This window comes from Enterobacter sp. DTU_2021_1002640_1_SI_PRY_ASU_LCPMC_013, assembly GCF_032389435.1.
Taxonomy (GTDB): domain Bacteria; phylum Pseudomonadota; class Gammaproteobacteria; order Enterobacterales; family Enterobacteriaceae; genus Enterobacter; species Enterobacter hormaechei_C.
Map to the genome: position 1 here is coordinate 3,795,309 of NZ_CP135594.1, position 55,813 is coordinate 3,851,121.

Consider the following 55,813-nt stretch of genomic DNA (forward strand, 5'->3'; position numbering starts at 1 on the left):
CAGCAGCCGGATGCGGTATCGACCCGCACGACGCTGGTGAGGCTGTGCAGGAGCTGCGCGCAGTCGTGCTGATGCCACGGCTCGCTGTCGCCATGAGCATAATCATGCGAAAACGGCACAAGCGGGCGATGGGTAAAGGAGAAGGTGGTGGTTGTCGTCATCAGGATTGTAGGCCCGGTCAGCGAAGCGCCACCGGGCATCCACAGGCACGATACTAAATGTGCAGTTCCTGAAGTTTTTCTTTTGGCAGGGCCAGCTCGTCATTGCTGTTTACACGAACATCACGTTCGATGATATGACGGGCAATCTCCTGAGCTTCTTCCAGAGAGTGCATCTGGTAAGTGCCGCACTGGTAAACGTTCAGCTCAGGGATCTGGTTCTGCTCTTTCACCTTCAGCACGTCTTCCATCGCCGCTTTCCACGCATCCGCGACGCGTTTCTCATCAGGCTGACCAATCAGGCTCATGTAGAAACCGGTGCGGCAGCCCATCGGAGAGATATCGATGATCTCCACGCCGTTGCCGTTCAGGTGGTCGCGCATGAATCCGGCGAACAGGTGTTCCAGCGTGTGAATGCCTTTCTCTGGCATCACTTCTTTATTGGGCACGCAGAAGCGCAGGTCGAAAACGGTGATCGTGTCGCCGTGCGGCGTGTTCATGGTCTTCGCCACGCGGACTGCTGGTGCTTCCATACGGGTATGGTCGACAGTAAAGCTATCTAATAACGGCATACGTCACCTCCGATAGTGATTTTTTTAAAATAAACTGAACTCTTCTACAGAATGCGCGTCTGAGTATATGAAAGACGCGCATTTGTTATCATCATCCCTGAATTCAGAGATGTATATTTTGGCCACAGCGATGTGGCCTTTTTCTTTTGGTTCAGACCTGCTTCGCCAGAAACGCCTCAAACGACTCCGTATCTGCCGCTTCGACCTCTTTCTGACGCACAACGGACGCATCACGCTCTGTCACAAAATCCGCTTCGCTCAGGATCTCTAACGGCTCCTGCATCAGCATCTCACGGTACTCCGCTGAGAGTGAACGCCCTGTGCCACCAATTCCCTGCTCAATCATAGAACGCAGAATACGTGCTGAGAATGTCAGTTCCGGGTTATCAAAGCTTTCAACCAGTTCGTCGCAGACTTTCTGGTAAGCTTCGCCGCCGTACACGCTGTCCAGCGTCTGGGCTACGCGCTTCAGGTCATGGAACAGATCCTTCCCTACCTTAGACAGTGGGAACTGAGCCGTTTCACAGCCAATACCTAACGTCAGACCCGGCTTGCGCCCTTCCAGAATCACGCGATTCCAGTTGGCACGGGTACACAGCAGTTCGTCGGAACTCATTTCCGGCGCATCCGCCAGTACGCACCAGACCATAAACAGGTCAAGGAAGCGAACCTGCTGTTCGTCAACGCCAATCGGTGAGAACGGGTTGATATCCAGCGAGCGCACTTCAATGTATTCAATCCCGCCGCGCTGAAGCGCATCTGACGGGGTTTCACCGCTGCGCGTTACGCGCTTCGGACGAATAGGCGCATACAGCTCGTTTTCAATCTGCAATACGTTGGTGTTAATTTGCAGGCGCTTACCGTCTTTTTCGAGGCCGATTTTTTCGTACTCTTCCGACGGGGTTTTTATCGCCCGCTTCAAGCCTGCCACATATTCGTGCAGATCGTTAAACGTAATTCCGAGATTGCTTTGCGATTTATTGGTATAGCCAAGGTCGCTCAGGCGCAGGGAGGTCGCATACGGCAGGTAATACATGCCACATTCGGTCTTCTCGAACGGCAGCGTGGTCGGTTTCCCTTGCAGGAACGAAGAACAGACGGCCGGTGACGCGCCGAACAGATACGGAATAACCCAGCCAAAACGGTAGTAGTTGCGGATCAGGCGGAAATAGCCCGCGGAGATCGCTTCTTTATCCGTTTCACCGCACTTCGCCTGCCAGAACGCCATCGGCAGAGAGAAATTGTAGTGCACGCCAGAGATCGTCTGCATCAGTGCGCCGTAGCGATTTTTCAGTCCTTCGCGATACAGCGTTTTCAGCCGACCAATATTCGAGGTGCCGTACTGCGCCAGCTCGATATCCTGCCCCTGCTCGATATAGCACGGCATGCTGAGCGGCCACATACGCTCGTCGCCGAGGTTGCGGGCGGTGAAGCGATGCACGTCGCGCATGATCGTCAGCATATGATCAATATCACCGTCTACTGGCGTGATGAACTCCAGCAGCGCTTCGGCGAAATCGGTTGTGATCCATTTATGTGTCAGCGCCGAGCCTAACGCCTTCGGGTGTCCCGTAGTCGCTAAGCTACCATCCGCATTTACGCGCAGCGTTTCGCGCTCAAGCCCACGCTGAATACCCTTCAGTGCCTGAGGGTGATTTTCCAGCCAGGCCAGCGCCTGTGATACGTCCGGGATCAATTTGACCTCCCGCCTGTCAAAAAATTGTCACTCAGCATAATTGTAATGGTTGACGATTGAAGGTCGCGAATTCATTCCACCAATTAGTGCCACCACGTCATACCCTGTAGTGTTACCCATGCCAGTAAAACATAGCGTAACGCCTTGCCAAGGCACAAAAAAAAGAGCACCGGTCCCCAGGAAATGCGCATCCATCCCGCCAGCAGACACAGTAAATCGCCTATTACAGGCATCCAGCTTAATAACAGCGTGGCAGCGCCATAGCGTTTTAGCCAGCCCACTGCCTTTTCCTGCCAGCGAGATTTTTCGCGTAGCGGAAAGAAACGTCCAAGAATAACGTTAGTCAGCCCTCCAAGGCTATTACCCATTGTTGCTATTAAGACCAGCAACCAGGGCTGACTTACGCCGGACAACAGCATCGCCACCAGCACCACTTCCGAATTCCCCGGTAAGAGGGTGGAGCTTAAAAAACTGCTGGCGAATAATGAAGCGAGTGACAGCGCGTCACTCACAGTAAGCGAACGTCCACCGCCGCCATTCCGGCATCACGCGCGGCCTGAATGCCAAAATCAGCATCTTCAAACACCACGCATTTTGCAGGTGGAACACCCATTAATTCTGCACAGAGCAGGAAGGTATCCGGTGCGGGTTTGTGATGTTTAACATGATCGGCAGCAACGACGGCAGAAAAATAGTGGCGCAGGCCAAGGTGGTTGAGCAGCGCTTCAGCAATCGCGCTCTCGCTGCCCGTACCGACAGACATAGGACGACGCCCGTGCCACTCCTTGACGACGTCAATGAGTGGTAAAGGCTGCACGGTGTCTAACAGTATGGCTTTTACCGCGTCGGTTTTTTCACGCGCGAGCTGATGCGGGTCGAGATCGGCCTGATTCAGCTCAATCACGGCCTGTGCGATACGCCAGGTGGGCGATCCGTTGAGGGCAATCATCGCCTGTAAATCAAAACGCATACCGTAACGGCCCAGGACTTCGGTCCAGGCCTGACGATGCGTGGGTTCGGTATCCAGGAGGGTGCCGTCCATGTCGAAGATCAAACCGTCATACTGTGCGTACATCGTGCTCTCGCTAAACGATTAACAAAGCATTACTTTATCGTAAAAGGGGATTTTTGTCGCTGACAGAGAGAGTGATTGCTGACGAAACGTCGAAGGAATAAACAAAGGGGGAGAATATGGTGCATCCGGGAGGATTCGAACCTCCGACCGCTCGGTTCGTAGCCGAGTACTCTATCCAGCTGAGCTACGGATGCATCGGGATTTACTGCTGTACTTCTCGATACTCATATCACTTCAAAAGCAATATGAATTAAAAAATGGTGCATCCGGGAGGATTCGAACCTCCGACCGCTCGGTTCGTAGCCGAGTACTCTATCCAGCTGAGCTACGGATGCATCGGGATTTACTGCTGTACTTCTCGATACTCATATCACTTCAAAAGCAATATGAAGTAAAAAATGGTGCATCCGGGAGGATTCGAACCTCCGACCGCTCGGTTCGTAGCCGAGTACTCTATCCAGCTGAGCTACGGATGCATCGGGATTTACTACTGTACTGCTCGATATTCATATCACTTCGAAAGCAATATGAAGTAATAGATGGTGCATCCGGGAGGATTCGAACCTCCGACCGCTCGGTTCGTAGCCGAGTACTCTATCCAGCTGAGCTACGGATGCAAAATGGCGGTGAGGCGGGGATTCGAACCCCGGATGCAGCTTTTGACCGCATACTCCCTTAGCAGGGGAGCGCCTTCAGCCTCTCGGCCACCTCACCACACAACGCCTCTTTCGAGTGCTTCGAGCAACTCGTTAAGAGCTTCTCGTCGCTGCGTGGCGCATATATTACTTTCTGGGACTTATAAGTCAAACAATTTTCCACATGCTTTTTTCGTTTGCACAATTCGCACCCAATTCGCATGTAAAAGCCGCAAAGAGAGTGTTTTATAAGCGGATTTTGCAGGCATCTTCACAGAATTGTGTTGAGAGAAGCGCGTCTTTTGGATGAGATAAGATTATGAGAGTGGTCAAAAACGAAGCGTTTGAAATAGAACGGTAACTTTATGCAGGAAAAATAGCAGGAGGGTTGCGTCCCGCCCGACAGCGAGACGCGACAATATCAGTAACTGGACTGCTGGGATTTTTCAGCCTGGATACGCTGGTAGATCTCTTCACGGTGGACAGATACTTCTTTAGGAGCGTTAACACCAATACGTACCTGGTTACCCTTTACCCCTAAAACTGTCACGGTGACCTCATCCCCAATCATGAGGGTCTCACCAACTCGACGAGTCAGAATCAGCATTCTTTGCTCCTTGAAAGATTAAAAGAGTCGGGTCTCTTGTATCCCGGCATTATCCATCATATAACGCCAAAAAGTAAGCGATGACAAACACGTAAAGTGTAAGCAGTCACGGCATCACATTCTGTTAAACGTAAGTTTAGCCGATATACACAAACTCAACCTGACTTTATCGTTATCGATAGCGCAGTGAGCAAGACGCCATAACGTTACCGCTATGGCGTCTGCTTGTGCTTTGTAGTTATTACAGTTTCGCGCTTACCCAGCTTTCAACGCTGGCTAATGCTGCGGGAAGTGCCGCCGCATCCGTACCACCGGCTTGCGCCATGTCCGGACGACCGCCACCTTTGCCACCCACCTGCTGGGCGACCATGCCAATCAGTTCCCCTGCTTTAACACGATCCGTCACATCCTTAGAGACGCCCGCAATCAGAGAAACCTTACCCTCTGCGACCGTTGCCAGCACGATAACCGTCGAACCAAGCTGGTTCTTCAGATCGTCGACCATGGTACGCAGCATCTTAGGCTCAACGCCCGCCAGATCGCTGACCAGCAGTTTGACGCCCTTAATGTCTACCGCTTTGCTGGAGAGGTTTGCGCTCTCCTGCGCCGCAGCCTGTTCTTTCAGCTGCTGAAGTTCTTTTTCCAGCTGACGGGTACGATCCAGCGCGACACGCACTTTTTCGCCCAGGTTCTGACTATCGCCTTTCAGCAGCTGCGCGATCTCGTGCAGCTGGTCGCTCTGCGCATGCAGGCTGGCAATCGCGCCTTCCCCGGTCACCGCCTCAATACGACGCACGCCTGCCGCCGTCCCCGACTCGGAAACGATGCGGAACAAGCCGATGTCACCGGTGCGGGATGCGTGAGTACCGCCACACAGTTCGGTAGAGAAGTCGCCCATGCTCAGCACGCGAACGCGGTCGTCATATTTCTCGCCAAACAGCGCCATCGCACCTTTCTTCTTCGCTGCCTCGAGATCCATGATGTGGGTTTCGATTGGCAGGTTACGGCGGATCTGGGCATTCACCAGGTCTTCCACCGCACGAATTTCAGACGGCTTCATCGCTTCAAAATGCGAGAAGTCGAAACGCAGCACTTTGTCATTAACCAGAGAACCTTTCTGTGCAACGTGCGTACCCAGCACTTCGCGCAGGGCTGCGTGCATCAGGTGGGTTGCCGAGTGGTTCAGACGAATGCGCGCGCGGCGAGCTTCGTCAACGTTGGCCTGAACGCCCTCGCCCACTTTCAGAGAGCCGGAAACCAGTTTGCCCTGGTGACCAATTGCCTGACCGTATTTCTGGGTATCGCTTACGCTGAAGCTGAAGCCATTGCCTTTCAGTTCGCCTTTATCGCCAACCTGGCCGCCCGATTCCGCATAGAACGGCGTTTTATCCAGGATAACAACCGCTTCCTGGCCCGCGCTAATGCTGTCTACGGCTTTACCGTCAACAAACAGCGCGGTCACGTTGCTGGTCAGGGCCAGCTCTTCGTAGCCTTTAAATTCAGACGCGCTATCAACGCGGATCATCGCGTTGTAGTCCGCGCCAAAACCGCTGGATTCACGCGCACGACGACGCTGCTCTTCCATTGCGGCTTCAAAGCCTGCTTCGTCAACTTTGATGTTGCGCTCGCGGCAAACGTCAGCCGTCAGGTCAACCGGGAAGCCGTAGGTGTCGTACAGGCGGAAAGCGGTTTCGCCATCCAGCGTGTCGCCCTTGAGTTTCGCCAGCTCGTCGTCCAGCAGCGCCAGACCGCGTTCCAGCGTACGGGCAAACTGCTCTTCTTCGGTTTTCAGAACCTGTTCAACCTGCGCCTGCTGGCGTTTCAGCTCATCGCCGGCAGAGCCCATTACGCCAATCAGTGGCCCAACGAGTTTATAGAAGAAGGTGTCCTTCGCGCCCAGCATGTTGCCATGGCGGATCGCACGACGAATGATACGACGCAGCACATAGCCACGGTTTTCATTCGACGGGGTAACGCCGTCAGCAATCAGGAACGCACAGGAACGAATATGGTCTGCGATAACGCGCAGTGATTTGTTGCTCAGATCGGTTGCGCCCGTTACCTCAGCAACGGCTTTGATCAGGGTGCTGAACAGGTCAATCTCATAGTTGGAGTTAACGTGTTGCAGAACGGCCGCGATACGCTCAAGGCCCATACCGGTATCTACGGACGGTTTTGGCAGCGGCTCCATGGTGCCGTCGGCCTGACGGTTGAACTGCATGAAGACGATGTTCCAGATCTCAATGTAGCGATCGCCATCTTCTTCCGCGCTTCCCGGAGGGCCACCCCAGATGTGGTCGCCATGATCGTAGAAGATCTCGGTGCACGGACCGCAAGGGCCGGTGTCGCCCATCTGCCAGAAGTTATCAGACGCGTAAGGCGCGCCTTTGTTGTCACCGATACGGATGATACGTTCGCGCGGGATACCCACTTCTTTTTCCCAGATGTCGAACGCTTCGTCATCGGTCTCATACACGGTCACCCACAGACGCTCTTTCGGCAGATTGAACCAGTTTTCACCGGTCAGCAGTTCCCACGCGTATTGAATGGCGTCGTGTTTGAAATAGTCGCCGAAGCTGAAGTTACCCAGCATTTCGAAGAAGGTGTGGTGGCGCGCGGTGTAACCGACGTTTTCCAGATCGTTGTGTTTACCGCCCGCACGCACGCAACGCTGTGAGGTTGTGGCGCGGGAATAATTACGCTTGTCGAGACCAAGGAACACATCCTTGAACTGGTTCATCCCGGCGTTGGTAAACAGCAGAGTCGGGTCATTGTTCGGTACCAGGGAGCTGCTGGCAACAACCTGGTGTCCCTTACTATGGAAAAAATCGAGAAACGCCTGACGGATCTCAGCGGTGCTCTTGCTCATAATTATCCTGAAATCAAGCTAACGAAATGTCGCAGCAGATCTGTATCTGTAAACAGTTGGACGGACCAGCTACTGGAAAAAGTGGGAATAAGATAAGTTTTCTTTAGTGGGAAGTAAAATCCCGCATGCGTTCAATCGGTAAAATTACGCCAGATATCCTGAATATCTTCCATCAGGAAGCCGCGGTAGAGCAAAAAGCGCTGGATTTTAACTTTTTCTGAAAATTCACGCGGCAGCGGCTCACCGTACTTTCGTACCGCCTGCTCACGCGCCAGTTCGCACCAGTCAATTTCACTTTCGCGCATGGCTTTTTCAATCGATTCACGGGCTACCCCTTTCTGGTTCAGCTCCTGGCGGATACGCGCTGGCCCATAGCCTTTACGACCACGGCTGGCAAGAAAGCGAGCGGCAAAACGGCCGTCATCCAGATAGTGATGCTCGTAGCACCAGGCAACCACGCGGTCATAATCTTCCGCGGTGGCATCAATGTCTTCCGGACCGTTTTTGCTCATGACGGGCGCTGACAGTTTCCGCCGCAGCTCCTGTTCGCTATGGTCACGCACGGCAAGAATACGCACGGCCCGATCCAGCAAGCGTGAGTAGGCTGGTCGGCGTGATGTCGGTTCACTCATAAAAAACCTGTCGATTCAGAAATGCAAAAAGGGCCGCATCAGCAGCCCTTCATTTTTATCCGAGAGGATTAAAAGTCTTCGTTGGTTTCTTCAGCATCCGCGCCGTCGACCACGAAATCAGGTTTAGAGTCCTGGTTGTTCAGCAGGAGTTCACGCACCTTCTTCTCAATCTCTTTCGCCGCCGCCGGGTTCTCTTTCAGCCAGGAGATAGCATTCGCTTTACCCTGACCAATCTTGTCACCGTTGTAGCTGTACCATGCGCCCGCTTTTTCAATCAGCTTCTCTTTCACGCCCAGGTCAACCAGCTCGCCGAGGAAGTTGATACCTTCGCCGTAGAGGATCTGGAACTCAGCCTGTTTGAACGGTGCTGCGATTTTGTTCTTCACAACCTTCACGCGGGTTTCGCTACCGACTACGTTATCCCCCTCTTTCACCGCACCGATACGGCGGATATCCAGACGGACAGAAGCGTAGAATTTCAGAGCGTTACCGCCGGTGGTGGTTTCCGGGTTACCGAACATTACACCAATTTTCATACGGATCTGGTTGATGAAGATCAGCAGCGTATTGGACTGCTTGAGGTTACCCGCCAGCTTACGCATCGCCTGGCTCATCATACGTGCCGCGAGGCCCATGTGAGAGTCACCGATTTCACCTTCAATTTCCGCTTTTGGCGTCAGCGCCGCAACGGAGTCGACGATGATCACGTCAACCGCGCCTGAGCGCGCCAGCGCGTCACAAATTTCCAGTGCCTGCTCGCCGGTGTCCGGCTGGGAGCACAGCAGGTTGTCGATATCAACGCCCAGTTTACGGGCATAGACCGGGTCCAGCGCGTGCTCGGCATCGATAAACGCACAGGTTTTACCTTCGCGCTGTGCCGCCGCAACAACCTGCAACGTCAGGGTAGTTTTACCCGAGGATTCCGGACCGTAGATTTCTACGATACGGCCCATCGGCAAACCGCCAGCGCCCAGTGCGATATCAAGAGAAAGCGAACCAGTGGAGATAGTTTCCACATCCATGGAACGGTCTTCACCCAGGCGCATGATGGAGCCTTTACCGAATTGCTTTTCGATCTGGCCCAGTGCTGCCGCCAACGCTTTCTGTTTGTTTTCGTCGATAGCCATTATTACTCCTGTCATGCCGGGAGAAGCAACTGCGCTTCACCATGGACTTCTGTTCTGTTGAGGCAATTATACTGTATAGTCATACAGTATCAAGTATTTTGTAGAAATTGTTGCCAGAGCGTTTTTAACGCGTATTCCGTTGCCTGACGACGCACGCTTTCGCGGTCGCCGCTGAAGCATTCCCGGCGGGTGATCCCTTCACCTTTTGAGGTGGCAAAGCCAAACCAGACGGTGCCGACAGGCTTCACGTCGCTGCCGCCGTCCGGCCCCGCGATACCGCTGATGGAGATAGCGTAATCTGCGCGCGCCTCTTTCAGCGCGCCAATCGCCATCTCGATCACCACCGGCTCGCTGACCGCGCCATGCTGCTCAAGCGTGGCTTCACGCACGCCAATCATCTGCGCTTTAGCCTCGTTACTGTAGGTCACAAAGCCGCGTTCAAACCAGGCGGAACTGCCAGCAATATCGGTAATTGCTTTCGCCACCCAGCCGCCGGTGCAGGATTCTGCGGTCGTGAGAGTCGCGCCGCGCTGTTTCAGCGCCAGCCCCACCACTTCGCTTAGCTGCATCAATTCATGGTCAGTCATTCTCGCTCCAGGCCTTAGAAAAACATGCAGCACAAGATAGCACTTTCTCATCAAATATGGGGATGCGCGTCGGGTTTTACGAGGGGGCTTCAGAAAAAAGCCGATGCGGGCGCACCGGCCAGAGAGACGCTTATTTCATGCTGTTAGCGAGGGTGTCCACATTGTGGCGAAACGCCTTGACGTAGGTCTCCGCCACGCCGCCCTTCGCGGACAGCGCTTCCGGGTAAAGTTCACCACCCGGCTGGGCGCCCGTGGCGGTCGCAATCTGCTTCACCAGGCGAGGGTCAAGCTGGTTTTCCATAAACCAGGTTTTCACGCCGTCAGCTTTAATCTGATTGATGATCTCCGCTACCTGCGCCGCGCTGGCTTCACTCTCAGACGACAGCCCCTGCGGCGCCATAAACGTCACGCCGTAGGCGCGGCTGAAATAGCCGAAGGCGTCGTGGCTGGTCAGCACTTTGCGCTTCGCCTGTGGGATGTCGCTGAAACGCTTTTTAGCCCAACCGTCCAGCTGAGAGAGCTGCGCAATATAGGGTTTACCGGTAGCTTCAAGCGCCGCCGTATCTTCAGGATCGGCCTTCACCAGCCCTGAGAGAATATTTTGCGCATACAGCGCGCCGTTCGCCGCGCTGTTCCACGCGTGCGGATCGGTCACGGTTTTACCGTCCTCTTCCAGCGTGAGCGTTTTCACGCCGTCCGAAGCAACCACCAGTTGGCCTTTGAATCCGGAGGCTTTCACCAGACGGTCGAGCCAACCCTCCAGCCCCAGCCCATTGACCACCACCACGTCAGCTTTACTCAGCGCCGCGCTGTCTTTGGGCGAGGGTTCGAAAGTATGGGGATCACCGTCCGGCCCCACCAGCGTCGTCACCTTTACACGATCGCCGCCAACCTGCTGCGTGATGTCTCCCAGGATGGAAAAGCTGGTCACCACATTAAGCGTTTTCGCCATTACGCCGTGCGTCATCATGCCGAGCGCGAGCGCCACGGCTAACCCTGTACGTTTCATCGTTTCCCCTTGCGTTAAAAAAGCGCCCGCAGGCTATCCGCCAGCCTGCTGCGCGTGCCAAATAAAACTGAAATAAAGAACAATGCGCTGGCAGTCAGCACAATGGAGGGCCCGGCGGGCAGACTCACTGCCCAGGAAAGGCTTAAGCCCAGCCACGCGCAAAAAATACCGCTGATACCCGCCATCAAAAGTAACCCTGGCAATGTGCGCACCCAGCAGCGTGCCGCCACGGCGGGTAACATCATCAGCCCGACGGCCATCAGCGTGCCGAGCACCTGAAAACCGGCTACCAGGTTGAGCACCAGCAGCGCCAGAAACAGACCGTGTAACATCCCGGGCAGCCAGCGCGCGTTCACCTGCAACCACGCGGTATCAAACGCTTCGCTGACCAGCCCCCGATAAAAAATCGCCAGCGTGAGGAGCGTGAACATGCAAACGCCCGTCACGAACAGGGCTGACGCGCTATCCACGGCGAGAATGGAGCCAAACAGAAGATGAAGCAGATCGACATTTGAACCGCGCAGCGACACCAGCGTGACGCCCAGCGCCAGCGAGCCCAGGTAAAACCCCGCGAAGCTGGCATCCTCTTTAAGCGGCGTGCGGCGGCTGACCAGCCCGGCCACCAGCGCAACGGCGATCCCGGCAATAAACCCGCCGACAGTCATTGCCAGCAGCGACATCCCGCTGAGCAGATAGCCCACCGCGACACCCGGCAAAATGGCGTGAGAAAGGGCGTCCCCCATCAGGCTCATCCGACGCAGCTGAAGAAATACGCCCAGCGCAGTGGTGCTGACGGAGAGCGCCAGGCAAACCACCAGCGCGCGCCGCATAAAGCCGTACTCAATAAACGGCTGGAAGAAGAGATGCCAGATCATGCCACCCTCACCCGCTCGGTTTTCCAGTGCGGCGTATCAGCATCCAGCCGCAGCGTTTGTGGGAAGTGGCGCGAGACGCGTTCGCTGTCGTGCAGTACCGCCAGCAGGGTCTGCCCCTGCATATACATCTCCAGCATCAGATCCATCAGCACGTTGCAGGTCGCTTCATCGACGCCGGTGAAAGGCTCATCCAGCATCACCAGCGGCGCCTGCTGCACCAAAACGCGGGCAAACAGCATGCGCTGAAACTGGCCGCCGGAAAGTTCATCTATGGTAGAGAACGCCATGGACTCCAGCCCCACGCGCTCCAGCGCGCCAGCAATGCGCATGCGGGTATCCCGACGAAAACCGGCAAACAGTGAGATTGCTGGCCAGCAGCCCATACTCACCACGTCCTGCACGGTCAGAGGAAATTGCGCCTCCAGCGCGTGACGCTGCGCCAGCCAGCCCACCACCGGACGTCTCCCCTGCCAGCGAAACGTACCGCTGACGGGCGGAATAAAGCCGGCGAGCGTTTTCAGCAGCGTGGATTTGCCGCAGCCGTTGGCCCCGACGATAGCGGTCATGCTCCCGCGTTCAATCACGCCGGACAGCGCGCGCGTAACGGGCTGGCGATCGTAACCCGCCACCAGGTCGTTCATCACGATCATGGCAACGCCACCGCCCAGCGCACGGCCAGGCCGAGAAACAGAATGAGCACCAGCGCCAGCAGCAGCCGAACCGGGGATGAGAGAGAAAACAGGGACATGGAAATCTCAATTCAAAAATAATGTTATAACATAACAATAATGAAAGTCGATTAAGATGTAAACGGTGGGAGTGAAATGGGAGTGTGGCGAAATGTTTCTGCGGGAAGAAGGGTGCGCGCGGGTGCCCTCACCCCAGCCCTCTCCCACAGGGAGAGGGGGAATAAAGTGACTTACTGACTAAACGGTGACGCCGCCGGCACACGCGCCTGAGACACCGCCAGCCCCAGCTGCCACACCGCCATCGCATAGTGCGTGCTGTGGTTGTAGCGGGTAATGGTGTAGAAGTTCGGCAGCCCGAACCAGTACTGATAACCGGTTCCGACATCCAGGCGCAGCAGGCTCACCTGGTCAACATTGCCCAGCGGCTGCGACGGCGTTAAGCCTGCCGCAGCCAGCTGCGCCACGCTGTATTTGGTTTTAAATCCGTTTTCCAGACCAAACGCTTCGCCGTTCGCCTGTACCGCCACCTGGCCGCCCGGCGTCCAGCCATGCGCTTTGAAGTAGTTGGCCACGCTGCCAATGGCGTCTTCGGGATCCCACAGGTTGATGTGACCATCCCCGTTAAAATCTACCGCGTACTGCTTATAGGAGGACGGCATAAACTGGCCGTAGCCCATTGCCCCGGCGAACGACCCTTTCAGATCGAGCGGATCGTCCTGTTCGTCTCGCGCCATCAGCAGGAAGGTTTCCAGCTCGGAAGAGAAATACTCGGCGCGGCGCGGGTAGTTGAAGGAGAGCGTCGCCAGCGCATCAAGGATGCGGGTTTTACCCATAATGCGTCCCCAGCGGGTCTCGACCCCAATAATACCGACGATGATCTCCGGCGGCACGCCATAGACCTGCCACGCACGGTTCAGGGCGTCTTCATACTGATTCCAGAACACCACGCCATTCTGCACGTTGTCCGGGGTAATAAACTGTTTGCGATAGCGCAGCCACGCGCCGTTTGGCCCGGTCGGCACCTGGGCTGTCGGCGCCTGCCTGTCCATCAGGCGCAGCACATAGTCCAGACGCTTCGCCTGAGACAAAATGGCATGCAGCTGCTGGCGGTCAAAACCGTGCTTGCTCACCATTTTATCGATGAACTGTTCGGCCGCAGGGTTATTCGCGAAGTCGCCGCCCATCTGCATCATATTGTGCTGCGGCTCCAGCAGGAATCCTCCGGAAGGCGCGCCCGCCGTTGGCTGAGCGGCTTCGGTCTTGGGTTTGCTACTACAGGCGGACAGGAGAATAAGCGCAGGCAACAGCGCTGCATAACGACGCTTGAACATGTGGCATCCATTTAACGAGTTCGGTAAGAACCCAGTATGGTAAAGCATCCCCAACTCCTCAAGGAAGCGGTACGCACCTCCCCAACGCAAATCCGTGCTTTTTTCCACCAAAAATTATTCACCTCACCAATAAACTTTCAAAATAATACATTTTTCTTTCATTGTGAGATCTAATTAACACTTTAAAACCTTTCAAAGTGATTATTATTAGCCACAGATAGACAAAAACAAACGCCCTACAGGAGAGAAGAATGATAGAAACCATCACCCACGGCGCCGAGTGGTTCATCGGGCTGTTTCAGAAAGGCGGCGAGGTATTCACCGGCATGGTGACCGGGATCCTGCCCCTGCTGATCAGCCTGCTGGTGATCATGAACGCCCTGATTGACTTTATCGGCCAGCAGCGTATTGAACGCTTCGCCCAGCGCTGTGCCGGCAATCCGCTGTCCCGCTACCTGATCCTGCCCTTCATCGGCACCTTTGTGTTCTGCAACCCGATGACCTTAAGCCTCGGCCGCTTTATGCCAGAGAAGTACAAGCCGAGTTATTACGCCGCCGCCTCCTACAGCTGCCATTCAATGAACGGCCTGTTCCCGCACATTAACCCCGGCGAGCTGTTTGTTTACCTCGGGATTGCCAGCGGTCTCACTACGCTGGGACTGCCGCTCGGCCCGCTGGCGGTGAGCTATCTGCTGGTCGGCCTGGTGACCAACTTCTTCCGCGGCTGGGTAACGGACCTCACTACCGCCATTTTTGAGAAAAAAATGGGCATTCAGCTTGATGAGAAAGTCCAGCTTTCGGGAGCCACAGTATGAACCGGATCCGCATAGAGAAAGGCACGGGCGGCTGGGGCGGCCCGCTGGAGTTCGACGCCACCGAAGGCAAAAAGATCGTCTACATCACCGCGGGCACGCGCCCGGCGATCGTCGACACGCTGCGCGAGCTGACCGGCTGGGAAGCAGTCGACGGCTTCAAAGAGGGTGAGCCGCCGGAAGCGGAAATCGGCGTGGCGGTAATCGACTGCGGCGGCACGCTGCGCTGCGGCATCTACCCGAAGCGCCGCATTCCGACGGTGAATATTCACTCCACGGGCAAATCAGGCCCGCTGGCGCAGTACATCCTTGAGGACATTTATGTCTCGGGCGTGAAGGAGGACAACATCACGCTGGTAAATGGCACACCCGCGCCGCAAAAAGCAGCCCCGCGCGACTACGACACCAGCAAAAAAATCACCGAGCAGAGCGACGGCCTGCTGGCGAAGGTCGGGATGGGGATGGGGTCCGCCGTGGCGGTTCTGTTTCAGTCCGGGCGCGACACCATCGACACGGTGCTGAAAACCATTCTGCCGTTTATGGCGTTCGTCTCGGCGCTGATCGGCATCATCATGGCCTCCGGCCTCGGCGACTGGATTGCCCACGGCCTCGCCCCGCTCGCCAGCCACCCGCTCGGCCTGGTGACGCTGGCGCTGATCTGCTCCTTCCCGCTGCTGTCGCCGTTTCTTGGCCCGGGCGCGGTGATTGCCCAGGTCATCGGCGTGCTGATTGGCGTGCAGATTGGTCTGGGGAATATTCCCCCGCACCTCGCCCTGCCCGCCCTGTTTGCCATTAACGCTCAGGCGGCGTGCGACTTCATCCCCGTCGGGCTGTCGCTGGCGGAAGCGCGCCAGGAGACCGTGCGCGTGGGCGTCCCCTCCGTGCTGGTGAGCCGCTTCCTGACGGGCGCGCCAACGGTGCTAATTGCCTGGTTTGTCTCCGGCTTTATTTATCAATAAGAGGTTCCTGCCATGACCGTGATTTACCAGACCACCATTACCCGCATCGGCCAGAGCGCGGCCGATGCGCTGAGCGACCAGATGCTGATCACCTTCCGCGAAGGCGCCCCGGCAGATATCGAAGAGTTTTGCTTTATCCACTGCCACGGCGAGTTAAACGGCGAGCTGAAGGCCGGTGGCCAGCTGGAGCTGGGCAAGGCGCGCTATGCCGTAACCGCCGTCGGTGACGTCGCCGAGCAAAACCTGCGCGAGCTGGGGCACATCACCTTGCGTTTCGACGGCCAGCCGCGGGCGGAGTATCCCGGCACGGTTCACGTTGAGGGGCCGGTTCCGCAGGCTGTCACCCCAGGCTGCACGTTAAAATTTATTTCGTAATAAAGGAGAGACACATGAGTCAGGTTGCCGTTGTCATTGGTGGGGGACAAACCTTAGGCGAGTTCCTCTGCCATGGGCTTGCCGCAGAGGGCTACCGCGTGGCGGTCGTGGATATTCAGAGTGAGAAAGCCGCCCGCGTAGCGGACGCCATCAACACCGAATTTGGCGAAGGGATGGCGTATGGATTTGGCGCCGACGCCACCAGCGAGCAGAGCGTGATGGCGCTGGCCCGCGGCGTGGATGAGATTTTTGGTCGCACCGATCTGCTGGTCTACAGCGCGGGGATTGCGAAAGCGGCCTTTATCAGCGATTTCGAACTGGGGGATTTTGATCGCTCGTTGCAGGTGAATCTGGTGGGCTATTTCCTCTGCGCCCGCGAATTTTCCCGTCTGATGATCCGCGACGGTATTCAGGGTCGCATCATTCAGATCAACTCAAAATCGGGGAAAGTGGGCAGCAAGCACAACTCCGGCTACAGCGCGGCGAAGTTTGGCGGCGTCGGGCTGACGCAGTCTCTGGCGCTGGATCTGGCCGAATACGGCATAACCGTGCACGCGCTGATGCTAGGTAACCTGCTGAAATCCCCGATGTTCCAGTCCCTGCTGCCGCAGTATGCCGCCAAACTTGGCATCAAAGCGGAGGACGTCGAACAGTACTACATCGACAAAGTGCCGCTGAAGCGCGGGTGCGATTATCAGGACGTGCTGAACATGCTGCTGTTTTACGCCAGCCCGAAAGCCTCGTACTGCACCGGGCAGTCGATTAACGTCACCGGTGGGCAGGTGATGTTCTGAGTTCATTCCCCGGTGGCGCTGCGCTTACCTGGGCTACAATCCCCGTAGGCCGGGTAAGGCGCAGCCGCCACCCGGCAGTTAAGGAGCCGATATGGTCACCGCACTCATCACCGTCGCCGCCCTCGCCTGGCTTTGCCAGATGGCGTTTGGCGGCTGGCAAATCCATCAGTTTAACCGTGCCTTTGACGCCCTGTGCCAGAAAGGCCGCGTGGGCGTCGGGCGTTCCGGCGGACGCTTTAAACCGCGGGTTGTCGTCGCTATTGCGCTGGATGAAAACAATATGGTTTGCGATTCCCTCATCATGCGCGGCGTAACGGTGTTTGCCCGTCCGACCAAAATCCAGGCGATCGACGGCATTTCGCTGCATGAATTACAACCTGATGTGATCTTCCCCCATGATTCACTCTGTCAGAATGCACTATCATTAGCGCTCAATCTGAAACATGGATAATTTCGTTGTGAAAGTTATAAACTTGCGGAATTATCATTTCGCAACGTAAGGAACGAAGCGCCTATGAAACCACGTCAGCGGCAGGCGGCCATACTTGAGCATCTGCAAAAGCAGGGAAAGTGCTCGGTAGAGGATCTGGCCCACTACTTTGACACCACCGGCACGACAATACGCAAGGACCTGGTGTTGCTCGAAAACTCCGGCGCCGTCATTCGTACCTACGGCGGCGTGGTGCTCAATAAAGACGAAACCGACCCGCCTATCGACCACAAAACGCTGATCAATACCCACCAGAAAGCGCTGATTGCCGAAGCCGCCGTCAAATTTATCCAGGACGGCGATTCCATTATCCTCGACGCAGGCAGTACCGTCCTACAGATGATCCCGCTGCTCAGCCGCTTTAATAACATCACCGTGATGACCAACAGCCTGCACATCGTCAATGCCCTGTCAGAGTTCGACAGCGAGCAGACCATCCTGATGCCCGGCGGCACCTTCCGTAAAAAATCCGCGTCGTTTCACGGGCAGCTGGCGGAGAATGCCTTCGACCACTTCAGCTTCGATAAGCTGTTTATGGGCACGGACGGCATCGACCTCAACGCGGGCGTGACCACCTTCAACGAGGTGTTCAGCGTCAGCAAAGCGATGTGCAACGCCGCGCGGGAAGTGATTTTGATGGCGGACTCGTCGAAATTTGGCCGTAAAAGCCCCAACATTGTCTGTAGCCTTGAAAGCGTCGATAAGCTGATTACCGACGCAGGTATCGATCCGGCATTTAAAAAAGCGCTGGAAGCGAAGGGCATCGACGTGATCGTAACCGGAGAGAAAAATGAGTGATTTTCTGTTAAACGCAGGCCGTCAGACCCTGCTGCTGGAGCTACAGGAAGCCAGCCGCCTGCCGGAACGTCTGGGTGAGGATTTTGTTCGTGCAGCCAACACCATTATCCACTGCGAGGGCAAAGTGATCGTGGCGGGTATCGGTAAATCCGGTCATATCGGCAAGAAGATTGCCGCGACGCTTGCCAGCACCGGCACCCCGGCGTTCTTCGTGCATCCTGCCGAAGCGCTGCACGGCGATCTGGGGATGATCGAAAGCCGCGACGTGATGCTGTTTATCTCCTACTCCGGTTCAGCCAAAGAGCTGGATCTCATCATCCCTCGCCTGCAAGAAAAATCGGTGGCCCTGTTAGCGATGACCGGCAAATCCCGTTCGCCGCTGGCGCTGGCCGCGAAAGCAACGCTGGATATTTCCGTTGAGCGCGAAGCCTGTCCGATGCACCTGGCACCGACCTCCAGCACCGTCAACACGCTGATGATGGGCGACGCCCTGGCGATGGCGGTGATGCAGGCGCGCGGTTTTAATGAGGAAGATTTCGCCCGCTCCCATCCTGCGGGCGCGCTTGGGGCTCGTCTGCTCAACAAAGTTCACCACCTGATGCGCACGGACGATGCCATTCCTCAGGTCAAACTCGACACCAGCGTGATGGACGCCATGCTGGAGCTGAGCCGCACCGGGCTGGGGCTGGTTGCGGTATGCGACAATGACCGCCAGGTGAAGGGCGTCTTCACCGACGGCGACCTGCGCCGCTGGCTGGTGGGCGGCGGCAAGCTGGAGGCGCGGGTATCCGAAGCAATGACCCAGGGCGGGCTGACGCTGAATGCCGACAGCCGCGCGATTGAAGCCAAAGAGGTGCTGATGAAGCGCAAAATCACCGCCGCGCCGGTGGTGGACGAGCACGGCAGGCTGTGCGGCGCGATCAACCTGCAAGACTTCTACCAGGCGGGGATTATTTAACCCTTCAGCCCCAGACGTTTCGCCAGCCTGTGAAGGTTGGCGACGTCCATCTCCAGCGCCCGCGCGCACGCCGCCCAGCTGCGGTTATTCTGCTCCAGCGCGCGGGCGATCATCTGACGCTGGAACGCATCCGTCGCCTCGCGCAGGTTTTCGTTCACGCTCTCAGGTATCACCGGCTTCACGGGCGGCATCGTTTCCTCATGCAGCGCGAAATGGCGCGCATGAATAACCACTTCATCCCCCGAACGCGTTGCCCGCGCCAGCACCACCGCGCGGTGGATCGCATGTTCCAGCTCACGCACGTTACCCGGCCAGCCGTAGCTCAGCAGGTGCGTCCTCGCGCCGGGACTTAGCACCACGCGGGAAAGCCCCATTTTGAGCCGACACTGTTCGCAGAAAAAGCCCGCCAGCAGAACCACATCCTCGCCCCGCTCGCGCAGCGGCGGCACCGTGAGCGGGAACACGCTCAGACGGTGGAACAGATCGGCGCGGAAATTCCCCGCCAGCACCTCTTCGCGCAGATCGCGGTTCGTCGCCGCCAGCACGCGCACATCCACGCGTAAGCTGCGATCGTCTCCCACGCGTTGAATATCGCCATACTGCAACACCCGCAGCAGTTTGGCCTGGAGCGAAAGGGAGAGTTCGCCAATTTCATCGAGGAACAGCGTGCCGTTATCAGCCATTTCGAACTTGCCGCTGCGGTTGCTGATCGCCCCGGTAAAGGCCCCTTTGACGTGTCCGAACAGCTCGCTTTCCGCCACGCTTTCCGGCAACGCCGCGCAGTTGAGATAGACCAGCGGATTCACCGCACGGGGCGAGGCTTCGTGGATCGCTTTTGCCACCAGCTCTTTACCGGTGCCGGTCTCCCCGAAGATCAGCACGTTCAAATCAGACGCGGCGACAATCTCAATCTCTTTTTTGAGCTGCGCCATGCCCGGCGAAAGGCCGATCATTTCGGTGTGCGCCACCTGCTCAAACGCCGTCGGGCTACCCGGAAGAATATTCTGGCTCTCCAGCTGTTCTATCAGCAGGGCGTTGTTCAGCGCCCCGGCCGCCAGCGCGGCAATCAGCCGTAGCTCTTCGTCGCTGAAGGTATCGAACTGATCAGGCGACATGCCGTCGAGGGTTAACGCGCCAATCAGGTTCTGCCCGGCAAACAGCGGCAGGCCGATACAGGCGTGCACCTTCAGGCTCTCCTGTCCGGGGATCAGGCCGTCGTAAGGATCGGGCAGATCGCTGTCTGCCGGGAAACGCACCACGTCACCCGCGCGGGCGATGGTTTCCAGACGCGGGTGGCCCTCAAGGGTAAAGCGCCGCCCGAGTACGTCCTTCGCCAGACCGTCGATAGCCAGCGGAATAAACTGCCGCCCTTCGTAACGCAGCAGCGCCGACGCATCGCAATCCAGCACGTGGCGCAACGTGGAGATCAGCCGCTGAAAGCGGTCCTGATGACCAATACCGGTTTGCAGTTCTATGGCGATCTTCGCCAGCACATCTACGGAAAAGCTCATCTCTGCCTCACTGTCATTTTGACAATACATAGTGTCATATTGACAACTTTTAAGATAGTCAAAATGACTACCCACTAAAGAGCATCGAAACGAAAACACATTATTTTCAATAAGTTAAAAAGTTGGCACGCAACTTGATATATGACAGTCATCTTATTTGAAAACGCCGTATTAAGTTGAGGTTGCTATGTCTATTCTGGTTAAAAATAACATTCATTGGGTGGGTCAACGTGACTGGGAAGTACGTGATTTTCACGGGACGGAATACAAAACGCTGCGCGGCAGCAGCTACAACAGCTATCTCATTCGTGAAGGTAAAAACGTCCTGATCGATACCGTCGATCACAAATTCAGCCGCGAGTTCGTGCAGAATCTGCGCAGCGAAATCGATCTGAATGAGATCGACTACATTATCATCAACCACGCGGAAGAGGATCATGCCGGGGCGCTGACCGAGCTGATGTCCCACATTCCGGATACCCCGATCTACTGCACCACCAACGCCATTGACTCCATCAACGGCCACCACCACCATCCGGAGTGGAACTTCCACACCGTGAAAACCGGCGACACGCTGGATATCGGCAATGGCAAACAGCTGATCTTCGTGGAAACCCCAATGCTGCACTGGCCGGACAGCATGATGACCTACATGACCGGTGACGCGGTGCTGTTCAGTAACGACGCCTTCGGCCAGCACTACTGTGACGAACGTCTGTTCAACGACGAAGTGGATCAGACCGAGCTGTTCGAACAGTGCCAGCGCTACTACGCCAACATCCTGACCCCGTTCAGCCGTCTGGTCACGCCAAAAATCACCGAGATCCTCGGCTTCAACCTGCCGGTGGATATGATTGCCACCTCCCACGGCGTGGTATGGCGTGAAAATCCAACCCAGATTGTCGAACTGTACCTGAAGTGGGCGGCGGACTATCAGGAAGATCGCATCACCATCTTCTACGACACCATGTCCAACAACACCCGCATGATGGCGGACGCCATTGCCCAGGGCATCAACGAAGTTGACCCGAACGTGGCGGTGAAAATCTTCAACGTGGCGCGCAGCGATAAGAATGAGGTATTGACCAACGTCTTCCGCTCCAAAGGCGTGCTGGTGGGTACCTCCACCATGAATAACGTGATGATGCCGAAAATTGCCGGACTGGTGGAAGAGATGACCGGCCTGCGCTTTCGTAACAAACGCGCCAGCGCCTTTGGTTCACACGGCTGGAGCGGCGGCGCGGTAGACCGTCTCTCCACCCGTTTACAGGATGCCGGTTTTGAGATGTCCCTGAGCCTGAAGGCGAAATGGCGTCCGGATCTCGACGCGCTGGAAATCTGTCGTCAGCACGGTCGCGACATTGCCCGCCAGTGGGCGCTTGCGCCGCTGCCGGAAACCGCACCCGCCGCGGCGGTTACGCCGAAAGCTGTAGCAGAAGCCGCTCCTGCCGCTGCCGACCTTGGCCCTTGCATGCAGTGCAGCGTCTGCCAGTGGATTTACGATCCTGAGCTGGGCGAGCCGTTGCAGGATGTCGCGCCGGGTACGCCGTGGAGCGAGGTGCCGGACAACTTCCTCTGCCCGGAATGTTCCCTCGGGAAAGACGTCTTTGATGAACTGGCAACGGAGGCAAAATGAGCCACGGCATCGTCATTATCGGCTCGGGCTTTGCCGCCCGCCAGCTGGTGAAAAATATCCGCAAACAGGATGCTAACGTGCCGCTGACGGTGATCGCCGCCGACAGCATGGATGAGTACAACAAGCCTGATTTAAGCCACGTCATTAGCCAGAATCAGCGCGCCGACGATCTCACCCGCCAGACGGCGGGGGAGTTCGCAGAACAGTTTAACCTGCGTCTGTTTCCGTACACCTGGGTCACCGATATCGACGCCGACGCCCACGTGGTGAACGCGAAAGATAAAACCTGGCAGTACGACAAACTGGTGCTGGCGACGGGGGCATCGGCGTTTGTGCCGCCGGTTGAGGGCCGCGAGCTGATGGTCACGCTCAACAGCCAGCAGGAGTATCAGGCCAGCGAGACCCTGTTACGCGACGCCACGCGGGTGATGATTGTCGGCGGCGGACTGATTGGCACCGAGCTGGCGATGGACTTCTGCCGGGCGGGAAAATCCGTCACCCTGGTTGACCACGCGGCCAGCATTCTGTCAGCGCTGATGCCAGCAGAAGTAAGCAGTCGCTTACAGCATCGTCTGACCGACATGGGCGTGCATCTGCTGCTGAAATCGCAGTTACAGAGCCTAAGCAAAACCGAAACCGGCATTTGTGCGACGCTCGACCGCAACCGCAGCGTGGAAGTGGATGTGGTTATTGCGGCGACGGGGTTGCGCCCGGAAACCGCGCTGGCGCACCGCGCGGGCGCAGAGATCAATCGCGGCGTGAAGGTGGATAGCTACCTGCAAACCACCCGGCCGGACATTTATGCCCTGGGCGACTGCGCGGAAATTAACGGCCAGGTGCTGCCGTTCCTGCAACCGATTCAGTTAAGCGCCATGTTCCTGGCGAAAAACCTGCTCGGCGGCAACGCCCCGGTGAAATTACCCGCCATGCTGGTGAAGGTAAAAACGCCGGAACTACCGCTGCATCTCGCAGGTGAAACGCAGCGTCAGGATCTGGACTGGGAGATTGTCCTTTCGCCTCAGGGCATGGTGGCGCGCGGCACCGATACCGACGGTCAGATGCGCGCCTTTGTCGTCAGCGAAGACAGAATGAAGGAGGCCTTCGCGCTGCTGAAATCGCTACCAGCTTAACCCTCGTCATGCCGGGTGGCGCTCCGCTTACCCGGCCTACAGTACTGCCACGCTTACTTAACCTTTGGATTTTGTTGTCCACCGCCCCGATGTCCCGGGGCTTTTTTTATCGCTACACTTTCAGCGTCAGGAGCGCACCACCAGCGCGTCATAACCGCGCCAGCGATAGTTCGCCATCGAGATCAGCCAGCAGGCGACAAACAGCCCGACCACCACAAATCCGGCGTCGCCCAGGTTATCGTTCACCGCGCCAATCAGATCCCACACGCCGCCGCTGAGGGCGAACTTGTCCATCAGCAGACCCAGCGCTTCCAGGCCACCGATAAACAGCGCCACCACCACCGAAGTGCCGGTGATGGTCATGTTGTAGTAGAGCTTGCGCTGCGGCTTGTTAAACGCCCAGCCGTAGGCACCCACCATCAGCAGGTTATCGAGCGTATCCACCAGCGCCATGCCGCTGGCGAAGAGCGCCGGGAAGATCATGATCGACCACACCGACATCCCGCTGGAGGCGCTGGCGGCGGAGATCCCCAACACGCCGATTTCGGTGGCGGTGTCGAACCCCAGGCCGAACAGGAAACCGACCAGGTACATCTGCCAGCTTTTATTGACGAGGCGGAAGGTTTTGCCGAACAGCCAGTTCATGACGCCGCCCTGTGCAGGCAGCGTGATGTCGCCCTGCACGGGATTGCCGTGTTTCAGCGCCTGAAAACTGCGCCAGACGCCGCGCAGGATCACCATATTCACCAGCGCCATCGCCAGCAGGAAGGTGGCGGAGACGGCGGTGCCAATCAGGCTGCCGGTTTCGTGGAACCATGCCATGTTTTTCTGAAACGCCGTGGCGGTCGCGGCGATAGCAATGGAGGCCAGCACCACGATGGTGGAGTGTCCGAGGGAAAACCATGCGCCCACGCCGGACGGGCGCTTGCCCTGCTGCATCATTTTACGCGTCACGGTATCAATCGCGGCGATATGGTCGGCATCCACCGCATGACGCAGTCCGTAACACCAGGCCAGCAGGCTGGCCGCCATCAGCGCCGTACTGCCGCTAAAGGTGTGCCACGCCAGCCCCCAGGCCAGCAGGTTAGCCATCCCGAGAGCCAGCAGCAGGCACGCTGCACGAGGTTCATTGCGTAAAAGTCGTAACATTTTAAATCCCTTGTGAACATGATCGGGCGGCAGCAACCACCGCCTGCCCGAAGGAGATCGCTCCGTCGCCTGCGGGCAGGCGCGAAGGAAAAAGAAGCGTGAAATCAGAAAGGTAATGACGAAGGCGCGCGCGCAGCAGGCGGTTGTGAAGGACGCCTCCGCTGAAGCACACCGTCGTGAGCGACCGTCGGCGGGCATGCGTTGCCGCCAGTTCGCTCAGCCCTTTTGCCAGCGCATCGTGAAAAGCCCAGGCACGCTCGCCGGGTTCCGCCCGCCAGGTAAGCCACTGTTGCCAGAACAGCGCAAGGTTATCCGTCTGGAGCGTCACCGGATGATCAACCCCTGCGCAGCGTTCGGCCAGCTCCTCCAGCCGGCACGCGGCTTCGCCCTCATAGCGTTGCGTTTCAATGCCCAGCGCACAGGCCACGGCGTCGAACAGACGACCACAGGAGGAGGCCCGCGGCGCATTGATACCGCGCGACACAGCCGTTGCCAGCAGCGGCCAGTTTTGACGCTGTACCACCTCTGTTTCCGGGTACTGCTGCCAGTCAGGTACGAACGCCAGACAGTGGGCGAGCAAATTGCGCCACGGCTGTTTTGCCGCCAGATCGCCCCCCGGCAGCGCAACGGCTGGCAGACCGCCCAGCCGTTCGCAGTCGCGATAGTTCACCCGCAGGCACTCGCCGCCCCACAGCGCGCCGTTCTCGCCCATGCCGATCCCGTCCAGGGTCAGGGCAATAACATCCCCGCCGTCGAGCGGCCAGCCATTCTCCGCCAGACACGCTGCCGCATGCGCATGATGATGCAGCACGGTCTCAACGGGCAGCGCCTGCGCCCGGGCCCACAGTCGGGCGTGATAACCCGGATGGGCATCGCACACCACGCGCTCAGGCTGAAAGGCGTAGATGTCCTGCATCGTCGAGAGCGCACTGCGCCACTGCGCCTCTACCCCCTCGTCGCTCAGATCGCCAAAATGCTGGCTCAGCACCGCCTGGTTGCCACGCACCAGGCTGAAGGTGTTTTTCATCTCCGCGCCGGTGCATAACATGGGCGGGATGTCGCGGAATCCGGCGGGCAATGTGATGGCATCCGGCACAAAACCGCGTGCGCGACGCAGCATCGTGCCCTCCTGGTCCATCACTGAATCATCCATCCGTTGCAGGATGTCGCGGTTGTGCAGCAGGAAGCCGTCAGCGATGTCACTGAGTTCTTCCAGCGCCTGCTGGTTGCTTATGGCGGGTGGATGGCCGCTGAGGTTGCCGGAGGTCATCACCAGCGGGCGCTGGCAGTCCAGCATCAGCAAATGCTGGAGCGGGTTCGCAGGCAGCATCACGCCGACCGTATCCAGCCCCGGCGCAATCTCCTCAGGAAACGCAGGAAGGCAGGCTTTTGGCGTCAGCACAATCGGCGCAGCGGGTGAACGTAACAGCGTCTGGATGGCCTCCGGCAGATCGTCCGCATGCGGGATCATCACCGCCAGCGGCCTGGTCGGGCGCTGCTTGCGTGCCCGTAATTTCCGAACCGCCTGCGGGTTAAGCGCGTCGCAGACCAGGTGAAAACCGCCCAGCCCTTTGACCGCCACAATCCCGCCGCCTTCCAGCATCGCCACCGCCGCGCTTAACGCCGATTCGCGGGTGGCAGCAGCCTCCCCGGCTCGCCACTCCATCTGCGGTCCGCAATCCGGGCAGGCCACCGGCTGGGCGTGAAAACGCCGGTCAGCCGGGTTGAGGTACTCCGTTTCACAGGGCACACAGAGCGGGAATGGCGCCATTGACGTGGCCGGGCGGTCATAGGGCATGGCGCGGATAATGGTAAACCGCGGCCCGCAGTGGGTGCAGTTGATAAACGGGTAGCGGTAGCGACGTTCGCGGGGATCGCGCATCTCCGCCAGGCATGCGGGACAGGTGGCGGCATCCGGGACGATTTGCGTGTCCATCGCCCCGCTCTCGCTGTGGCGGATGACAAACTCGTCCGGCAGCGTCGTCCAGCTGAACGGCTGCGTTTCAATGCGATCGATGCGCGCCAGCGGTGGGCAGTCCTGGCGCAGTCTCGCGGTAAAGTCACCCCCACTGCCCGCGAGACGCACCAGGACACCCTCTCCGTCGTTGCAGACGTCGCCTGCCAGCCCCAGCTGGTGCGCAAGCTGCCAGACGAAGGGACGAAATCCTACCCCCTGCACCTTGCCGCGCACCCGAAGCTGTACGCCATTAACGCGCATTGCAGCTTAAAACAGCAGCGATGACGAGGTGTCGAACGCCGCGCGGCGGCGTTTTTCGGCACTCATCTGTTCGAGCTTGTCGCGATCGACGCAGACCAGCGCATGCGTCGGACAGGCTTCCATACACGCCGGACCGGCGTCGCGGTGGTAGCAGAGGTCACATTTATTGGCTTCGGCTTTCTCCGCGCGTACGCTCAGCCCGATACCGCTGTTGCGCACCACCGGGCGAACCACCACCTCCATCGCGCCATACGGACACGCCACCACACAGGTTTTGCACCCGATGCAGCGCTCCTGCATCACGTGCACGAAGCCTTTCTCGCGCTTAATCGCCCCGTTCGGACAGACGTTGGCGCACGGCGCGTCTTCGCACTGGCGACAGATAGCGGCGGTAGAAATATTCACGCCTTTAATGACGTGGATGCGCGGCAGGAAGGTATCAGGGGTGAGAGAGGCGCAATCCTGCTCTGCCTGATGGGACACCACGCACGCCACTTCACAGGTACGGCAACCAATGCATTTGCTGGCATCGGCCATAATAAAACGGTTCATCTGCTTCTCCGGCATAACTGTTATGCGCGAAGCTATTCATAAACCGTGCCAATATTTAATACATTGATTTTATAGGGAAATTTAAAAGAGAAGGATCTGTCATCGTCATTAGTGACGATGACAGATGTCGACGTCAGCGATGCGGGCCGTCAATGACGGAGTCGCGCAGGATAAGCTCGCCGGAAAAGGTTTGCTGAGGCTTAAACTCACCGCCGTCGAGCATGAAAATCATACGGCTGATGGTCTCCTGAATCATCTCCGTTACTGGAATACGCACGCTGGAGAGGGACGGCACGATATAGGGCGCGATTGCCACGTCGTCAAAGCCGATGACGGACACTGCGCCCGGCGTGGCGACGCCGCTCTCGTGCAGCTGCCTGATGGCGCCAATCGCCATATCGTCGTTACTCGCCACCAGCGCGGTAAACGTTTCGCCGCGGGTGAGCAACTGAGAGACCGCCGCCGCGCCGCTGGCCGGGTTCCACTTCCCTTCGGCGATCAGCGCGTCGCGAACTGCAATCCCGTGCTGCGCCAGCGCGTCCTTGTAGCCGGAAAGACGCTCCACCCCGGTGGGGGAATCCAGCGAACCGGTGATAAACGCAATCTCCCGGTGGCCTTTCTCAATCAGCTGCGATACCGCGTCCTGACACGACGCTTTATGATCGGACCAGACGCTGTGACTGCTGTTTTTCCGCAAACGGCGGTTGAGCACCATGATCGGCTGCTCGCATTTCTCAATGATCTCGTCCAGCGCTTCCACGCTCAGAAAACGCGGATAGATGATTACCGCGTCGCAGCGCATGTCGAGCAGGTACTGGATCGCCTCGCGCTCCTCTTCGGCGCTGTGCTTGCCGTCCGCCAGGATCAGCTGACGCCCCTTCTCTTCCGTCATCCGCGCGGCGTTAAACAGCAGCTCGCTAAAGTAGACCCCATGGTACAGGGTGTTCGTCACCACCAGCCCCAGAGTCTGGGTGCGTTTGGTCGCCAGGTTTCGCGCCAGCAGATTGGGGCGATACCCGCTCTCTTCGATGGCCTGAAAAACCCGGTCTTTCGTCTCCTGGCTGACGTAACCGTTCCCCGACAGTACCCGGGAGACCGTCGCTTTTGATACGCCTGCCCGCTTCGCCACTTCCAGCATCGTGGTCATATTATTATTCCGTCTGAACCTGATGGGCGCAGTGTACTGCACCGCAGAAAAATTGTCGCAGCGGCGTTATCACGCTTTTTACGGCCACGAGTGATCGTCATCACGAAACGAAAAAATGCATAAAAAGTGGTCTTGTTTCATTAAAAGAAACTCATGATGATTGTGTGAAACCGGTTTCCTACACTTCTCACAACGATAACAGGATCACATCCGATGGCAAAAAATTACGCTGCGCTGGCGACCGACGTCGTTAGCGCGCTGGGCGGCAAAGAGAACATCGTCGCCGTCACCCACTGTATGACGCGACTGCGCTTCGTCCTGAAAGACGAAAGTCTCACCGACGCCGCACGCCTGAAAAGCATCAGCGGCGTGCTCGGCGTGGTGCGCAACGACAACCAGTGTCAGGTGATCATCGGCAACACCGTGTCCCAGGCATACCGTGAAGTGGTGAGCCTGCTGCCCGCTAACCTGCAACCTGCCGTAGCGGAAGGTCCACAGAAGCTCACGCTGCGCCGCATTGGCGCCGGGATCCTCGACGCGCTGATCGGCACCATGTCTCCGCTGATCCCGGCGATCATCGGCGGGTCGATGGTCAAGCTGCTGGCGATGATCCTTGAGATGACCGGCGTGCTGGGCAAAGGCGACCCGACGCTGACGATCCTGACCGTTATCGGCGATGGCGCGTTCTTCTTCCTGCCGCTGATGGTGGCGGCGTCCGCGGCGGTGAAGTTCAAAACCAACATGTCCCTGGCAATCGCCATCGCGGGCGTTCTGGTTCACCCGAGCTTTATCGAGCTGATGGCGAAAGCCGCGCAGGGCGAGCACGTTGAGTTCGCCTTCATTCCGGTGAAGGCGGTGAAATACACCTACACGGTGATCCCCGCCCTGGTGATGACCTGGTGCCTGTCATACATCGAACGCTGGGTGGATCGCATTACCCCGGCGGTGACCAAAAACTTCCTCAAGCCGATGCTGATCGTGCTGATTGCCGCCCCGCTCGCCATCGTACTGATTGGCCCGCTCGGGATCTGGATCGGCAGCGCCATCTCCGCGCTGGTCTACACCATTCACGGCTATCTGGGCTGGCTCTCCGTTGCCATTATGGGCGCGCTGTGGCCGCTGCTGGTGATGACCGGGATGCACCGCGTGTTTACGCCGACCATCATCCAGACCATTGCCGAAACGGGCAGAGAAGGGATGGTGATGCCGTCGGAGATCGGCGCCAACCTGTCGCTCGGCGGTTCGTCGCTGGCGGTGGCGTGGAAAACCAAAAATCCGGAGCTGCGCCAGACGGCGCTGGCCGCGGCGGCCTCCGCCATCATGGCGGGGATCTCTGAACCGGCCCTGTACGGCGTAGCGGTACGCCTGAAGCGCCCGTTGATTGCGAGCCTGATCAGCGGCTTTATCTGCGGCGCGGTGGCGGGCATGGCAGGCCTTGCCAGCCATTCGATGGCGGCGCCGGGGCTGTTTACCAGCGTGCAGTTCTTCGACCCGGCCAACCCGATGACCATCGTTTGGGTGTTTGGCGTGATGGGTCTGGCGGTAGTGCTGTCGTTTGTGCTAACCCTGCTGTTAGGGTTTGAGGATATCCCGGTAGAAGACGACGCCGAAAAAGCACGCGCCCTGCAAACCGCACCGGTACAGAACAAAGCAGCAGAAGCATAAACTGAAAGCGAGGTAAGAATGTCTGTTTTTCCACAAGGATTTTTATGGGGCGGCGCGCTTGCCGCCAACCAGAGTGAAGGGGCTTACCGTGAAGGCGGCAAAGGACTGACCACGGTCGATATGATCCCCCACGGCGCAAACCGTCTGGCGGTAAAGGTCGGCAAAGAAAAACGGTTTTCGTTGCGGGACGACGAATTCTACCCGAGCCACGAGGCGATTGATTTTTACCATCGCTACAAAGAAGACATCGCCCTGATGGCGGAGATGGGCTTTACGGTGTTCCGCACCTCGATTGCCTGGAGCCGCCTCTACCCGAACGGCGATGAACCGCTGCCGAATCAGGAAGGCATTGCCTTCTACCGCGCGGTGTTCGAGGAGTGCAAAAAGTACAACATCGAGCCGCTGGTCACGCTCTGCCATTTCGACGTGCCGATGCACCTGGTGACGGAGTACGGCTCCTGGCGCAACCGCAGGATGGTTGATTTCTTCGCCCGCTACGCCCGCACCTGCTTTGAGGAATTTAACGGGCTGGTGAAATACTGGCTGACCTTCAACGAAATCAACATCATGCTGCACAGCCCGTTCTCCGGCGCGGGGCTGGTGTTCGAGGAAGGTGAAAACGAGGACCAGGTGAAGTACCAGGCCGCGCACCACGAGCTGGTGGCGAGCGCGCTGGCGACCAAAATCGCCCACGAGGTGAACCCGGAAAACCAGGTCGGTTGTATGCTGGCGGGCGGCAATTTTTACCCCTGGTCCTGCAAGCCGGAAGACGTGTGGATGGCGCTGGAGAAAGACCGCGAGAACCTGTTCTTTATCGACGTGCAGGCGCGCGGCAGCTATCCGGCCTACTCTGCCCGCGTGTTCCGCGAGAAAGGCGTGGTGATTGTGAAAGACCCGGGCGACGATGAACTGCTGAAAAACACCGTCGACTTTGTCTCGTTCAGCTATTACGCCTCGCGCTGCGCGTCGGCGGACATGAACGCGGGCAACACCAGCGCGGCGAACATCGTGAAGTCCCTGCGCAACCCGCACATTCAGGTGAGCGAGTGGGGCTGGGGCATTGATCCGCTCGGCCTGCGCATCACCATGAACATGATGTACGACCGCTACCAGAAGCCGCTGTTCCTGGTGGAAAACGGCCTTGGAGCGAAGGACGTCATTGATGAAAACGGCGAGATCAACGACGACTACCGCATCAGCTACCTGCGCGAGCATATCCGCGCAATGGGCGACGCGATTGAGGACGGCGTACCGCTGCTGGGCTACACCACCTGGGGCTGTATTGACCTGGTGTCAGCCTCAACGGGTGAGATGAGCAAGCGCTACGGGTTTGTGTACGTCGACCGGGACGACGCCGGCAACGGCACGCTGGACCGCAAGCGCAAGAAATCATTCTGGTGGTATAAGAAGGTGATTGCGAGTAACGGGGGGGATCTGGAGTAGCCTGTTGCCCTCACCCCAGCCCTCTCCCACAGGGAGAGGGGGATGGGTTTGGTAGGCCGGGTAAGGCGAAGCCGCCACCCGGCACTGCTCAGAGCTGAGAAAATCCCCCATCCCCAACCCACCCTGCAAGCCGTGAATACACCACGTCCACCGCCTCTTTCACCGGCGGCGTCATCGGGTAATAGAACCCGACAATGTCCGGCTGAATCCCCAAAAACAGCACCTCGCCCACGTCGTCTTTAATCTGATCGACCAGGTAGTTCAGCGGCATATTGTGCGTCGTCATCATAAACATTTCGGCGATGTCGTCCGGGTCAATCAGGCGGATCTCACCGGGGTTGAGCCCCATATCGGTGGCATCAACGATTAACAGCCTGTCCGGGCGCAGCTCGCGAATGGCCACCACGTCGTTTTCCGGCGCGCTGCCGCCGTCAATCACCACCCAGCTGCCCGGCGGGTTTGCGGCGCACAGTTCCGCCAGCAGCGGACCCGCGCCGTCGTCGCCCATCATGCTGTTGCCGACACACAGTAAAACGTCAGTCACGTAATCTCCTCACCATCAGGTAGATGGCGCTCTCCTGATGAATATCGTGGAGCATGCTGAGCAGCGTTTTGCTCCACGCCTGCTGCTCGGGGGTTTGCCTGCTCAGCGCCGCGTCAAAGGCGTTGGCGAGCATCGTGATGTGGTTGGCGTCGATAACGATCTCGCCGTACTTCGGCACGCCCTCCATTTTGCGCCGCGCCGTACTGCCCTCCTCCAGCGTGGCGATCCACGCCAGGTACTCGGGCCACGGGCAGCTCAGCGCCGCCTCCAGGCAGTCGATCACCCCGAGGTGGTGCCCAATCGCCAGACTGTAATAGACCACCTGCTGCGCCGCATCCGGCGTGGCATTGTTCTCATCAATAAACTTACGGCTCAGCTGGCTGAACACCACCGTTTCACTCATCGGATACGCGCCTCATCGACGATGCTGTTCAGGTTCGCCACGATCTCATTGAGACGCGGATCGTTTTCCGCTTCCAGCCAGCGCGCCACCTGATGGTCGCCCTGGCTCAGAAGGCGCAGATAATCGTCGGCAATCTGGCGGCCATAGCGATAGCCCGCCAGTTTCCGCGCCTTGCGGTCAACCTTCACCCGCAGCGGCTGCACCATGTCCGGGTGCAGAATGGCGGCAGGCTGGTTGTCCAGCTCGCCCGGCTCGCGGGCGTGGATTTTTTGCTCCAGCAGGCCGAGCGCCATGGCAAAACCGTACAGCGTCGCGGCAGGCGTTGGCGGACAGCCTGGAATGTAAACATCAACCGGCACGATTTTGTCGGTGCCGCCCCAGACGCAGTACAGGTCGTGGAAGATGCCGCCGCTGTTGCCGCAGGCACCGTACGAGATACAGATTTTCGGATCCGGCGCAGACTGCCAGGCGCGCAGCGCGGGCGAGCGCATGGCACGGGTCACTGCCCCGGTGAACAGCAGAATGTCCGCATGGCGCGGGGACGGCACCACCTTGATGCCGAAGCGCTCGGCGTCAAACAGCGGTGACAGGGTGGCGAAGATCTCGATCTCGCAGCCGTTGCAGCCGCCGCAGTCCACGCGGTAGACGTAGGCCGAGCGTTTGATTTTTTTCAGCAGCGACGCCTTCATGCTGGCGATGGATTCGTCCACCGTCATCGGCACAGGAATGCCGTTAGCATCGCGCGGGCCCAGTAGGTTTTCCATCAGCTGGCCTCTCTCATATGGCGGGTGATATCAATACGGTCGGACGGCAGCAGGCACTTCTGACGCTTGCACTCCGGGCAGGTTTCGAAGCTTTCACGGTGATGCTCCGCGCGGACGTCGCCGTTGTGCTTCAGCAGCGCGATGGCGTAGTCGATCTCTTTTTGCACGGCGAACGGACGCTTGCAGACGCGGCAGTTGCACAGCGCAAAGCGCGACTGCTGGAGGAAGTCCTCTTTTTTCCACACCGCCAGCTCGTACTCCTGAGACAGGCGAATGGCCACCGTCGGGCAGACCTCCTCGCAGCGGCCGCAGAAGATGCAGCGCCCGAGGTTAAACTGCCAGGCCAGCTCGCCGGTTTTCAGGTCCGTTTCCACCGTTAAGGCATTCGACGGGCAGGCGTTGACGCAGGCCGCGCAGCCGATGCACTGCTGCGGGTTGTGCTCCGGCTTGCCGCGAAAGTTTTTATCCACCGGGATCGGCTCCAGCGGATAACTGCTGGTCTGCGCGCCGGTTTTGATCACTTTTTTGATGAAGGTAAACATGGCGAATCCTTATTTCAGCGGCGAGTTCTTACGCTCGATGCTGTAGCGCTCAAGCTCTTTGTACGGCACCACCTGGCTTTTCTTCTTGCGCACGTCCACGACGGTCATGCGGTCGGTGCAGGAGTAGCACGGGTCGAGGCTGCCGATGATCAGCGGCGCGTCAGAGACCGTATTGCCGCGCAGCATGTAGCGCAGGGTTGGCCAGTTGGCGTAGGTCGCCGCGCGGCAGCGCCAGCGGTAGAGCTTCTGGTTGTCGCCGGTCATGCTCCAGTGGATGTCGTCCCCGCGCGGCGCTTCGGCAAAGCCGAGGGCAAAGCGGTTTGGAATGTAGGTGAAGCCTTCCACCATCAGCGGGCCGCCCGGCAGGTTATCGAGGCCGTAGTCGATCATGTTCAGCGCGGTGAATACCTCGTTGATGCGCACCTTCAGACGGGAGATGACGTCGCAGCCCTGCTCGCTGTGCACGGTCATCGGCAGCAGGCCGTAGCCGACGAACGGGTGATCGGCGCGGGTATCGCGGGCGTGGCCGCTGGCGCGCACCATCGGACCAACGTTACTGAAGTCGCGGGCGATTTCCGGGTCAAGACGACCAATCCCGACGGTGCGCTGCTCAATGTTTGGCGTGCTGAGCAGCATGTCCACCAGCTCCTGCACGTCCCGCCGCATCTGCTGCGCCAGCTGGCGGGTCTGGATCATGTCGTCTTTCAGCAGGTCGCGGCGGATCCCGCCGATCAGGTTCAGGCCGTAGGTTTTACGCGCCCCGGTAAGGATCTCCGCCATCTTCATCGACGCCTCGCGCACGCGGAAGAACTGCATAAACCCGGAGTCAAAGCCGACGAAGTGGCAGGCCAGGCCGAGGTTGAGCAGGTGCGAGTGCAGGCGCTCCACCTCCAGCAGAATGGCGCGGATCATCTGCGCGCGTTCCGGCACCACGATCCCCATGCCGTTTTCCACCGAGGTGGTGTAGGCGGTGCTGTGGGCAAAGCCGCAGATGCCGCACACGCGGTCAGAGAGGAACGTGACTTCGTTGTAGCCCATGCGGGTCTCCGCCAGCTTCTCCATGCCGCGGTGGACGTAGAACAGGCGGTAGTCGGCGTCGATAATGTTCTCGCCGTCGACGAACAGGCGGAAGTGGCCCGGTTCGTCGGAGGTAACGTGCAGCGGGCCAATCGGCACCACGTTATTCTTCTTGCTGCCCAGCTCGTTGATGAACTCGTAGGTTTCGCTGTCGGTGGTCGGGGCCGGGCGCTGGCGGTAGTCCATGCTGTCCTTGCGCAGCGGATAGAGTTCATCCGGCCAGTCGTCCGGCAGCACCAGGCGACGCTCGTCAGGCAGGCCAACCGGCACCAGACCATACATGTCGCGCACTTCGCGCTCGCCCCAGACGGCGGCAGGCACGCGCGCCGTGACGGAGGGGTATTCCGGTTTAGCCGGATCGACCTCTACGCGCACGGTGAGCCAGCACTTCTCCCCCTGCTCCATCGACATCACGTAGTACACCGCATAGTTGCCACACAGCTGACGCTCGTCGTTGCCGAACAGCACCGACAGCCAGCCGCCCTGCTGGTAATAGAGAAACTCCACCACTTCCGGCAGATAGTTCACCTTAATGGTGACGGTGATCTGGTCTTTGGTTTGCCAGGACTCCTCGAGCACCACGCCCGGGAAAGCCTGATGCAATGCGGCGAGATACTGCTGACCTTTCTTTTCTTCAGACATAAACACTCTCTTTAATCACGCCACCAGCAAGGAGACGAACGCTAAAAATGCAAAACCAAAACCGGCCCAGGTGATGCGTGACGTTTCGACAAAGCGCAGGCGCGCCATGCTGTTTTCAAACAGGGCAATCACCAGCACGCCAATAAGCAGCTTGAGCATAGCCACCACCACGGCCAGCAGCAGGCCGCCCGCAGAGAAGTGCGTCATCTGCCCCCACGGGAAGAAAACGCCGACGAACATCTGCAACACCACCAGCTGCTTGAGGCTGATGCCCCACTTCAGCACCGCAAAGCCGTAGCCGCTGTACTCGGTGAGCGGCCCCTCCTGTAATTCCTGCTCCGCTTCCGCGAGATCGAACGGCAGCTTGCCCATCTCGATAAAGGTGGCGAACGCGCAGGCGCAGAGCGCCAGCACCAGCGGGAGCGAACGTGAAACCGGCCAGTGGTAAACGGTGTCGGTGATGAAACTGATGTGGGTCGAGCCTGCAACCTGCGCGGCGACCCACAGCCCCAGCAGCAGAATTGGCTCAACCAGCACGCCGAGCATCGCCTCGCGGCTGGCGCCGATACCCGTAAACGGGCTGCCGGTATCCAGACCCGCAATCGCAAAGAAGAAACGCGCGATGGCGAAGAGGTAGATCAGCGTAATCAGATCGCCCAGCACCGGCAGCGGCGAGCCCACCGTCACCACCGGCAGCGCGGTGGCGATGGTCAGCATCACGCCCACCATCACAAACGGCGTCAGGCGGAACACCCAGCCTGCGGCGTCCGGCGCGACGCTCTGACGGGAAAGCAGTTTGAAGAGATCGCGGTACTCCTGGAGCACGCCAGGCCCGCGACGGTTGTGCAGCCGGGCGCGCGCCACGCGCGTGATGCCCGACAGCAGCGGCGCGGCGGCGAACAGCACCAGCGCCTGAAGAATTGCCAGTAACAGACTCATGTCAGGCTCCTCGTGAAATGACAATCACCACCAGCACCGCCAGCTCGATCAGCGCCAGGCGGCGGAACAGCACGGGCACAGCGGCACCCTGCCAGCCCGGCACCCAGCCCACCGGGTTCAGCCAGTGGCGCAGCTTCAGCACGGCGGCGAAGTTCTCCTTCACCGGCATAGCGAAACCGTGGGCGGTGATGACCATCGACTGCTCATGTTCGTAGCCGCAGGCCCACGCCGCGCCGCGCGAGCGGGAGGCGAGACGGTCGCGTCTGAAGAACAGCATCAGCACGAACGGCAGGAGCGGCGCGGCAATCAGCAGCAGCGCCATCATCGGCTGGGAAACGACGGTATGCGCCGTGACCAGCGGCAGCGGAATGGCGTGGCCCAGCTGCGGCAGCAACCACGGCGCGGCGACGCCGCCCGCGATGCAGCACAGCGCCAGTGCGACCACGCTTACGCCCATCAGTAGCGGTGCGCAGCAGGCGTTCTCAGCCTCACGCGTACGCGGTGCGCCCAGGAAGGTGACGCCGTAAACCTTCGCCATACACATCACCGCCAGCGCGCCGGTGATCGCCAGGCCCACCGCCAGCAGCGGGCCGAGTAAACGCCCGATAAACGCCTCGCTCTGGCCGAGGGCGAAGAAGGACTGATAAATCACCCACTCGCCGGCAAAGCCGTTCAGCGGCGGCAGCGCAGCCATCGCCATCAGCCCGACCAGCATCGCCAGCGAAATGACGGGCATTTTTTTGCCAATCCCGCCGAGCTTTTCAATATCGCGGTGCCCGGTGCGGAACCAGACGCTGCCCGCACCGAGGAACAGGGTGCTTTTAAACAGACTGTGGTTGATAAGGTGATACAGACCGCCAATAAACCCGGCGGCAATCAGCGCCGGCTGGTTGAGCGCCAGCCCGGTGACGCCCGCGCCCATGCCGAGCAGGATAATCCCGATGTTCTCCAGGGTGTGGTACGCCAGCAGACGCTGGATGTTGTGCTCCATCAGCGCGTACAGCCCGCCGACGAACGCGGTGATCATCCCCGCAATCAGCAGCGCCACGCCCCACCACAGCGGCGGCTGACCGCCCGTCAGGGTTATCATCAGGATGCCGAACAGACCGACCTTCATCACCACGGTGGAGAACAGCGCAGCGGCCGGGGCTGAGGCATTGGCATGCGCCTGCGGCACCCAGCCGTGCAGCGGGATAATCCCGGCCAGCAGGCCAAAACCGACTACGCCCAACAGCCAGACGTCGTTGCCCAGCGGCTGGCCGTTAAGCATGGCAAAATCCAGCGTGCCGAAACGCTGCCACACCAGCCAGCAGGCCAGCGCCAGCAGCAGCGTGCCGAGACGTCCGAGCGCAAACCACAGCTTTCCGGAGGCGCTGCATCCGGTCAGGAACACGCCGCACAGGGCCATGATTTCTGCCATCACCACCAGCGCGCCGAGGTTGCTGGCGATAACGGTACAGACCGCGGCGGCCATCAACAGGTTAACCAGCAGGCCGTTGGCTTTGGTGTGCTGATGTCGGTGCCAGTCGATATTAAACAGGCTGATAAACAGCCCGCACAGGCCAAAGGTTATCAGCCAGATGGCGTTCAGCGGCGTAAGCTCAACGGCGTGGTGAATCAGCGGGATGAGGGTGTCGACGGACTGGCCGTCGATCAGGACAACCCCGCCCGCCGCCAGCGTCATCAGGCTGCCGACCGCCCCGCCGATACCGGCGATCACGCCGCTCAGCGTTTTATGGAAGGAGAGGAGCAGCGCCAGGACAGCGGCGGCGGCAAACCAGGCCACACCGCTGGTCATCATAACTATCGCGTTCATTTCGCCCCCTCGTTAAGCGCCCGCAGCAGCGAAAGATCGCCGACGTCGGTATTGATGGTCAGCTCGCGCTTGCGTTTGCTGGTGCGAGCGATGTCGCGGATGTTGACCAGGACCAGCGCCCGGGTCGGGCAGGTCCGCACGCAGGCCGGACCCTGCTCATCGAAGCTGCACAGATCGCACTTCACCGCAACGGCGCGAATGCCCGGCACCCAGTCCAGCAGCGTACTCACGCGTGCCGGAGCCGGTGGCGCAGGCGGCGCTTTCGCAGTATTAGCATTCGCCGGAATATGCAGCGGACGGCTGCCTGAAAACTCAATGGCGCCGAACGGACAGGCGATGCCGCACAGCTTGCAGCTCACGCACAGGCTTTCGTTCAGCTGTACCGCGCCGTCAACGCGGGTGATGGCATTGACAGGACAGACGCCCGCGCACGGGGCGTCTTCACAGTGGTGACAGAGCTGCGGGGCAGACTCTTTCTCATTACGCATGACGCGCAGGCGCGGCATGGACTGTAGCCCGTGCAGGCGGTGCGTTTCCGAGCACGCCGCCTCACAGGTCCGACAGCCAATACAGACCGTCGAGTCAGCAATTACAAAACGGTTCACCGGGTCATCCTCTGGTGATGGTCATTTTTGACGAAAAAAACTGTCTTATCGACACTTCTCGACACTCGCTTTTCAGGCCACGTTCGCGGAGGATTTTCCGTCGATCAGCTGTTTCAGATTGACTGGCCTGTCATGCTCAACGGCGGCGTAGAGGCCGTCGTAAACCGGCGCGATTTTCTCCAGATAGTGCTCCAGCACCTGCTGGCGATCGCGGTTGCTGACGTGACCGTCCACCATGCCGTCCGCCATCAGCTGCGCCCGGGCGATGCAGTGCCTGTCGCCCTCTTTCGTCTCGACGTAGTACTCAATCGTGTGGCTGTTGAAGGTCTCCGCCAGGGTGACGTAAATCGTAAAGTGGCCGAACAGGACAAAACGCATATCCCCCTGCGCCGCACAGCTCATGGCGTGATGCAGATGGGCCTTCGACAGCGTGATCCCCTGGATCAGTGAATTGCAGTACAGGTGCCATTGCTCCTGGAGCTGCTGGTGACGTTGCGCGATGTAATCCGCTTTTTCGCTAATTTCCCAAATAGTCATAAAAGGTATCCGGTTAATGGAGTTAGCGGCTGTTAAGCAGATTTCGTGCCAGTTTTTAATTTGTTGATTTAAATGGATTTTAAAGAGATGCGCACTGTCACCGCCGCGGTGTCGACGTGTCATTTCGACAGCGTTGACATCGTCACGCCGTAACGCAAATCAAGCTGGCACCGTTATTGCATTGAAGGGGCAATTCATTAAGGAGGCGTCATGCACGAAATCACCCTCTGCCAGCGGGCACTGGAACTTATCGAACAGCAGGCAGTGCAAAACCACGCGAAACGCGTCACCGCCGTCTGGCTGAAGGTCGGGGCGTTTTCCTGCGTCGAGACCAGCGCCCTCACCTTCTGTTTTGAGCTGGTGTGCCGCGGCACGCTGGCGGAAGGCTGCGCGCTGCATATCGACGAGCAACAGGCAGAGTGCTGGTGCGAGCAGTGTCAGCAGTACGTCACGCTGCTGTCATCGAAGGTACAGCGCTGTCCGCAGTGCCAGAGCAGCGGGCTGCGCATCGTGGCGGATGACGGTATGCAGATCCAACGCCTCGAAATCGAGAAGGAGTAATGTATGTGTAGTACCTGCGGTTGCGCTGAAGGCAACCTGTATATAGAAGGGGATGAACACCGTCCCCACTCCGCGTTTCGCTCCGCGCCCTTTTCTCCTGCCCCGCGTCCCGCGGCGGCCCTGACCGGCATCACCTTTGCCCCGCAGCGTTCCGACGCGGGCGACCTGCATTACGGCCACGGCGAAGCGGGTACGCACGCGCCGGGCATCAGCCAGCGCCAGATGCTGGAGGTGGAGATCAACGTGCTGGACAAGAATAACCAGCTCGCCGCCCGCAATCGCGCCCGCTTTGCCGCGCGCGAACAGCTGGTGCTGAACCTGGTCTCCAGCCCCGGCTCCGGTAAAACCACGCTGCTGACCGAAACCCTTAAACGTCTGAACGAACACGTCTCCTGCGCCGTAATCGAAGGCGACCAGCAAACGGTAAACGACGCCGCGCGCATCCGCGAAACCGGTACGCCTGCGATTCAGGTCAACACCGGGAAAGGGTGCCACCTGGACGCGCAGATGATTGCCGACGCCGCCCCGCGCCTGCCGCTGGCGGATAACGGTATCCTGTTTATTGAAAACGTCGGCAACCTGGTCTGCCCGGCAAGCTTCGACCTCGGCGAGCGGCATAAAGTGGCGGTGCTCTCGGTGACCGAAGGGGAAGACAAGCCGCTTAAATATCCGCATATGTTTGCCGCCGCCTCCGTCATGCTGCTGAACAAGGTCGACCTGCTGCCGTACCTGAATTTCGACGTGGATAAGTGCCTGGCTTACGCCCGGGAAGTGAACCCGGACATTGAGATCCTGCTGGTTTCCGCCACGCGCGGCGACGGGATGGACGCCTGGCTGAACTGGCTGGAGAACGAACGATGTGCATAGGCGTCCCCGGACAAATTCATTCCATCGACGGCAATCAGGCCAAAGTGGAGGTCTGCGGCATCCTGCGCGATGTCGACCTGACGCTGGTAGGCAGCCACGATGAGACCGGCGCATCGCGTCTCGGCCAGTGGGTGCTGGTCCACGTGGGTTTTGCCATGAGCGTGATTAATGAGGAAGAAGCCCGCGACACGCTGGACGCGCTACAGAATATGTTCGATGTCGAGCCGGACGTGGGCGCCCTGTTGTATGGGGAGGAACATTAACACATGCGTTACGTTGATGAATATCGCGCGCCTGAGCAGGTGTTGCAGCTTATCGATCGCCTGAAGACCCGCGCCTCGCTGCTGGACTACACGAAAGAAAAACCGCTGCGGATCATGGAGGTGTGCGGCGGACACACCCACGCCATCTTTAAATTTGGTCTCGACCAGCTGCTGCCGGAGAGCATCGAGTTTATCCACGGCCCCGGCTGCCCGGTGTGCGTGCTGCCGATGGGGCGCATCGACAGCTGTCTCGACATCGCCAGCCGCACCGGTGTGATTTTTTGCACCTTTGGCGACGCCATGCGTGTACCGGGAAAAAATGGCTCGCTGCTCCAGGCGAAGGCGCGCGGCGCAGACGTGCGGATCGTCTACTCACCGATGGATGCCCTGACGCTGGCGATGGCTAATCCTGAGCGTAAGGTCGTCTTTTTCGGGCTGGGTTTTGAAACCACCATGCCCGCCACCGCCATTACCCTCCAGCAGGCGAAAGCCCGCAACGTCACTAACTTTTACTTTTTCTGCCAGCACATCACGCTTATTCCCACGCTGCGCAGCCTGCTTGAAGCGCCGGATAACGGTATCGACGCGTTTCTGGCGCCGGGCCACGTCAGCATGGTGATCGGCACAGAAGCCTACGGTTTTATCGCTGAACAGTACAATCGTCCGTTAGTGGTGGCTGGTTTCGAGCCACTTGATCTACTGCAAGGCGTGACCATGCTGGTTGAGCAGAAAATAGCGGCCCTGAGTGCGGTGGAAAATCAGTATCGTCGCGTGGTGCCCGATGCAGGTAACAGACGGGCACAGCAGGCCATAGCCGACGTGTTTAGCGTCGAAGGCGACAGCGAGTGGCGCGGACTGGGGCTGATTGCCGAATCCGGCGTGCACCTGACGCCCACGTATCGCGCCTTCGACGCCGAAGCGCATTTCCGCCCGCAGCCGCAGCAGGTGTGCGACGATCCCCGCGCCCGCTGTGGCGACGTACTCACCGGCAAATGCAAACCTCATCACTGCCCGTTATTTGGCAACGCCTGTAACCCGCAAACCGCGTTTGGCGCGCTGATGGTCTCTTCCGAAGGGGCATGCGCCGCGTGGTATCACTATCGCAACCAGGAGTGTGAAGCATGAACACGGTGGAAATGGCGCACGGAAGCGGTGGACAGGCAATGCAGCAGCTGATTAACCGGCTGTTTATGGAAGCCTTTAATAACCCCTGGCTCGCCGAGCAGGAAGATCAGGCGCGTATTGACCTCGCGGCCCTGACCGCCCACGGTGACAGGCTGGCGTTCTCTACCGACAGCTACGTGATTGACCCGCTGTTCTTCCCGGGAGGCGATATCGGCAAGCTCGCCGTCTGCGGCACGGCAAACGACGTCGCCGTCAGCGGCGCGATCCCCCGCTACCTCTCCTGCGGGTTTATCCTCGAAGAAGGGTTACCAATGGAGACGCTCACGGCGGTGGTCAACAGCATGGCGCACACCGCCCGCGAGGCGGGGATCGCCATCGTCACCGGGGATACCAAGGTGGTACAGCGCGGCGCGGCGGATAAGCTCTTCATCAACACCGCCGGGATGGGGGCGATCCCCGCCGACATTCACTGGAGCGCGCAGCAGCTTTGCGCAGGCGACGTGCTGATTGTCAGCGGCACGCTGGGCTGCCACGGGGCAACCATCCTGAACCTGCGCGAAGGCCTGGGGCTGGATGGCGAGCTGCGCAGTGACTGCGCGGTACTCACGCCGCTGATCCAGACGCTGCGCGACATGCCGGGCGTAAAAGCCCTGCGCGACGCCACGCGGGGCGGCGTGAATGCCGTGGTGCACGAGTTCGCGGCAAGCTGCGGCTGCGGGATTGAGCTGACCGAGCGCGGCCTGCCCGTTAAGCCCGCCGTGCGCGGGCTGTGCGAGCTATTAGGGCTAGACCCGCTTAACTTTGCCAATGAGGGCAAGCTGGTGATCGGCGTGGAACGCGCGGCGGCGGAAGCCGTACTTGCACAGCTGCGCGCACATCCTTTAGGGAAAGACGCGGCCATCATCGGCGACGTGGTTGAGCGCAAAGGGGTGCGCCTGACCGGGCTTTACGGCGTGAAGCGCACGCTGGATCTGCCGCACGCTGAACCGTTACCCCGAATTTGCTAGACCGCGCCAAAAGCGGTCAGCGCTGAATTTCTCTTTTTGCCAGTTTCTATTGGAAAGCAACAATGCCGTATACACCGATGAGCGATCTTGGACAGCAGGGCCTGTTTGACATCACGCGCACACTTTTACAACAGCCCGATCTCGGCGCGCTGAGCGATGCCCTGACGCGGCTGGTCAGGCAATCAGCGCTGGCGGACAGCGCCGCCATTGTGCTCTGGCATAGCGCAACCCACCGCGCGAGCTATTTCTCAACGCGTGATAACGGCAAAATCTTCGAATATGAAGATGAAACGTTTCTGGCCCACGGTCCGGTGCGGCGTATTCTCTCCCGCCCGGAAGCGCTGCACTGCAATTTTGACCAGTTTCGCCAGGCCTGGCCGAAGCTGGCAGAGAGCAATCTTTACCACCCGTTCGGCCACTACAGCATGCTGCCGCTGGCGGTGGAAGGGCAAATTTTTGGCGGCTGCGAGTTTATCCGCGATACCGACCAGCCCTGGAGCGAGGCGGAGTACGAACGCCTGCACACCTTTACCCAGATTGTGGCCGTTGTCGCGGAGCAGATCCAAAGCCGCGTCACCAATAACGTGGACTACGACCTGCTGAGCCGCGAGCGCGATAACTTCCGCATTCTGGTTGCCATCACCAACGCCGTGCTCTCCCGCCTGGACATGGATGAGCTGGTCAGCGAAGTGTCAAAAGAGATCCATCACTATTTTAAAATCGATGCCATCAGCATTGCGCTACGCGGCAACCGGAAAGGCAAGCTGAACATCTACTCCACCCACTACCTTGATGAAGCCAACCCGGCGCACGAGCAGAGCGAAGTGGACGAAGCGGGAACGCTGTCCGAGCGGGTATTTAAAAGCAAAGAGATCCTGCTGCTCAATCTCAATGAACAGGATCCGGTAGCCCCCTACGAGCGGATGTTGTTCAACACCTGGGGCAACAAGATCCAGACCCTGTGCCTGCTGCCGCTGATGTCCGGCAACACCATGCTCGGCGTGCTTAAACTGGCGCAGTGCGATGAGGCCGTATTTACCACCGCCAACCTGAAGCTGCTGCGCCAGATCGCCGAGCGTATCTCCATTGCGCTGGATAACGCCCTCGCCTATCAGGAGATCCACCGCCTGAAGGAGAGGCTGGTGGACGAAAACCTGGCGCTGACCGAGCAGCTCAACAACGTGGACAGCGAGTTTGGCGAAATCATCGGACGCAGCGATGCCATGTACAGCGTCCTTAAGCAGGTGGAAATGGTGGCGCAGAGCGACAGCACGGTGCTGATCCTCGGTGAAACCGGCACCGGGAAAGAGCTGATTGCCCGGGCGATCCACAACCTGAGCAACCGCAACAGCCGCCGGATGGTGAAGATGAACTGCGCGGCGATGCCTGCGGGCTTACTGGAAAGCGACCTGTTCGGCCACGAGCGCGGCGCCTTTACCGGCGCCAGCAGCCAGCGGCTGGGCCGTTTTGAACTGGCGGATAAAAGCTCGTTGTTCCTCGACGAAGTGGGCGATATGCCGCTGGAGCTTCAGCCCAAGCTGCTGCGCGTTTTGCAGGAGCAGGAGTTCGAGCGCCTCGGCAGCAACAAGCTGATCCAGACCGACGTGCGTCTGATTGCCGCCACCAATCGCGATCTGAAAAAAATGGTCGCCGACCGCGAGTTTCGCAGCGATCTTTACTATCGCCTGAACGTCTTCCCGATCTGCCTGCCGCCGCTGCGCGAGCGCCCGGAAGATATTCCGCTGCTGGTAAAAGCCTTTACCGCGAAGATTGCCCGCCGGATGGGGCGAAATATCGACAGTATTCCTGCCGAAACGCTACGCACACTCTCGGCGATGGAGTGGCCAGGGAACGTGCGCGAGCTGGAAAACGTCATTGAGCGCGCGGTCCTGCTGACGCGCGGGAACGTGCTCCAGCTCTCCCTGCCAGAGGTTACTCTCTCTGAAACGACCGTGACCGCAACCGAGCTTGCGAAAGAGGGAGAAGATGAATATCAGCTCATTATGCGAGTGCTGAAGGAGACCAACGGCGTGGTAGCCGGACCGAAAGGTGCGGCGCAACGGCTGGGGCTGAAGCGTACCACCCTGCTCTCGCGCATGAAGCGTCTGGGAATCGATAAAGAGAGTCTGAATTAACCCGTCATTCCGGCGACGTCGCCCTGCGCGTAATTTGTCGCCCACTGCGGCGCGGAGCCGGTTATTTTTTGGGCCGATACTTTTCGGGTAATTCCGGAACCGGACGGCGATCGTCGATCAGATGACGGATGGTCAGAATCGGATGGCGCCATAACATACGTGGCCCTGCCCAGCGCATGACCTGCTTCATCTCTTCCCGTCGGGCGGGCTGATAACAATGCACAGGGCACTGTTTGCAGGCAGGTTTTTCCTCACCAAACACGCATTTATCCAGCCGCTTATCGGCATAAGCCTTGAGCGCCGAATAGTGCCCCTCTTCTTTTATAGCGTGCGGACACCTGTTTTCGTACAGGGCGATCATTCTGGCGATCGTCTTTTTTTCTCGTGAAATACGTTTACCGGACATAACGTCGTCCTCAACAATAAAGTGCATTTATAATACCCTTTTATCCGCACATTTTCAGTCATTGCATTCCATTTTCTGAAGCGCCCTTCCAGAATTACCCCGCCCCCCGCTGCGTTTTACTGGTATTTTATACAGGCATAAATAACCACCTTTGACCGCATTCACCGGAGCGCTTATGCAAGAGATCGCGATCGCCAAACCCTATCGTCACTTGAAAGTGGGTTACTTCAGAAAACGTCATGAAGACCGTAAAACGAAAATTCCAAAACGCTACAGCGTACACGCAGCGCTGAGCCTGAAAGGCGACTGGCTTGAGCAAGCGGGATTTACCACCAACTCGCAGGTTCGGGTGGGCGTCGAGCACGGGAAAATCATCATTGAATTAATGGTGGAAGATGCCTCGTAAAGTCGTGACTTTTTTCTGCGCCGCACCTTTTTTTCATGCGACAATAGAAGGAACAATCGGCCATTGAGCCGCTCAAAGCGTAATATTTTCAAAGAAATGGATATCATAACTCCATGAGCACAATCGACAATTTCGACGCGCATACGCCAATGATGCAGCAGTACCTGAAGCTGAAAGCACAGCATCCGGAAATTTTGCTGTTTTACCGTATGGGCGATTTTTACGAGCTTTTTTATGACGATGCGAAACGTGCGTCTCAGCTGCTCGACATTTCCCTGACGAAACGTGGCGCGTCGGCAGGCGAGCCCATCCCGATGGCAGGTATCCCGCATCACGCGGTTGAAAACTATCTGGCGAAGCTGGTGAACCAGGGTGAGTCTGTCGCTATCTGCGAACAAATTGGCGACCCGGCCACGTCGAAAGGCCCCGTTGAGCGCAAGGTCGTACGCATCGTGACGCCGGGAACCATCAGCGATGAGGCCCTGCTTCAGGAGCGCCAGGATAACCTGCTGGCGGCGATCTGGCAGGACGGTAAAGGGTTTGGCTACGCCACGCTGGATATCAGCTCCGGTCGTTTTCGCCTGAGTGAACCGGCTGACCGTGAAACCATGGCGGCTGAACTACAGCGCACCAATCCGGCAGAACTGCTTTATGCAGAGGATTTCGCCGAGACGGCGCTGATTGAAGGTCGCCGCGGCCTGCGTCGTCGTCCACTGTGGGAGTTCGAAATTGATACCGCGCGCCAGCAGCTGAACCTGCAATTTGGCACGCGCGATTTGATTGGCTTTGGCGTAGAAAATGCCCCGCGCGGGCTGTGTGCCGCAGGCTGCCTGTTGCAGTACGTTAAGGATACGCAGCGTACCGCCCTGCCCCATATCCGTTCCATTACCATGGAGCGTCAGCAGGACAGCATCATCATGGATGCCGCCACCCGCCGCAACCTGGAGATCACTCAGAACCTCGCTGGCGGCATGGAAAATACGCTGGCGTCGGTTCTCGACAGCACGGTTACCCCCATGGGCAGCCGTATGCTCAAACGCTGGCTGCATATGCCGATCCGCAATACCGACACGCTGATCGGCCGCCAGCAAACCATTGCCGCATTGCAGGATCGTTACACCGACTTGCAGCCGGTGCTGCGTCAGGTGGGTGATCTTGAGCGTATCCTGGCGCGCCTGGCACTGCGCACCGCGCGTCCACGCGATCTTGCCCGTATGCGTCACGCGTTCCAGCAGTTGCCGGAACTGCGTGCTCAGCTGGGAGAGATCGACAGCGCGCCAGTGCAGAAGCTGCGCGAAACCATGGGCGAATTTACCGAGCTTCGCGAACTGCTGGAACGCGCCATCATTGATGCGCCGCCTGTTCTGGTGCGGGATGGCGGGGTTATTGCTCCGGGTTACAACGAAGAGCTGGACGAATGGCGTGCGCTGGCCGATGGCGCGACGGATTATCTGGATAAGCTGGAAATCCGCGAGCGTGAACGTCTGGGGCTCGACACCCTGAAAGTCGGCTACAACGCGGTACACGGTTACTATATCCAGATCAGCCGTGGGCAGAGCCACCTGGCACCTATTCACTACGTTCGCCGCCAGACGCTGAAAAATGCCGAGCGCTACATTATTCCCGAGCTGAAAGAGTACGAAGACAAAGTGCTCACGTCGAAAGGTAAAGCGCTGGCGCTGGAGAAACAGCTGTATGACGAGCTGTTCGACATCCTGATGCCGCACCTGGCTGACCTGCAACTGAGCGCCGCTGCGCTGGCCGAGCTGGATGTCCTGGTAAACCTGGCCGAGCGCGCCGATACGCTGAATTACACCTGTCCGACCTTTACTGACAAACCCGGCATTCGCATTACCGAAGGCCGCCACCCGGTGGTTGAGCAGGTGCTGAACGAACCGTTTATTGCCAACCCGTTGAACCTGTCACCGCAGCGAAGAATGCTGATCATTACCGGCCCCAACATGGGCGGTAAAAGCACCTATATGCGCCAGACAGCCCTTATCGCGCTGCTCGCCTACATCGGCAGCTTCGTTCCGGCGCAGAAGGTTGAGATTGGCCCTATCGACCGTATCTTCACCCGTGTGGGTGCGGCGGACGATCTGGCGAGCGGTCGCTCTACATTTATGGTCGAGATGACCGAAACCGCCAACATTCTGCATAACGCGACAGAGAACAGTCTGGTGTTGATGGACGAAGTAGGACGCGGTACCTCCACCTATGACGGCCTGTCCCTGGCCTGGGCGTGCGCGGAAAGTCTGGCAAATAGAATCAAGGCGCTGACGCTGTTCGCAACTCACTATTTCGAACTGACACAGCTGCCAGAGAAAATGGAAGGCGTGGCTAACGTCCACCTTGATGCGCTTGAGCACGGCGACACCATCGCCTTTATGCACACGGTGCAGGACGGCGCGGCAAGCAAGAGTTATGGCCTGGCCGTCGCGGCGCTGGCGGGCGTGCCGAAAGAGGTGATCAAGCGCGCGCGTCAGAAACTGCGTGAGCTGGAAAGTTTGTCACCGAATGCGGCGGCGACGCAGATAGATGGTACGCAGATGTCACTGCTGGCGGTCCCGGAAGAGACCTCTCCGGCCGTGGAAGCGCTGGAAAATCTCGACCCGGATTCCCTGACGCCGCGACAGGCGCTGGAGTGGATTTATCGGTTGAAGAGTCTGGTTTAGTTCTCTGCGGTCTTTTTTGCCGGGTGGCGGCTTCGCCTTACCCGGCCTACAAAACCCGTAGGCCCGGTAAGCGTAGCGCCACCGGGCAAAGGACCGCACAATATTATCGCCCGGTAAGCGCAGCCGCCACCGGGCTTTTTTTACAGCAGCGGCGGGATCGTCGGCACCTGCGGCGCCTCATCAATATCCTTCTGCGTCATGCGGAACGCTTCCGGGTAATGCTCGCGGCTGGTACGGCGCAGCGGTTCGGTATCGCGCCAGGTATACAGACAGTGCTGACACTGGTATACCGTCCAGACACCTTTCACCGGTGATGTTGCCATCACTTCAATATGTTCATCGGCACAACGTGGACAAATCATTTTTTCCTCCTTATTGACGTGCCGCCAGCATCGCGGTCAGTTTTTCGGCCCAGGCTTTGGTTTCAGGGAGATCCTGTACCGGCTGGCTGTAGTGACCACGGTTGTCCGGGGCAACAGGGGTGGTGGCATCAATGATCAACTTGTCAGTGATCCCCGCCGGGCTGGAGCCAGGGTCAAGCTCGAGCACAGACATATTCGGTAGCTGCACCAGATCGCCTGCCGGATTGACCTTCGATGACAGCGCCCACATCACCTGCGGCAGGTTAAACGGATCGACATCTTCATCCACCATAATCACCATCTTCACGTAACCCAGACCGTGTGGCGTGGTCATGGCGCGGAGCCCGACCGCACGGGCAAAACCGCCGTAACGCTTTTTAGTGGAGATAATCGCCAGCAGACCGTGGGTGTACATGGCGTTTACCGCCTGCACTTCCGGGAATTCAGCCTTCAGCTGTTGATAGAGCGGTACGCAGGTGGCGGGCCCCATCAGATAATCAATCTCGGTCCACGGCATGCCCAGGTAGAGAGATTCGAAAATCGGTTTAGTGCGGTAAGAAACTTTGTCGATACGCACAACCGTCATGTTGCGCCCGCCGGAGTAGTGACCGGTAAACTCACCGAAGGGCCCTTCAATTTCACGTTTCCGGCCTTCAATCACCCCTTCCAGGATCACTTCCGACCCCCACGGCACATCGAAACCGGTCAGCGGAGCCGTCGCAATCGGATACGGGCTTTCACGTAGCGCACCGGCCATCTCATACTCGGATTGATCGTATTTCAGCGGCGTGGCGCCCATCAGGGTGATGATCGGATCGTTACCCAGCGTAATGGCAATTGGCAGGTCTTCGCCGCGCTCTTCTGCCTTATGCAGATGCAACGCAATATCGTGCATCGGCACCGGTTGCAGGCCGAGCTTACGCTTGCCCTTCACTTCCATACGATAGATCCCGACGTTCTGCTTGCCAAAGTGATCGGGGTCGAGCGGATCGCGGGAGACAACGCATGCTTTATCGAGATAAAAGCCCCCGTCACCGTCGTTCAGGCGGAACAGCGGCAGAATGTCGAACAGGTTAATGTCTTCCCCGTCCACCGTGTTCTGCGCCCAGGCCGGGTTTGCACGACGCTCTGGCGCGACGGGAAATTTGTCCCAGCGACGAATAAACTCGTCGATCTGTTTTTTCACCGGTGTATTCGCCGGCAGCCCCATCGAAATAGCGTGGTTTTGCCACGAGCCGATAGTGTTCATCACCACACGGGCATCGGTGAAACCGCGAATATTATCGAACCACAGCGCAGGCGCGCCATCGCCAATGCGCCCGGTAGCGTTGGCGGCCGCCGCTAAATCCGGCTCAGCGTTTACCTCTTCCTCAATTTTCAGCAGCTGCCCTTGCTCATCGAGCGCCTGCAAGAAGCTTCTCAAATCATCAAATGCCATCTTTATTCTCCTGTGAAAAATGTTTCGCTGCCTGCAAACCTTCCCAGCGTCGGTCTTTTTTATGCTCCAGACCAAACTGGTCGAGAACGCGGGTCACGATATGCTGGGTAATGTCATCGGCGGTTTGCGGGTGGTTGTAGTACGCAGGCATAGGCGGCACCATCGCCACGCCCATGCGGGAAAGGGCAAGCATGTTCTCGAGATGGATGGTGCTGAGCGGCGTCTCACGGGGAACCAGCACCAGCTTGCGTCCCTCTTTCAGCACCACGTCTGCGGCACGCCCTACCAGCCCTTCGGCGTAGCCCGCGCGGATACCCGCCAGCGTTTTCATGCTGCACGGGATGACGATCATGCCGTCGGTGCGAAACGAGCCAGAGGAGATGGTGGCAGCCTGATCGGCCGGGCTATGGACGACATCCGCCAGTGCAGCAACGTCATGCGCAGTGAAGGGCGTTTCCAGCTCAATCGTGGTTTTTGCCCACTTCGACATCACCAGATGCGTTTCCACCTCCGGCATTTCCCGCAGCGCCTGCAACAACGCCACGCCTAATGGCGCACCCGTTGCGCCCGTCATTCCCACAATCAATCTCATTCAGCACCTCAATCAGTTTGTTCGTATACGAACATATTAATTAAACTACGCCTGCATCCTGCTGCTGACAAGATCGTTCGCATACGATCACACTAATCGCTAAAAAACTCTCGCGTTAAAATTCAGCCCGAGAGCGGCTATCATAGAGGGAGTATTTTTCCGTCGGAGTGTCCATGGAGTTAAGACAAGAAGCTTTCCACCTGCTACGTCAGCTTTTTCAACAGCATACCGCCCAGTGGCAGCACGCATTGCCCGAACTGACAAAGCCACAGTATGCGGTGATGCGGTCAATTGCTGAAAATCCTGGCATTGAGCAGGTTGCCCTGACTGAAGTCGCGGTGAGCACCAAAGCGACGCTGGCAGAAATGCTGAGCCGCATGGAAGCACGCGGCCTGGTCAGGCGCGAGCACGATCCGGCGGATAAGCGCCGTCGGTTTGTCTTTCTGACGGCCGAAGGTGAGGCCCTGCTTGAGAGCAGTAAACCGATTGGAAATGAGGTGGATGAGGCGTTTTTAGGGCGCCTTAACGGCGCGGAACGAGAGCAATTTTCAGCGCTCATTAAAAAGATGATGCAGGATTAAGTAACCCTGACGCGCATAAAATCAATAAATGTTCGCACTTTCGCGGGCACATGCCGGGCATCAGGATAAACGGCATAGATGCCCTGCTGAGCGAACGTGTACGCCGGTAACAGCGAGACCAGTTCCCCTGCATCCAGTGCGTTTCGCACCAGCCACTCCGGCAGCAGCGCCACTCCACATCCCGCGAGGGCAAAAGCCATCAGCGCCTGGGCGCTGTCTGCATACAGGCGCGGCGCTTTCTTGATCTCAAAGGAAACCGGATGCCGATCAACGCCTCTCACCTGCCAGCGCAGCGGCGAGGTTAAACGCTCGTGAATGATCCAGTCCGCTTCCGCCAGCTGTTCCAGCGACTCCACCCGATGATTTACCAGCCAACCCGGTGTCGCCACGGGCACTATATTAAAGGTGGTAATCAACGCGGCGTGGTAGCGCGAATCTGCAAGCGTGCCGAGCCGGATAGCGACATCGAAGCGCTCGGCGATAAGATCGGCATGTAAAGAGGACGAGACATGCCGCACGCGAAGGTCCGGGTGCAGCTGGCTAAATTCAGCCAGCAAAGGCGCCACAACCTGCGAGCCATATTCGGGCGTGGTGGTGATCCGCAGTTCTCCCGTCAGCCCGGCGTGGTTGGCGCGAACATCATCCTGCAATCGCTCTGCATCCCGTAACAGCATCACGCTTCGTTGATGAAAGAGCTTCCCCGCCTCGGTCAGCGTCAGGCGTCGGGTGGTTCGCAGCAACAGGGTGACGCCCAGCTCCTCTTCAAGCTGACGAATATGAAAGCTGACCACCGCTTTTGTCAGCCCCATCGCCTCCGCTGCGGCGGTGAAACTGCCGGTGTCAGCTACGGCGATAAACATCGCCGTACGCTGTAAATTAAGCATCGCTTGCCTGGTTAACTGTCAAAATAATGTTGACAGTATATCGTGCTTTGTCGCGTTTATCCGTAACGCGCGGGCCGATACGATACGCCACCTCACCGGAAGAACTTCCATGACGTATCGCAGCAAAATCGCCTTTCCGGCGATGGCTCGTGCTTTCAATACCACACCTTCCGCGCTTGCCTGGGTAAGTAACGGATACATTACCGGGCTGACGCTAGTCATCCCTTTCAGCAGCATCCTGACGCGCCGCGTCGGGCCGAAGCGCGTTATCCTGCTCTCACTGCTTCTCTTTAGCGCGGCCTCCGTTGCGGCGGGTCTCTCATCTTCGCTGGAAAGTCTGATTGCCTGGCGAGTCGTACAGGGCGCCGGAGGGGGGTTACTGATCCCGGTTGGTCAGGCGCTGAGCTTCATGCAGGATTATGTCGCGCCGCTGGCCGCCTGGCACTGGATGTTTGTTTTTGCCGCAGTCATCACCCTACTGCCCGTACTGTACGTCTACCGTCTTAACAACACGCAGTTACTTGCGCAACTGCAACAGGAGCAACCATGACCCATTACGAACAAGAGATCCTCGACATTCACGTCGCCCTTGAAAACTGGTTAGGTGCAGGCGAAGGCGATCGGGACGCCCTGCTCGCCCGTTTCCGTCCGGATTTTCTGATGGTTCCACCGAGTGGCAACCCTTTAGATCATCACGCGCTTGCCCAATTTTTATATGCACAGCGGGGAACCCGACCGGGGCTCAGGATCGACATTGATGCGTTAACAACGCTTCAGACATGGGACAACGGCGCAGTGCTCCATTACCGGGAGACGCAAACCCGGCCAGGCCAGCCCGTCAACGTGCGCTGGTCAACCGCAGTGCTTAATCAGGAAGGGGATAACATCACCTGGCGTTTGCTGCACGAAACGGCGCAGCCGTAAGGCATAAAAAAGGCCCGTCTCACGACGGGCCTTTTCTGACGAATGGTTGCTTACTCGCGGAACAGCGCTTCGATATTCAGACCTTGCCCTTGCAGGATTTCACGCAGGCGGCGTAGGCCTTCAACCTGAATCTGACGAACACGTTCACGGGTCAGGCCAATCTCACGGCCGACGTCTTCCAGTGTCGCAGCTTCATACCCCAGTAAACCGAAACGACGTGCCAGCACTTCACGCTGTTTGGCGTTCAGTTCGAACAGCCATTTGACGATGCTCTGTTTCATGTCATCGTCCTGCGTGGTGTCTTCCGGGCCGTTGTCTTTTTCATCGGCCAGGATGTCCAGCAGCGCTTTTTCGGAGTCGCCACCCAACGGGGTGTCAACCGAGGTAATGCGCTCGTTGAGACGCAGCATACGGCTTACGTCATCAACCGGTTTGTCGAGTTGCTCTGCAATTTCTTCCGCACTTGGCTCGTGGTCCAGTTTATGGGACAACTCGCGCGCCGTACGCAGATAAACATTCAACTCTTTGACGATGTGGATCGGCAGTCGAATCGTACGGGTCTGGTTCATAATAGCCCGTTCGATGGTCTGACGAATCCACCAGGTCGCGTAGGTTGAGAAACGGAACCCGCGTTCCGGGTCAAACTTCTCAACTGCGCGGATGAGACCTAAGTTGCCCTCTTCAATCAGATCCAGCAGAGCCAGACCACGATTACCGTAACGGCGGGCAATTTTCACGACCAGTCGCAGGTTACTTTCGATCATGCGACGACGCGAGGCAACATCACCACGCAAAGCACGACGTGCGAAATAGACTTCTTCTTCGGCCGTTAGCAGTGGGGAGTAACCAATCTCCCCAAGGTAAAGCTGAGTCGCGTCCAGCACACGCTGTGTGGCACCCTGCGATAACAGCTCTTCTTCAGCCAAATCGTTATCACTGGGTTCCTCTTCTACTAAGGCTTTTTCGTCAAAAGCCTCTGCTCCGTTCTCATCAAATTCCGCGTCTTCATTTAAATCATGAACTTTCAGCGTATTCTGACTCATAAGGTGGCTCCTACCCGTGATCCCTGGACGAGACACCCTGGCTGGCATGTCCCATCAATTTATCGCTGCGGTAAATATTGCAGCGGGTTTACGGATTTCCCCTTGTAACGAATTTCAAAATGCAAGCGTGTAGAACTGGTTCCGGTGCTACCCATGGTAGCGATTTTTTGCCCCGCCTTAACTTCTTGTTGTTCCCGGACCAGCATAGTGTCGTTATGGGCGTAGGCACTCAGGTAATCATCATTATGTTTGATGATAATAAGATTACCGTAACCGCGCAGTGCGTTACCGGCATAGACAACGCGCCCGTCTGCGGTCGCGATGATTGCCTGTCCTTTACTGCCTGCGATATCGATCCCTTTGTTGCCCCCCTCAGAGGTAGCAAAGTTCTCGATAATCTTGCCGTCAGTTGGCCAGCGCCAGGTGGTGATTGACGAGCTGGCATTCTGACTGCTTGCAGTCGGTACAGTAGAGCTAACCACAGGTGCCGTAGTCGGTGCTGTGACAACAGTCGCAGTACCTTTATTATTCGGCAACATTTTGTTAGCACTCTGATCACCTGAATCCTCAGAATACGTAATTACAGGTTGTGAAGCAACCACCGTGGTGGATTTTTGTGCAGGCTTAACGCTGTTATTTTGAGCCGTCACATCGGCCGCTGAAACCGTGTTGCCAGGCGTCAGTGGGGTACCCGTTGCATTGCCAACCTGAAGCGTTTGCCCGACTTCCAGACCATACGGGGCCTGGACGTTGTTTCGCTGTGCCAGATCGCGGAAATCGTTCCCGGTGATCCAGGCAATATAGAACAGCGTATCGCCGCGCTTCACGGTATAGGTGCTGCCGCCGGTATAGCTACCTTTCGGAATGTTCCCATACTTACGGTTATACACTATGCGGCCATTTTCGGTCTGAACAGGCTGATCCACTGGCTGAATCTGCGAAGGCTGCGTAACTGGACGCTGGACCGGCTGGATCTGCGGAGTTTGCTGCGCCGTGGACGTGCCCATTTTAGGCGGAGGGGTAATCAACATTCCGCTGGACGTGTTACCCGAGCCGCTGGTTCCATTGACGGAACTGACGGGCGCAGGTGCATTGTCAGAACTTGTACAGCCTGCCAGCCAGAGCGAAACCAGTGATAATGCCGCAACACGGCTGATGGTGAATTTTGGGCTTCCC

Annotated in this window: 57 protein-coding genes, 5 tRNA genes and 1 pseudogene (2 of these 63 only partly in view); 23 read left to right on the forward strand and 40 right to left on the reverse strand. The window is 58.4% G+C overall.

The annotated features are described in order from the left end of the window. The 19 genes from RS584_RS18090 to mltB all read right to left on the reverse strand — a co-directional run. Window positions 1-161, reverse strand: partial view of a helix-turn-helix transcriptional regulator gene (locus RS584_RS18090; protein WP_315748413.1) — the 5' portion only. It extends 604 nt beyond the left edge of the window; 161 of the gene's 765 nt are visible here — the first part of the coding sequence; its start codon is at window positions 159-161; its stop codon lies beyond the left edge, outside the window. A 53-nt stretch (window positions 162-214) separates the two neighbouring features. Further along, a complete protein-coding gene (luxS, locus tag RS584_RS18095; RefSeq protein ID WP_017382778.1) occupies window positions 215-730 on the reverse strand; it encodes an S-ribosylhomocysteine lyase in 516 nt (171 codons plus the stop codon). 151 nt (window positions 731-881) lie between these two features. Continuing rightward, complete coding sequence (gene gshA / locus RS584_RS18100) at window positions 882-2,426, reverse strand: glutamate--cysteine ligase (protein WP_315748414.1); 1,545 nt, start codon at window positions 2,424-2,426, stop codon at window positions 882-884. Between the two features lie 83 nt (window positions 2,427-2,509). After that, complete coding sequence (locus RS584_RS18105; protein ID WP_017692791.1) at window positions 2,510-2,938, reverse strand: YqaA family protein; 429 nt, start codon at window positions 2,936-2,938, stop codon at window positions 2,510-2,512. Beyond that, window positions 2,935-3,501 (reverse strand): fructose-1-phosphate/6-phosphogluconate phosphatase, encoded by a 567-nt coding sequence (gene yqaB, locus RS584_RS18110; protein ID WP_015571665.1) that lies wholly within the window; start codon window positions 3,499-3,501, stop codon window positions 2,935-2,937. The genes RS584_RS18105 and yqaB overlap by 4 nt, the downstream gene beginning before the upstream one ends. Window positions 3,502-3,618: 117 nt before the next feature. After that, window positions 3,619-3,695: transfer RNA gene (locus tag RS584_RS18115), tRNA-Arg, on the reverse strand. 64 nt (window positions 3,696-3,759) lie between these two features. Continuing rightward, window positions 3,760-3,836 (reverse strand) — tRNA-Arg (locus tag RS584_RS18120). 64 nt (window positions 3,837-3,900) lie between these two features. Beyond that, window positions 3,901-3,977: transfer RNA gene (locus RS584_RS18125), tRNA-Arg, on the reverse strand. 64 nt (window positions 3,978-4,041) lie between these two features. Then, a tRNA-Arg gene (locus RS584_RS18130) sits at window positions 4,042-4,118 on the reverse strand. Between the two features lie 4 nt (window positions 4,119-4,122). Then, window positions 4,123-4,215 (reverse strand) — tRNA-Ser (locus RS584_RS18135). Between the two features lie 342 nt (window positions 4,216-4,557). Continuing rightward, window positions 4,558-4,743, reverse strand: a complete 186-nt coding sequence (gene csrA / locus RS584_RS18140; RefSeq protein ID WP_000906486.1) for a carbon storage regulator CsrA — start codon at window positions 4,741-4,743, stop codon at window positions 4,558-4,560. A gap of 241 nt (window positions 4,744-4,984) precedes the next feature. Beyond that, the gene (gene alaS / locus RS584_RS18145; protein WP_047365802.1) at window positions 4,985-7,612 is read right to left on the reverse strand and encodes an alanine--tRNA ligase; all 2,628 of its coding nucleotides are present in this window, start codon (window positions 7,610-7,612) and stop codon (window positions 4,985-4,987) included. Between the two features lie 131 nt (window positions 7,613-7,743). Next, on the reverse strand, window positions 7,744-8,244 hold the full coding sequence (gene recX / locus RS584_RS18150; protein ID WP_017382782.1) for a recombination regulator RecX: 501 nt from the start codon (window positions 8,242-8,244) through the stop codon (window positions 7,744-7,746). Window positions 8,245-8,312: 68 nt separating this feature from the next. Then, window positions 8,313-9,371: a recombinase RecA gene (recA, locus tag RS584_RS18155; protein ID WP_015571667.1), complete on the reverse strand. Its 1,059-nt coding sequence runs from the start codon at window positions 9,369-9,371 to the stop codon at window positions 8,313-8,315. A gap of 89 nt (window positions 9,372-9,460) precedes the next feature. Next, complete coding sequence (pncC, locus tag RS584_RS18160) at window positions 9,461-9,958, reverse strand: nicotinamide-nucleotide amidase (RefSeq protein WP_003862172.1); 498 nt, start codon at window positions 9,956-9,958, stop codon at window positions 9,461-9,463. A 130-nt stretch (window positions 9,959-10,088) separates the two neighbouring features. Continuing rightward, window positions 10,089-10,967, reverse strand: coding sequence for a metal ABC transporter substrate-binding protein (locus RS584_RS18165; RefSeq protein ID WP_315748415.1), 879 nt, complete (start codon window positions 10,965-10,967; stop codon window positions 10,089-10,091). Window positions 10,968-10,981: 14 nt separating this feature from the next. Beyond that, window positions 10,982-11,842, reverse strand: coding sequence for a metal ABC transporter permease (locus RS584_RS18170; protein WP_015571669.1), 861 nt, complete (start codon window positions 11,840-11,842; stop codon window positions 10,982-10,984). Next, on the reverse strand, window positions 11,839-12,492 hold the full coding sequence (locus tag RS584_RS18175) for a metal ABC transporter ATP-binding protein (RefSeq protein WP_017382783.1): 654 nt from the start codon (window positions 12,490-12,492) through the stop codon (window positions 11,839-11,841). Before RS584_RS18175 ends, RS584_RS18170 begins: the two co-directional genes overlap by 4 nt. Window positions 12,493-12,761: 269 nt before the next feature. Continuing rightward, window positions 12,762-13,862 carry a lytic murein transglycosylase B gene (gene mltB, locus RS584_RS18180; RefSeq protein WP_015571672.1) on the reverse strand — a complete coding sequence of 367 codons (1,101 nt, stop codon included), beginning with the start codon at window positions 13,860-13,862 and terminating at the stop codon, window positions 12,762-12,764. A gap of 251 nt (window positions 13,863-14,113) precedes the next feature. Here mltB and srlA point away from each other — a divergent pair, with 251 nt between their 5' ends. The 7 genes from srlA to gutQ all read left to right on the forward strand — a co-directional run bounded on the left by srlA (window position 14,114) and on the right by gutQ (window position 19,048). Next, entirely contained in the window at window positions 14,114-14,677 is a 564-nt protein-coding gene (gene srlA, locus RS584_RS18185; protein WP_315748416.1) for a PTS glucitol/sorbitol transporter subunit IIC, read from the forward strand. Further along, complete coding sequence (locus RS584_RS18190; protein ID WP_045141877.1) at window positions 14,674-15,633, forward strand: PTS glucitol/sorbitol transporter subunit IIB; 960 nt, start codon at window positions 14,674-14,676, stop codon at window positions 15,631-15,633. Before srlA ends, RS584_RS18190 begins: the two co-directional genes overlap by 4 nt. 12 nt (window positions 15,634-15,645) lie before the next feature. Continuing rightward, window positions 15,646-16,008, forward strand: a complete 363-nt coding sequence (gene srlB, locus RS584_RS18195) for a PTS glucitol/sorbitol transporter subunit IIA (RefSeq protein WP_017692786.1) — start codon at window positions 15,646-15,648, stop codon at window positions 16,006-16,008. A gap of 14 nt (window positions 16,009-16,022) precedes the next feature. Continuing rightward, window positions 16,023-16,802 (forward strand): sorbitol-6-phosphate dehydrogenase, encoded by a 780-nt coding sequence (gene srlD / locus RS584_RS18200; protein ID WP_017382786.1) that lies wholly within the window; start codon window positions 16,023-16,025, stop codon window positions 16,800-16,802. Window positions 16,803-16,893: 91 nt separating this feature from the next. Next, complete coding sequence (gutM, locus tag RS584_RS18205) at window positions 16,894-17,253, forward strand: transcriptional regulator GutM (RefSeq protein ID WP_032654767.1); 360 nt, start codon at window positions 16,894-16,896, stop codon at window positions 17,251-17,253. 63 nt (window positions 17,254-17,316) lie between these two features. After that, window positions 17,317-18,090 carry a DNA-binding transcriptional repressor gene (locus RS584_RS18210; protein WP_045907400.1) on the forward strand — a complete coding sequence of 258 codons (774 nt, stop codon included), beginning with the start codon at window positions 17,317-17,319 and terminating at the stop codon, window positions 18,088-18,090. After that, window positions 18,083-19,048: an arabinose-5-phosphate isomerase GutQ gene (gene gutQ / locus RS584_RS18215; protein WP_015571677.1), complete on the forward strand. Its 966-nt coding sequence runs from the start codon at window positions 18,083-18,085 to the stop codon at window positions 19,046-19,048. Before RS584_RS18210 ends, gutQ begins: the two co-directional genes overlap by 8 nt. Here gutQ and norR read toward each other — a convergent pair. Beyond that, the gene (norR, locus tag RS584_RS18220; RefSeq protein WP_017382788.1) at window positions 19,045-20,559 is read right to left on the reverse strand and encodes a nitric oxide reductase transcriptional regulator NorR; all 1,515 of its coding nucleotides are present in this window, start codon (window positions 20,557-20,559) and stop codon (window positions 19,045-19,047) included. The two genes, gutQ and norR, sit on opposite strands and share 4 nt — an antisense overlap. A gap of 187 nt (window positions 20,560-20,746) precedes the next feature. On the opposite strand from norR, the gene norV reads away from it, so the two are divergent. Together norV and norW are read left to right on the forward strand one after the other, a co-directional pair. Then, window positions 20,747-22,195, forward strand: coding sequence for an anaerobic nitric oxide reductase flavorubredoxin (gene norV, locus RS584_RS18225; RefSeq protein ID WP_017692783.1), 1,449 nt, complete (start codon window positions 20,747-20,749; stop codon window positions 22,193-22,195). Continuing rightward, window positions 22,192-23,325, forward strand: coding sequence for an NADH:flavorubredoxin reductase NorW (gene norW / locus RS584_RS18230; protein WP_039269942.1), 1,134 nt, complete (start codon window positions 22,192-22,194; stop codon window positions 23,323-23,325). Before norV ends, norW begins: the two co-directional genes overlap by 4 nt. A 126-nt stretch (window positions 23,326-23,451) precedes the next feature. Here norW and RS584_RS18235 read toward each other — a convergent pair whose 3' ends face one another. The 4 genes from RS584_RS18235 to RS584_RS18250 form a co-directional block, all read right to left on the reverse strand. Further along, window positions 23,452-24,474, reverse strand: a complete 1,023-nt coding sequence (locus RS584_RS18235; RefSeq protein WP_033487574.1) for a HoxN/HupN/NixA family nickel/cobalt transporter — start codon at window positions 24,472-24,474, stop codon at window positions 23,452-23,454. 1 nt (window position 24,475) lies between these two features. After that, a complete protein-coding gene (hypF, locus tag RS584_RS18240) occupies window positions 24,476-26,692 on the reverse strand; it encodes a carbamoyltransferase HypF (protein WP_315748417.1) in 2,217 nt (738 codons plus the stop codon). 6 nt (window positions 26,693-26,698) lie between these two features. Next, window positions 26,699-27,244, reverse strand: coding sequence for an electron transport protein HydN (gene hydN / locus RS584_RS18245; RefSeq protein WP_017382793.1), 546 nt, complete (start codon window positions 27,242-27,244; stop codon window positions 26,699-26,701). Window positions 27,245-27,377: 133 nt separating this feature from the next. After that, window positions 27,378-28,391, reverse strand: coding sequence for a LacI family DNA-binding transcriptional regulator (locus RS584_RS18250; RefSeq protein WP_032649297.1), 1,014 nt, complete (start codon window positions 28,389-28,391; stop codon window positions 27,378-27,380). Window positions 28,392-28,604: 213 nt separating this feature from the next. Between RS584_RS18250 and ascF the strand changes: the two genes are divergently transcribed. Together ascF and RS584_RS18260 are read left to right on the forward strand one after the other, a co-directional pair. Continuing rightward, entirely contained in the window at window positions 28,605-30,056 is a 1,452-nt protein-coding gene (gene ascF, locus RS584_RS18255; protein WP_315748418.1) for a PTS cellobiose/arbutin/salicin transporter subunit IIBC, read from the forward strand. 18 nt (window positions 30,057-30,074) lie between these two features. Next, window positions 30,075-31,499, forward strand: coding sequence for a 6-phospho-beta-glucosidase (locus RS584_RS18260; protein WP_315748419.1), 1,425 nt, complete (start codon window positions 30,075-30,077; stop codon window positions 31,497-31,499). A gap of 88 nt (window positions 31,500-31,587) precedes the next feature. On the opposite strand, the gene hycI is transcribed toward RS584_RS18260, so the two are convergent. From hycI to hycA, 9 genes are all read right to left on the reverse strand, one after another. Next, complete coding sequence (gene hycI, locus RS584_RS18265; protein WP_023295326.1) at window positions 31,588-32,043, reverse strand: hydrogenase maturation peptidase HycI; 456 nt, start codon at window positions 32,041-32,043, stop codon at window positions 31,588-31,590. Continuing rightward, window positions 32,036-32,446, reverse strand: a complete 411-nt coding sequence (locus tag RS584_RS18270; RefSeq protein WP_315748420.1) for a formate hydrogenlyase maturation HycH family protein — start codon at window positions 32,444-32,446, stop codon at window positions 32,036-32,038. The genes hycI and RS584_RS18270 overlap by 8 nt, the downstream gene beginning before the upstream one ends. After that, window positions 32,443-33,210 (reverse strand): NADH-quinone oxidoreductase subunit B family protein, encoded by a 768-nt coding sequence (locus tag RS584_RS18275; protein ID WP_017382799.1) that lies wholly within the window; start codon window positions 33,208-33,210, stop codon window positions 32,443-32,445. The genes RS584_RS18270 and RS584_RS18275 overlap by 4 nt, the downstream gene beginning before the upstream one ends. Continuing rightward, on the reverse strand, window positions 33,210-33,752 hold the full coding sequence (locus tag RS584_RS18280; protein WP_015571689.1) for a formate hydrogenlyase complex iron-sulfur subunit: 543 nt from the start codon (window positions 33,750-33,752) through the stop codon (window positions 33,210-33,212). The genes RS584_RS18275 and RS584_RS18280 overlap by 1 nt, the downstream gene beginning before the upstream one ends. A gap of 9 nt (window positions 33,753-33,761) precedes the next feature. Further along, window positions 33,762-35,471, reverse strand: a complete 1,710-nt coding sequence (gene hycE, locus RS584_RS18285; RefSeq protein ID WP_315748421.1) for a formate hydrogenlyase subunit HycE — start codon at window positions 35,469-35,471, stop codon at window positions 33,762-33,764. 15 nt (window positions 35,472-35,486) lie between these two features. Beyond that, entirely contained in the window at window positions 35,487-36,410 is a 924-nt protein-coding gene (locus RS584_RS18290; protein ID WP_315748422.1) for a respiratory chain complex I subunit 1 family protein, read from the reverse strand. Window position 36,411: 1 nt separating this feature from the next. After that, a complete protein-coding gene (hycC, locus tag RS584_RS18295; protein WP_315748423.1) occupies window positions 36,412-38,226 on the reverse strand; it encodes a formate hydrogenlyase subunit 3 in 1,815 nt (604 codons plus the stop codon). After that, the gene (locus RS584_RS18300; RefSeq protein WP_017382803.1) at window positions 38,223-38,831 is read right to left on the reverse strand and encodes a 4Fe-4S dicluster domain-containing protein; all 609 of its coding nucleotides are present in this window, start codon (window positions 38,829-38,831) and stop codon (window positions 38,223-38,225) included. The genes hycC and RS584_RS18300 overlap by 4 nt, the downstream gene beginning before the upstream one ends. Before the next feature lie 72 nt (window positions 38,832-38,903). Next, the gene (gene hycA, locus RS584_RS18305; protein ID WP_315748424.1) at window positions 38,904-39,368 is read right to left on the reverse strand and encodes a formate hydrogenlyase regulator HycA; all 465 of its coding nucleotides are present in this window, start codon (window positions 39,366-39,368) and stop codon (window positions 38,904-38,906) included. Between the two features lie 210 nt (window positions 39,369-39,578). Between hycA and hypA the strand changes: the two genes are divergently transcribed. From hypA to flhA, 6 genes are all read left to right on the forward strand, one after another. Then, on the forward strand, window positions 39,579-39,929 hold the full coding sequence (hypA, locus tag RS584_RS18310; protein ID WP_045347774.1) for a hydrogenase maturation nickel metallochaperone HypA: 351 nt from the start codon (window positions 39,579-39,581) through the stop codon (window positions 39,927-39,929). A gap of 3 nt (window positions 39,930-39,932) precedes the next feature. Continuing rightward, window positions 39,933-40,796, forward strand: coding sequence for a hydrogenase nickel incorporation protein HypB (gene hypB, locus RS584_RS18315; protein ID WP_023304320.1), 864 nt, complete (start codon window positions 39,933-39,935; stop codon window positions 40,794-40,796). After that, complete coding sequence (locus RS584_RS18320; RefSeq protein ID WP_315748425.1) at window positions 40,787-41,059, forward strand: HypC/HybG/HupF family hydrogenase formation chaperone; 273 nt, start codon at window positions 40,787-40,789, stop codon at window positions 41,057-41,059. Before hypB ends, RS584_RS18320 begins: the two co-directional genes overlap by 10 nt. Before the next feature lie 3 nt (window positions 41,060-41,062). Further along, window positions 41,063-42,184: a hydrogenase formation protein HypD gene (hypD, locus tag RS584_RS18325; protein WP_315748426.1), complete on the forward strand. Its 1,122-nt coding sequence runs from the start codon at window positions 41,063-41,065 to the stop codon at window positions 42,182-42,184. Continuing rightward, window positions 42,181-43,191 (forward strand): hydrogenase expression/formation protein HypE, encoded by a 1,011-nt coding sequence (gene hypE, locus RS584_RS18330; RefSeq protein WP_023295335.1) that lies wholly within the window; start codon window positions 42,181-42,183, stop codon window positions 43,189-43,191. Before hypD ends, hypE begins: the two co-directional genes overlap by 4 nt. Window positions 43,192-43,253: 62 nt before the next feature. Beyond that, window positions 43,254-45,326, forward strand: coding sequence for a formate hydrogenlyase transcriptional activator FlhA (gene flhA / locus RS584_RS18335; RefSeq protein ID WP_032669319.1), 2,073 nt, complete (start codon window positions 43,254-43,256; stop codon window positions 45,324-45,326). A gap of 61 nt (window positions 45,327-45,387) precedes the next feature. Here the strand turns inward: flhA and RS584_RS18340 are convergent, their stop codons facing one another. After that, a complete protein-coding gene (locus tag RS584_RS18340; protein WP_022649174.1) occupies window positions 45,388-45,732 on the reverse strand; it encodes a nitrous oxide-stimulated promoter family protein in 345 nt (114 codons plus the stop codon). A gap of 175 nt (window positions 45,733-45,907) precedes the next feature. Between RS584_RS18340 and RS584_RS18345 the strand changes: the two genes are divergently transcribed. Beyond that, window positions 45,908-46,138 carry a SymE family type I addiction module toxin gene (locus tag RS584_RS18345; protein WP_017692767.1) on the forward strand — a complete coding sequence of 77 codons (231 nt, stop codon included), beginning with the start codon at window positions 45,908-45,910 and terminating at the stop codon, window positions 46,136-46,138. A 113-nt stretch (window positions 46,139-46,251) separates the two neighbouring features. Then, the gene (gene mutS / locus RS584_RS18350) at window positions 46,252-48,813 is read left to right on the forward strand and encodes a DNA mismatch repair protein MutS (protein ID WP_315748427.1); all 2,562 of its coding nucleotides are present in this window, start codon (window positions 46,252-46,254) and stop codon (window positions 48,811-48,813) included. A gap of 140 nt (window positions 48,814-48,953) precedes the next feature. Here mutS and RS584_RS18355 read toward each other — a convergent pair whose 3' ends face one another. The 3 genes from RS584_RS18355 to RS584_RS18365 are packed head-to-tail and all read right to left on the reverse strand — an operon-like array spanning window position 48,954 to window position 51,205. After that, window positions 48,954-49,175: a non-oxidative hydroxyarylic acid decarboxylases subunit D gene (locus RS584_RS18355; protein ID WP_003862116.1), complete on the reverse strand. Its 222-nt coding sequence runs from the start codon at window positions 49,173-49,175 to the stop codon at window positions 48,954-48,956. A gap of 10 nt (window positions 49,176-49,185) precedes the next feature. After that, entirely contained in the window at window positions 49,186-50,613 is a 1,428-nt protein-coding gene (locus RS584_RS18360; protein WP_015571702.1) for a non-oxidative hydroxyarylic acid decarboxylases subunit C, read from the reverse strand. Beyond that, window positions 50,603-51,205, reverse strand: coding sequence for a non-oxidative hydroxyarylic acid decarboxylases subunit B (locus RS584_RS18365; protein ID WP_315748428.1), 603 nt, complete (start codon window positions 51,203-51,205; stop codon window positions 50,603-50,605). The genes RS584_RS18360 and RS584_RS18365 overlap by 11 nt, the downstream gene beginning before the upstream one ends. 173 nt (window positions 51,206-51,378) lie before the next feature. On the opposite strand from RS584_RS18365, the gene RS584_RS18370 reads away from it, so the two are divergent. Further along, complete coding sequence (locus tag RS584_RS18370; protein ID WP_015571704.1) at window positions 51,379-51,786, forward strand: MarR family winged helix-turn-helix transcriptional regulator; 408 nt, start codon at window positions 51,379-51,381, stop codon at window positions 51,784-51,786. Here the strand turns inward: RS584_RS18370 and RS584_RS18375 are convergent. Then, window positions 51,783-52,670, reverse strand: a complete 888-nt coding sequence (locus RS584_RS18375; RefSeq protein ID WP_315748429.1) for a LysR family transcriptional regulator — start codon at window positions 52,668-52,670, stop codon at window positions 51,783-51,785. The genes RS584_RS18370 and RS584_RS18375 overlap by 4 nt on opposite strands. 121 nt (window positions 52,671-52,791) lie before the next feature. Here RS584_RS18375 and RS584_RS18380 point away from each other — a divergent pair. Together RS584_RS18380 and RS584_RS18385 are read left to right on the forward strand one after the other, a co-directional pair. Next, window positions 52,792-53,085: pseudogene (locus RS584_RS18380) on the forward strand (MFS transporter); the annotation flags it as partial. Between the two features lie 131 nt (window positions 53,086-53,216). Then, window positions 53,217-53,594, forward strand: a complete 378-nt coding sequence (locus RS584_RS18385; protein ID WP_062938006.1) for a DUF4440 domain-containing protein — start codon at window positions 53,217-53,219, stop codon at window positions 53,592-53,594. Between the two features lie 50 nt (window positions 53,595-53,644). On the opposite strand, the gene rpoS is transcribed toward RS584_RS18385, so the two are convergent. Both rpoS and nlpD read right to left on the reverse strand, forming a co-directional pair. Continuing rightward, the gene (rpoS, locus tag RS584_RS18390; RefSeq protein WP_013098493.1) at window positions 53,645-54,637 is read right to left on the reverse strand and encodes an RNA polymerase sigma factor RpoS; all 993 of its coding nucleotides are present in this window, start codon (window positions 54,635-54,637) and stop codon (window positions 53,645-53,647) included. 59 nt (window positions 54,638-54,696) lie between these two features. Next, the gene (gene nlpD, locus RS584_RS18395) at window positions 54,697-55,770 is read right to left on the reverse strand and encodes a murein hydrolase activator NlpD (protein WP_223230139.1); all 1,074 of its coding nucleotides are present in this window, start codon (window positions 55,768-55,770) and stop codon (window positions 54,697-54,699) included. On the opposite strand from nlpD, the gene RS584_RS18400 reads away from it, so the two are divergent. Next, window positions 55,703-55,813: the 5' portion of a peptidase gene (locus tag RS584_RS18400; protein ID WP_223230135.1), read on the forward strand. The gene runs 30 nt beyond the window's last position; the window shows 111 of its 141 coding nt (coding positions 1-111); its start codon is at window positions 55,703-55,705; its stop codon lies off the right edge, out of view. The two genes, nlpD and RS584_RS18400, sit on opposite strands and share 68 nt — an antisense overlap.

Bases quoted from the DNA above. Each gene is read 5' to 3' on its own strand.
- RS584_RS18270 (WP_315748420.1), bottom strand. From the start codon at position 32,446: ATGAGTGAAACGGTGGTGTTCAGCCAGCTGAGCCGTAAGTTTATTGAT.
- hypB (WP_023304320.1), top strand. From the start codon at position 39,933: ATGTGTAGTACCTGCGGTTGCGCTGAAGGCAACCTGTATATAGAAGGG.
- RS584_RS18375 (WP_315748429.1), bottom strand. From the start codon at position 52,670: ATGCTTAATTTACAGCGTACGGCGATGTTTATCGCCGTAGCTGACACC.
- hydN (WP_017382793.1), bottom strand. From the start codon at position 27,244: ATGAACCGTTTTATTATGGCCGATGCCAGCAAATGCATTGGTTGCCGT.
- RS584_RS18260 (WP_315748419.1), top strand. From the start codon at position 30,075: ATGTCTGTTTTTCCACAAGGATTTTTATGGGGCGGCGCGCTTGCCGCC.
- srlB (WP_017692786.1), top strand. From the start codon at position 15,646: ATGACCGTGATTTACCAGACCACCATTACCCGCATCGGCCAGAGCGCG.
- RS584_RS18235 (WP_033487574.1), bottom strand. From the start codon at position 24,474: ATGTTACGACTTTTACGCAATGAACCTCGTGCAGCGTGCCTGCTGCTG.
- RS584_RS18340 (WP_022649174.1), bottom strand. From the start codon at position 45,732: ATGTCCGGTAAACGTATTTCACGAGAAAAAAAGACGATCGCCAGAATG.
- yqaB (WP_015571665.1), bottom strand. From the start codon at position 3,501: ATGTACGCACAGTATGACGGTTTGATCTTCGACATGGACGGCACCCTC.
- RS584_RS18170 (WP_015571669.1), bottom strand. From the start codon at position 11,842: ATGATCTGGCATCTCTTCTTCCAGCCGTTTATTGAGTACGGCTTTATG.
- pncC (WP_003862172.1), bottom strand. From the start codon at position 9,958: ATGACTGACCATGAATTGATGCAGCTAAGCGAAGTGGTGGGGCTGGCG.
- RS584_RS18365 (WP_315748428.1), bottom strand. From the start codon at position 51,205: ATGAGATTGATTGTGGGAATGACGGGCGCAACGGGTGCGCCATTAGGC.
- hypA (WP_045347774.1), top strand. From the start codon at position 39,579: ATGCACGAAATCACCCTCTGCCAGCGGGCACTGGAACTTATCGAACAG.
- ascF (WP_315748418.1), top strand. From the start codon at position 28,605: ATGGCAAAAAATTACGCTGCGCTGGCGACCGACGTCGTTAGCGCGCTG.
- hycA (WP_315748424.1), bottom strand. From the start codon at position 39,368: ATGACTATTTGGGAAATTAGCGAAAAAGCGGATTACATCGCGCAACGT.
- gutQ (WP_015571677.1), top strand. From the start codon at position 18,083: ATGAGTGATTTTCTGTTAAACGCAGGCCGTCAGACCCTGCTGCTGGAG.
- RS584_RS18320 (WP_315748425.1), top strand. From the start codon at position 40,787: ATGTGCATAGGCGTCCCCGGACAAATTCATTCCATCGACGGCAATCAG.
- recX (WP_017382782.1), bottom strand. From the start codon at position 8,244: ATGAGTGAACCGACATCACGCCGACCAGCCTACTCACGCTTGCTGGAT.
- RS584_RS18190 (WP_045141877.1), top strand. From the start codon at position 14,674: ATGAACCGGATCCGCATAGAGAAAGGCACGGGCGGCTGGGGCGGCCCG.
- hypF (WP_315748417.1), bottom strand. From the start codon at position 26,692: ATGCGCGTTAATGGCGTACAGCTTCGGGTGCGCGGCAAGGTGCAGGGG.
- RS584_RS18370 (WP_015571704.1), top strand. From the start codon at position 51,379: ATGGAGTTAAGACAAGAAGCTTTCCACCTGCTACGTCAGCTTTTTCAA.
- RS584_RS18210 (WP_045907400.1), top strand. From the start codon at position 17,317: ATGAAACCACGTCAGCGGCAGGCGGCCATACTTGAGCATCTGCAAAAG.
- gutM (WP_032654767.1), top strand. From the start codon at position 16,894: ATGGTCACCGCACTCATCACCGTCGCCGCCCTCGCCTGGCTTTGCCAG.
- RS584_RS18360 (WP_015571702.1), bottom strand. From the start codon at position 50,613: ATGGCATTTGATGATTTGAGAAGCTTCTTGCAGGCGCTCGATGAGCAA.
- mltB (WP_015571672.1), bottom strand. From the start codon at position 13,862: ATGTTCAAGCGTCGTTATGCAGCGCTGTTGCCTGCGCTTATTCTCCTG.
- RS584_RS18275 (WP_017382799.1), bottom strand. From the start codon at position 33,210: ATGGAAAACCTACTGGGCCCGCGCGATGCTAACGGCATTCCTGTGCCG.
- RS584_RS18385 (WP_062938006.1), top strand. From the start codon at position 53,217: ATGACCCATTACGAACAAGAGATCCTCGACATTCACGTCGCCCTTGAA.
- mutS (WP_315748427.1), top strand. From the start codon at position 46,252: ATGAGCACAATCGACAATTTCGACGCGCATACGCCAATGATGCAGCAG.
- luxS (WP_017382778.1), bottom strand. From the start codon at position 730: ATGCCGTTATTAGATAGCTTTACTGTCGACCATACCCGTATGGAAGCA.
- RS584_RS18165 (WP_315748415.1), bottom strand. From the start codon at position 10,967: ATGAAACGTACAGGGTTAGCCGTGGCGCTCGCGCTCGGCATGATGACG.
- norV (WP_017692783.1), top strand. From the start codon at position 20,747: ATGTCTATTCTGGTTAAAAATAACATTCATTGGGTGGGTCAACGTGAC.
- recA (WP_015571667.1), bottom strand. From the start codon at position 9,371: ATGGCTATCGACGAAAACAAACAGAAAGCGTTGGCGGCAGCACTGGGC.
- RS584_RS18280 (WP_015571689.1), bottom strand. From the start codon at position 33,752: ATGTTTACCTTCATCAAAAAAGTGATCAAAACCGGCGCGCAGACCAGC.
- RS584_RS18175 (WP_017382783.1), bottom strand. From the start codon at position 12,492: ATGATCGTGATGAACGACCTGGTGGCGGGTTACGATCGCCAGCCCGTT.
- RS584_RS18355 (WP_003862116.1), bottom strand. From the start codon at position 49,175: ATGATTTGTCCACGTTGTGCCGATGAACATATTGAAGTGATGGCAACA.
- hycC (WP_315748423.1), bottom strand. From the start codon at position 38,226: ATGAACGCGATAGTTATGATGACCAGCGGTGTGGCCTGGTTTGCCGCC.
- norW (WP_039269942.1), top strand. From the start codon at position 22,192: ATGAGCCACGGCATCGTCATTATCGGCTCGGGCTTTGCCGCCCGCCAG.
- hypE (WP_023295335.1), top strand. From the start codon at position 42,181: ATGAACACGGTGGAAATGGCGCACGGAAGCGGTGGACAGGCAATGCAG.
- alaS (WP_047365802.1), bottom strand. From the start codon at position 7,612: ATGAGCAAGAGCACCGCTGAGATCCGTCAGGCGTTTCTCGATTTTTTC.
- hypD (WP_315748426.1), top strand. From the start codon at position 41,063: ATGCGTTACGTTGATGAATATCGCGCGCCTGAGCAGGTGTTGCAGCTT.
- RS584_RS18250 (WP_032649297.1), bottom strand. From the start codon at position 28,391: ATGACCACGATGCTGGAAGTGGCGAAGCGGGCAGGCGTATCAAAAGCG.
- srlA (WP_315748416.1), top strand. From the start codon at position 14,114: ATGATAGAAACCATCACCCACGGCGCCGAGTGGTTCATCGGGCTGTTT.
- RS584_RS18345 (WP_017692767.1), top strand. From the start codon at position 45,908: ATGCAAGAGATCGCGATCGCCAAACCCTATCGTCACTTGAAAGTGGGT.
- RS584_RS18290 (WP_315748422.1), bottom strand. From the start codon at position 36,410: ATGAGTCTGTTACTGGCAATTCTTCAGGCGCTGGTGCTGTTCGCCGCC.
- csrA (WP_000906486.1), bottom strand. From the start codon at position 4,743: ATGCTGATTCTGACTCGTCGAGTTGGTGAGACCCTCATGATTGGGGAT.
- hycE (WP_315748421.1), bottom strand. From the start codon at position 35,471: ATGTCTGAAGAAAAGAAAGGTCAGCAGTATCTCGCCGCATTGCATCAG.
- srlD (WP_017382786.1), top strand. From the start codon at position 16,023: ATGAGTCAGGTTGCCGTTGTCATTGGTGGGGGACAAACCTTAGGCGAG.
- flhA (WP_032669319.1), top strand. From the start codon at position 43,254: ATGCCGTATACACCGATGAGCGATCTTGGACAGCAGGGCCTGTTTGAC.
- rpoS (WP_013098493.1), bottom strand. From the start codon at position 54,637: ATGAGTCAGAATACGCTGAAAGTTCATGATTTAAATGAAGACGCGGAA.
- norR (WP_017382788.1), bottom strand. From the start codon at position 20,559: ATGAGCTTTTCCGTAGATGTGCTGGCGAAGATCGCCATAGAACTGCAA.